The 57,671-nt window shown below is 71.3% G+C and carries 43 protein-coding genes, 1 pseudogene and 2 riboswitches; of the genes and pseudogenes, 17 read left to right on the top strand and 27 right to left on the bottom strand.

Annotation, left to right across the window (positions count from 1 at the left end; genetic code table 11):
- Positions 1-118 precede the first annotated feature (118 nt).
- The 5 genes from ACZ6CV_RS25755 to ACZ6CV_RS25735 all read right to left on the bottom strand — a co-directional run bounded on the left by ACZ6CV_RS25755 (position 119) and on the right by ACZ6CV_RS25735 (position 5,834).
- Entirely contained in the window at positions 119-1,873 is a 1,755-nt protein-coding gene (locus ACZ6CV_RS25755; protein ID WP_469253072.1) for an ABC transporter substrate-binding protein, read from the bottom strand.
- Positions 1,874-1,974: 101 nt separating this feature from the next.
- Complete coding sequence (locus ACZ6CV_RS25750; protein ID WP_362373856.1) at positions 1,975-2,979, bottom strand: ABC transporter permease; 1,005 nt, start codon at positions 2,977-2,979, stop codon at positions 1,975-1,977.
- 308 nt (positions 2,980-3,287) lie between these two features.
- Positions 3,288-4,100 carry an enhanced serine sensitivity protein SseB C-terminal domain-containing protein gene (locus ACZ6CV_RS25745; protein ID WP_469253071.1) on the bottom strand — a complete coding sequence of 271 codons (813 nt, stop codon included), beginning with the start codon at positions 4,098-4,100 and terminating at the stop codon, positions 3,288-3,290.
- Positions 4,101-4,305: 205 nt separating this feature from the next.
- Complete coding sequence (locus ACZ6CV_RS25740; protein ID WP_469253070.1) at positions 4,306-5,085, bottom strand: enhanced serine sensitivity protein SseB; 780 nt, start codon at positions 5,083-5,085, stop codon at positions 4,306-4,308.
- A gap of 44 nt (positions 5,086-5,129) precedes the next feature.
- Positions 5,130-5,834: an AAA family ATPase gene (locus ACZ6CV_RS25735; protein WP_469253233.1), complete on the bottom strand. Its 705-nt coding sequence runs from the start codon at positions 5,832-5,834 to the stop codon at positions 5,130-5,132.
- Positions 5,835-5,981: 147 nt separating this feature from the next.
- A riboswitch (glycine riboswitch) is annotated at positions 5,982-6,090 on the top strand.
- Positions 6,091-6,204: riboswitch (glycine riboswitch) on the top strand.
- A gap of 35 nt (positions 6,205-6,239) precedes the next feature.
- On the opposite strand from ACZ6CV_RS25735, the gene gcvT reads away from it, so the two are divergent.
- The 4 genes from gcvT (at position 6,240) to ACZ6CV_RS25715 (ending at position 10,685) form a co-directional block, all read left to right on the top strand.
- On the top strand, positions 6,240-7,364 hold the full coding sequence (gene gcvT, locus ACZ6CV_RS25730) for a glycine cleavage system aminomethyltransferase GcvT (RefSeq protein WP_469253069.1): 1,125 nt from the start codon (positions 6,240-6,242) through the stop codon (positions 7,362-7,364).
- 97 nt (positions 7,365-7,461) lie between these two features.
- A complete protein-coding gene (gene gcvH / locus ACZ6CV_RS25725) occupies positions 7,462-7,839 on the top strand; it encodes a glycine cleavage system protein GcvH (RefSeq protein WP_469253068.1) in 378 nt (125 codons plus the stop codon).
- 23 nt (positions 7,840-7,862) lie between these two features.
- On the top strand, positions 7,863-9,125 hold the full coding sequence (gene glyA / locus ACZ6CV_RS25720; protein WP_469253067.1) for a serine hydroxymethyltransferase: 1,263 nt from the start codon (positions 7,863-7,865) through the stop codon (positions 9,123-9,125).
- A 189-nt stretch (positions 9,126-9,314) separates the two neighbouring features.
- Positions 9,315-10,685 (top strand): L-serine ammonia-lyase, encoded by a 1,371-nt coding sequence (locus ACZ6CV_RS25715; RefSeq protein ID WP_469253232.1) that lies wholly within the window; start codon positions 9,315-9,317, stop codon positions 10,683-10,685.
- A gap of 31 nt (positions 10,686-10,716) precedes the next feature.
- Here the strand turns inward: ACZ6CV_RS25715 and ACZ6CV_RS25710 are convergent, their stop codons facing one another.
- The gene (locus ACZ6CV_RS25710) at positions 10,717-12,366 is read right to left on the bottom strand and encodes an alpha/beta hydrolase (RefSeq protein WP_469253066.1); all 1,650 of its coding nucleotides are present in this window, start codon (positions 12,364-12,366) and stop codon (positions 10,717-10,719) included.
- A 109-nt stretch (positions 12,367-12,475) separates the two neighbouring features.
- Here ACZ6CV_RS25710 and ACZ6CV_RS25705 point away from each other — a divergent pair, with 109 nt between their 5' ends.
- Positions 12,476-12,688, top strand: coding sequence for an EF-hand domain-containing protein (locus tag ACZ6CV_RS25705; protein ID WP_358709394.1), 213 nt, complete (start codon positions 12,476-12,478; stop codon positions 12,686-12,688).
- Positions 12,689-12,765: 77 nt separating this feature from the next.
- Here ACZ6CV_RS25705 and ACZ6CV_RS25700 read toward each other — a convergent pair whose 3' ends face one another.
- Both ACZ6CV_RS25700 and leuA read right to left on the bottom strand, forming a co-directional pair.
- Positions 12,766-13,578 (bottom strand): ABC transporter ATP-binding protein, encoded by an 813-nt coding sequence (locus ACZ6CV_RS25700; protein WP_469253065.1) that lies wholly within the window; start codon positions 13,576-13,578, stop codon positions 12,766-12,768.
- The gene (leuA, locus tag ACZ6CV_RS25695) at positions 13,575-15,377 is read right to left on the bottom strand and encodes a 2-isopropylmalate synthase (protein WP_469253064.1); all 1,803 of its coding nucleotides are present in this window, start codon (positions 15,375-15,377) and stop codon (positions 13,575-13,577) included. The genes ACZ6CV_RS25700 and leuA overlap by 4 nt, the downstream gene beginning before the upstream one ends.
- A 227-nt stretch (positions 15,378-15,604) precedes the next feature.
- Here leuA and ACZ6CV_RS25690 point away from each other — a divergent pair, with 227 nt between their 5' ends.
- The 3 genes from ACZ6CV_RS25690 to ACZ6CV_RS25680 all read left to right on the top strand — a co-directional run bounded on the left by ACZ6CV_RS25690 (position 15,605) and on the right by ACZ6CV_RS25680 (position 17,354).
- Positions 15,605-16,297 carry a FadR/GntR family transcriptional regulator gene (locus ACZ6CV_RS25690; RefSeq protein WP_469253063.1) on the top strand — a complete coding sequence of 231 codons (693 nt, stop codon included), beginning with the start codon at positions 15,605-15,607 and terminating at the stop codon, positions 16,295-16,297.
- Between the two features lie 54 nt (positions 16,298-16,351).
- A complete protein-coding gene (locus tag ACZ6CV_RS25685; RefSeq protein ID WP_469253062.1) occupies positions 16,352-16,564 on the top strand; it encodes a hypothetical protein in 213 nt (70 codons plus the stop codon).
- 130 nt (positions 16,565-16,694) lie between these two features.
- Positions 16,695-17,354, top strand: coding sequence for an NADPH-dependent F420 reductase (locus ACZ6CV_RS25680; RefSeq protein ID WP_469253061.1), 660 nt, complete (start codon positions 16,695-16,697; stop codon positions 17,352-17,354).
- A gap of 19 nt (positions 17,355-17,373) precedes the next feature.
- Here the strand turns inward: ACZ6CV_RS25680 and ACZ6CV_RS25675 are convergent, their stop codons facing one another.
- From ACZ6CV_RS25675 to ACZ6CV_RS25645, 7 genes are all read right to left on the bottom strand, one after another.
- Positions 17,374-17,925: a glycoside hydrolase family 25 protein gene (locus tag ACZ6CV_RS25675; RefSeq protein ID WP_469253060.1), complete on the bottom strand. Its 552-nt coding sequence runs from the start codon at positions 17,923-17,925 to the stop codon at positions 17,374-17,376.
- 111 nt (positions 17,926-18,036) lie between these two features.
- The gene (locus ACZ6CV_RS25670) at positions 18,037-19,221 is read right to left on the bottom strand and encodes a YncE family protein (protein WP_469253059.1); all 1,185 of its coding nucleotides are present in this window, start codon (positions 19,219-19,221) and stop codon (positions 18,037-18,039) included.
- The gene (locus ACZ6CV_RS25665) at positions 19,221-20,015 is read right to left on the bottom strand and encodes a polysaccharide deacetylase family protein (RefSeq protein WP_469253058.1); all 795 of its coding nucleotides are present in this window, start codon (positions 20,013-20,015) and stop codon (positions 19,221-19,223) included. Before ACZ6CV_RS25665 ends, ACZ6CV_RS25670 begins: the two co-directional genes overlap by 1 nt.
- Before the next feature lie 406 nt (positions 20,016-20,421).
- On the bottom strand, positions 20,422-21,081 hold the full coding sequence (locus ACZ6CV_RS25660; RefSeq protein ID WP_469253057.1) for an ATP-binding protein: 660 nt from the start codon (positions 21,079-21,081) through the stop codon (positions 20,422-20,424).
- A gap of 151 nt (positions 21,082-21,232) precedes the next feature.
- On the bottom strand, positions 21,233-22,000 hold the full coding sequence (locus ACZ6CV_RS25655) for an enoyl-CoA hydratase/isomerase family protein (RefSeq protein WP_469253056.1): 768 nt from the start codon (positions 21,998-22,000) through the stop codon (positions 21,233-21,235).
- A gap of 85 nt (positions 22,001-22,085) precedes the next feature.
- Positions 22,086-23,327 (bottom strand): L,D-transpeptidase, encoded by a 1,242-nt coding sequence (locus ACZ6CV_RS25650; protein ID WP_469253055.1) that lies wholly within the window; start codon positions 23,325-23,327, stop codon positions 22,086-22,088.
- A gap of 220 nt (positions 23,328-23,547) precedes the next feature.
- Positions 23,548-24,759 (bottom strand): L,D-transpeptidase, encoded by a 1,212-nt coding sequence (locus tag ACZ6CV_RS25645; RefSeq protein ID WP_469253054.1) that lies wholly within the window; start codon positions 24,757-24,759, stop codon positions 23,548-23,550.
- A 154-nt stretch (positions 24,760-24,913) separates the two neighbouring features.
- Here ACZ6CV_RS25645 and glgX point away from each other — a divergent pair, with 154 nt between their 5' ends.
- The 3 genes from glgX to ACZ6CV_RS25630 all read left to right on the top strand — a co-directional run bounded on the left by glgX (position 24,914) and on the right by ACZ6CV_RS25630 (position 29,891).
- Positions 24,914-27,247 (top strand): glycogen debranching protein GlgX, encoded by a 2,334-nt coding sequence (glgX, locus tag ACZ6CV_RS25640; protein WP_469253053.1) that lies wholly within the window; start codon positions 24,914-24,916, stop codon positions 27,245-27,247.
- 102 nt (positions 27,248-27,349) lie between these two features.
- Complete coding sequence (locus tag ACZ6CV_RS25635) at positions 27,350-28,303, top strand: LysR family transcriptional regulator (RefSeq protein ID WP_469253052.1); 954 nt, start codon at positions 27,350-27,352, stop codon at positions 28,301-28,303.
- A 223-nt stretch (positions 28,304-28,526) separates the two neighbouring features.
- Entirely contained in the window at positions 28,527-29,891 is a 1,365-nt protein-coding gene (locus tag ACZ6CV_RS25630; protein ID WP_469253051.1) for a carbohydrate-binding protein, read from the top strand.
- Positions 29,892-29,912: 21 nt separating this feature from the next.
- Here ACZ6CV_RS25630 and ACZ6CV_RS25625 read toward each other — a convergent pair whose 3' ends face one another.
- The 4 genes from ACZ6CV_RS25625 to ACZ6CV_RS25610 form a co-directional block, all read right to left on the bottom strand.
- On the bottom strand, positions 29,913-30,545 hold the full coding sequence (locus ACZ6CV_RS25625) for a response regulator transcription factor (RefSeq protein WP_355816304.1): 633 nt from the start codon (positions 30,543-30,545) through the stop codon (positions 29,913-29,915).
- Positions 30,535-31,788: a sensor histidine kinase gene (locus ACZ6CV_RS25620; RefSeq protein ID WP_469253231.1), complete on the bottom strand. Its 1,254-nt coding sequence runs from the start codon at positions 31,786-31,788 to the stop codon at positions 30,535-30,537. Before ACZ6CV_RS25620 ends, ACZ6CV_RS25625 begins: the two co-directional genes overlap by 11 nt.
- Positions 31,789-31,925: 137 nt before the next feature.
- Positions 31,926-32,708 carry an ABC transporter permease gene (locus ACZ6CV_RS25615; protein ID WP_469253050.1) on the bottom strand — a complete coding sequence of 261 codons (783 nt, stop codon included), beginning with the start codon at positions 32,706-32,708 and terminating at the stop codon, positions 31,926-31,928.
- Entirely contained in the window at positions 32,705-33,607 is a 903-nt protein-coding gene (locus ACZ6CV_RS25610; protein ID WP_469253049.1) for an ABC transporter ATP-binding protein, read from the bottom strand. Before ACZ6CV_RS25610 ends, ACZ6CV_RS25615 begins: the two co-directional genes overlap by 4 nt.
- Before the next feature lie 221 nt (positions 33,608-33,828).
- Here ACZ6CV_RS25610 and ACZ6CV_RS25605 point away from each other — a divergent pair, with 221 nt between their 5' ends.
- Positions 33,829-35,997, top strand: a complete 2,169-nt coding sequence (locus ACZ6CV_RS25605; protein WP_469253048.1) for an ABC transporter ATP-binding protein — start codon at positions 33,829-33,831, stop codon at positions 35,995-35,997.
- Positions 35,994-37,910, top strand: coding sequence for an ABC transporter ATP-binding protein (locus ACZ6CV_RS25600; protein WP_469253047.1), 1,917 nt, complete (start codon positions 35,994-35,996; stop codon positions 37,908-37,910). The genes ACZ6CV_RS25605 and ACZ6CV_RS25600 overlap by 4 nt, the downstream gene beginning before the upstream one ends.
- A 186-nt stretch (positions 37,911-38,096) precedes the next feature.
- Here ACZ6CV_RS25600 and ACZ6CV_RS25595 read toward each other — a convergent pair whose 3' ends face one another.
- From ACZ6CV_RS25595 to ACZ6CV_RS25580, 4 genes are all read right to left on the bottom strand, one after another.
- Positions 38,097-38,426: a hypothetical protein gene (locus tag ACZ6CV_RS25595; protein ID WP_469253046.1), complete on the bottom strand. Its 330-nt coding sequence runs from the start codon at positions 38,424-38,426 to the stop codon at positions 38,097-38,099.
- Between the two features lie 78 nt (positions 38,427-38,504).
- Complete coding sequence (locus ACZ6CV_RS25590; RefSeq protein ID WP_469253045.1) at positions 38,505-42,524, bottom strand: SGNH/GDSL hydrolase family protein; 4,020 nt, start codon at positions 42,522-42,524, stop codon at positions 38,505-38,507.
- A gap of 55 nt (positions 42,525-42,579) precedes the next feature.
- Positions 42,580-43,470 (bottom strand): hypothetical protein, encoded by an 891-nt coding sequence (locus ACZ6CV_RS25585; RefSeq protein ID WP_469253044.1) that lies wholly within the window; start codon positions 43,468-43,470, stop codon positions 42,580-42,582.
- 23 nt (positions 43,471-43,493) lie between these two features.
- Positions 43,494-43,988 (bottom strand): hypothetical protein, encoded by a 495-nt coding sequence (locus ACZ6CV_RS25580; protein ID WP_469253043.1) that lies wholly within the window; start codon positions 43,986-43,988, stop codon positions 43,494-43,496.
- Positions 43,989-44,898: 910 nt separating this feature from the next.
- Between ACZ6CV_RS25580 and ACZ6CV_RS25575 the strand changes: the two genes are divergently transcribed.
- Both ACZ6CV_RS25575 and ACZ6CV_RS25570 read left to right on the top strand, forming a co-directional pair.
- Complete coding sequence (locus ACZ6CV_RS25575; protein ID WP_469253042.1) at positions 44,899-46,971, top strand: M4 family metallopeptidase; 2,073 nt, start codon at positions 44,899-44,901, stop codon at positions 46,969-46,971.
- A 366-nt stretch (positions 46,972-47,337) separates the two neighbouring features.
- Positions 47,338-48,960, top strand: coding sequence for a M4 family metallopeptidase (locus tag ACZ6CV_RS25570; RefSeq protein WP_469253041.1), 1,623 nt, complete (start codon positions 47,338-47,340; stop codon positions 48,958-48,960).
- A 78-nt stretch (positions 48,961-49,038) separates the two neighbouring features.
- Here ACZ6CV_RS25570 and ACZ6CV_RS25565 read toward each other — a convergent pair whose 3' ends face one another.
- The 4 genes and pseudogenes from ACZ6CV_RS25565 to ACZ6CV_RS25550 form a co-directional block, all read right to left on the bottom strand.
- Positions 49,039-49,593 (bottom strand): hypothetical protein, encoded by a 555-nt coding sequence (locus ACZ6CV_RS25565; protein ID WP_469253040.1) that lies wholly within the window; start codon positions 49,591-49,593, stop codon positions 49,039-49,041.
- Positions 49,594-49,870: 277 nt separating this feature from the next.
- Positions 49,871-50,176 (bottom strand): annotated as a pseudogene (locus tag ACZ6CV_RS25560) (RHS repeat-associated core domain-containing protein); the annotation flags it as partial.
- Between the two features lie 211 nt (positions 50,177-50,387).
- Positions 50,388-53,036, bottom strand: a complete 2,649-nt coding sequence (gene glgP / locus ACZ6CV_RS25555) for an alpha-glucan family phosphorylase (protein WP_469253039.1) — start codon at positions 53,034-53,036, stop codon at positions 50,388-50,390.
- 142 nt (positions 53,037-53,178) lie between these two features.
- Positions 53,179-54,555 carry a carboxylesterase/lipase family protein gene (locus ACZ6CV_RS25550; RefSeq protein ID WP_469253038.1) on the bottom strand — a complete coding sequence of 459 codons (1,377 nt, stop codon included), beginning with the start codon at positions 54,553-54,555 and terminating at the stop codon, positions 53,179-53,181.
- Positions 54,556-55,135: 580 nt separating this feature from the next.
- Between ACZ6CV_RS25550 and ACZ6CV_RS25545 the strand changes: the two genes are divergently transcribed.
- Together ACZ6CV_RS25545 and ACZ6CV_RS25540 are read left to right on the top strand one after the other, a co-directional pair.
- Positions 55,136-57,172, top strand: a complete 2,037-nt coding sequence (locus ACZ6CV_RS25545) for an alpha-1,4-glucan--maltose-1-phosphate maltosyltransferase (RefSeq protein WP_469253037.1) — start codon at positions 55,136-55,138, stop codon at positions 57,170-57,172.
- Positions 57,169-57,671, top strand: a 503-nt coding sequence (locus tag ACZ6CV_RS25540) for an alpha-amylase family glycosyl hydrolase (RefSeq protein ID WP_469253036.1), incomplete at its 3' end; no start/stop codon positions are given. The genes ACZ6CV_RS25545 and ACZ6CV_RS25540, both read left to right, overlap by 4 nt.

The raw sequence follows: 57,671 nt of genomic DNA, 5'->3' as shown, positions 1-57,671 counted from the left end.
CGGTGGCCGGAGCCCCCTTGTGAGGAGCTCCGGCCACCGCCCGGGGCCATCACCTGCCCTTCGGACTGGCGGGATTCGGCGGCGGTGGGACGATCAACTGCGGGTGCCCGGGCGGGTGTTACTTCTTGACGCCGAGCGAGGCGTAGTCGTAACGGCCGTTGTAGCCGTCGGACATGTAGGCGTTGGTCAGCCGCGACCCGCGCCAGGTGATGTTCTTCTCGTAGAGGAAGGGCATCCAGTCGGCCTGGTCGAGGATCTTCTTGTCGAGCTTCTTGTAGACCTCGCCGGCCTCGGCCGGGTCGGTCTTCGAGATGGCCTTGTCGAAGAGGGCGTCGACCTTCTTGTCCTTGATCTGCGACTCGTTGTAGTTGCCGGTCGGGTTCAGGAAGCGGCTGTCGAACAGCGGCTGCGCGTAGCCCTGGCCGGACGGGAAGTCCGGGCCCCAGCCGCTCATCGTCATGCCGTAGCCGCGCTTCTTCACGACGGACGGCGAGCCGGTGATGCTGGAGGTGTCGGCGCCGTCGAGGGAGTCGACCTGGACGTTGATGTTGACCTTCTTCAGCGCCTCCTGCAGCGCCTCGGCCGCGTCGACCTCACCCGGGTTGTTGCTGCGGGCGGTGAGCTTGGTGGTGAAGCCGTTCGGCTTGTCGCACTGCTTCAGCTCGTCCTTGGCCTTGGCGACGTCCGGCTTGCCCTTGCGCGCGAGGACGCCGTACGGGTCGTACTTGCTGTAGCCCGGGATCGCCACGGGGAAGGTGCTGTTGGCGATGTCGCCGGCCGCGACCTTGCCGCCGCGGGTCTGCTGCAGGCTCGCGAAGTCGGTCGCGTAGAACACGGCCTTGCGGCAGTGCACGTTGTCGAACGGCTTGGCGTTGTGGATCAGCGCGACGTAGCGCACGAAGGACGTGTGCATGTTGTCGACATTGGCGCGGTGGTCGGTGACGGCGCTGACGCGGCCGGACTGGGTCATGCCCGTGCCGTTGAGGTCGACGTCGAAGTCACCCTCCATCAGCTTCTTGTCGTTCTCCTCCTGGTTGGCGGAGATCGTCACGTCGATGACGTCGGGCAGGGCCGCGCGGATCGGGTCCGAGGACTTCTGCCACTTGTCGTTGCGGACCAGCACGATCTTCTTGTTGGACTTGTACTCCTTGAACTTGTAAGGGCCCGCGGAGAACGGTCGCTGGGTGTACTTGGCCTTGGTGTCCTTGGCCTCCTTCACCGGCGAGCCGGTGGGCATGGCCAGGAACTGCTCGAAGTCGCCGTTGCGCTTGGGCAGCTTGAAGATGATCGTCTGGTCGTCGGGGGTCTCGATCGCGTCGAGGCCGCCCTTGTCCTTGTAGGGGCCCTTGTACTTGCCCTTGGGGTCGAGCGTCTGGCGGATGTAGCCGGGACCACCGGTGATGGTGTCCGTCGCCCAGGTGCGCTCGATGCCGTACTTGATGTCCTTGGAGGTCAGCTTGGAGCCGTCCTCCCAGGTGAGACCGGAACGCAGCTTGTACGTGTAGGTCTTGCCGTCGTCGGAGATCTTCGCGGTGGAGGTGGCGAGGTCCGGGACCAGCTTCGTGCCCGCCTTGCCCGGCTTGGTGTCGTAGGTCACCAGCTGCCGGGTGTAGAAGCGCATGAAGTCCCACGTCATGCCGTAGTAGGCACGCTGGGGGTCGGCGGAGTCGAGGTCCTGCTTGCCGACCATCTTCAGCGTGCCCCCCTTCTTCTTGGAGGGGTTGGCGATCTTGTTCAGCGCCGCGTTGTAGCCGGCACCCTTCGAGTCGCTGTCGCCACCGTCACCGCCGCCGCACGCCGTGGTGGTCACCAGCGCCGCGACGACGAGGGCCGCACCGCTGGTGAGCCGTCGTTTCGTGGAACCTGTGGGCATTTTCTCGTAACCTCCGAGATCGCGGTCCCTGGCCTAGTGCTGCCGGAGAACCATGGTTAAAGCCACCTGACATGCGGCAGGGGCAAGCCAATTGGGACCTTCTAGCGCGTCCCCTTCGGGTCGAGCGCGTCCCGCAGCCCGTCGCCGAAGAGGTTGAAGGCCAGCACGGTGATGAAGATCGTGACGCCCGGGAAGACCATGAACATCGGGTCGTGCTCGTACGTCTTGAGCGCGTCGCGCAGCATGCCGCCCCAGGAGGCCGTCGGCGGCTTGACGCCGGCGCCGAGGAAGCTGAGGGCCGCCTCCGTGAGGATGTTGGTCGGGATCATCAGCGTCGCGTAGACGGTGATGGGCGCGACCAGGTTGGGCAGCAGTTCGCGGAACAGGATGTGGCGCTTGCCGCCGCCGAGGCTGCGGGCCGCCTCCACGTACTCGCGCTCACGGAGCGAGAGGGTCTGGCCGCGGACGATGCGGCCGACGTACGGCCAGCCGAAGAAGCCGATGACCATGACGAGGATCGCGACGCGCACGCTGGTGCCCTCCAGGCCCAGCAGGTCGTCGGGGAGCACGGAGACCAGCGAGATGATGAAGAGCAGCTGCGGGAACGAGAGCAGGACGTCCATCACGCGGCTGATCAGCGCGTCGACCCAGCCGCCGAAGTAACCGGCGATGATCCCGAAGAGGGTGCCGAGGGCCACCGCGACGATGGCCGCGAGGAACGCCACCAGGAGCGAGATCCGCGCTCCGTAGACGATGCGGCTGAAGACGTCGCGGCCCTTGTTGGGCTCGACGCCGAAGAGGAAGTCGCCGCTCACGCCGCCGAGCGAGCCGGTGGGAAGACCGGTCAGCTCGTCCAGCTTGTCCTGGTGGAAGTCGTTGGGCGGGTGGCCGAGCAGGCTCACGATCAAAGGCGCGAAGACGGCGACGAGCACCAGGACCAGCACCGTGATGCCGCCGGCCAGGGCGACCTTGTCCCGCTTCAGGCGGTTCCAGGCGATCTGCTTGAGGGACCGACCCTCGACCTTCTTCACCCCTGCATCAACTGCGGGGGCGACGTCCTCGGTCGGATCCGCGTCCGCAGGTGTGTCATGCAATGGTGCCGTCATCGTGGCAGGGACCCCTCTCAACCGGTGGTGACCGGCCCGCACTTGCCGCTGTAGCGACGTGATCAGTCCGTCGTACACATGGGGCGAAGGCCCCTTGGAGCGGGAGTCTTCATCCACGTCGCGATCTGTTACCAGACTTGACGGGGAAAGGATGCGCAACCGTGATGCTGATCGAGGTGTTCCGTTATCCGGACGTCAGTGAACGAGGGGCGAACACGGGGCAGTTGGGGCGCAAGCCGTCACGCCTGCCCATAGGGCCCCACCAGCACTACAACGGACATCACAGCGGTCGGCGCTGCTCAGCGGCGCTAGTACTGCGCCGGGTAGCCGTAGCCGCCGGCCGGCGCGGGGGCGGGCTGTGCCTCGCGGTCGTAGAAGGGGCGGGCGTTGGCGCGGAGCCACATGGTGACCGGGTCGTCCTCGTCGGACATCGCGACCGTGGAGACCGGCAGGCCCTCGGGGACGGCCGGAATCGACTGCTGCATCATCGTCCGCACGGCGTCGACGGACGGCGGCGAGGTGTCGTACACGTCGAGGCCGATGGCCAGATACGGCGCCCCGAGCGCGGGCTGCACCCAGGCGCGGCGCAGCGAGCGGATCACCGGGGTGCGGTGCGCGTTCTGCGTCAGGAGCGCGTAGAACTGCGGGATCTCGATGCTCGGTTCGGTGAGCCGGAGGGGTCCCGCGGGCAGCAGGTCGAGGCCGGTGGCGATACGGCGCAGATCCAGCCACGGGATGCCGACGCCGCCGCCCGGCGCGTGCGGGTTGAGCCAGAGGCCGTAGTGGTCGGGGTAGAGGGTGCGGGCGACGTCGGTGCCGCGCACCACCTCGTAACTGCGGTTCCAGCCACTGGCGGAGAGCTCCTGGGCGGAGGTCACACAGGGGGCGTAGCCGAGGCCTTCGACCTCCATGTTGCCGTACTGGGCGTCGGGGGATCCGGCCTGGCCGTGCCAGAGCAGCATCCACACCTGGTCGGCGGCGAGGGCGCGGAGCAGCGCCTCGTAGGCGTCGTAGCGCCCCGGGGTCACCTGGCGCAGCAGCTGCTCGACCTTCCCCGGAGCCCGCGACTCCGCTCGAGCAGGGGAGGCCCCATCGTCCGCGGCCGTGCCCGACGCACTCACCCGTAACCGCCCCTTCGCTTCGCACCCGACTGCCCGACAACCGAACCGTGCACCCCGCCGTCCGGGCACGCAGGTGCCCCGACCGGGTCATGGAACCAGCTTAAGCGGCGATCCCGGCGCGGACTTGACGTACGACACCTCGGGTCCCGTCGTACGGCGCCCGTGGCCCGGCCCGCCGCTTTCGGCCCCGGCGCGCCGCCCGGCCTCAGCCGACGCGCTGATAGAAGGGCCGCACCCGGGCCCGCAGCCAGTCCCCCACCGGGTCCTGCGCCACGTCGAGCAGCACGAGGTTCACCGCCCACGGGACCGGGGCCTGCCCGAGGGCGCGGCCGAGCGCCTCCATGGGCAGGTCGCGGGCGTTGCCCTCCCAGGTGGCGAGTTCGACGCCGACGAAGAGGGTCGGGTCGTCGGTCTCGACGTCCGCCAGGCAGCGGCGCGCGGTGAGCACGACCCCGCTCGCCTCGAACTCGCGGCCCGCGGCGGCCAGGAAGTCCACCGGCTCCTCCTGCCAGTCCGGTTCGTAGAGCCGCACGCGGCCGCCGGTGGCGGGGCCGTCCAGCGCGGAGCGGCCGGCCCTGCAGAGCTCGGCGACGGCGGCCGGCGGCAGCGGGGCGCCGACGGTGCCGTCCGGGTTGAGTGCGATGCCCAGCTGCGGGGGCAGGCCGCGGGCGAACTCCACGGCGGGCGCCACGGTGCACCCCATGCGGTCGGCGGCGGCGCCGAGCGCCTGGCGGAACTGCTGCTCGGAGGTGAAGACGGGGACGTACGCCTGGCCCTCGATCTCCAGCGTCGGCAGGTCGAGGGTGCCGCTGTCGGGACCGCCGCCGTTCGGCAGCGGGATCCATATCGCGCTGCGGCCGAGGACCTCCACGATCCGGCCGCCCGCCGATTCGGCGGCGCCGAGGGAGGCCGCGAGGACCTCCTCCAGCTCGTTGCCCGGCCAACCCGCGTACGGATGGGCTTGTGCCTGCGCCGGAAAGTCCATCTGTCCAACCCCTGCTCGCGACCGCTCTGCCTGCGGCTCGAACCCTAACGCCGGGCGGGTCGGCCGTCGAAGGCGATCCCCCGCAGGACCTGCGCCGCCGCCCGGTCCAGGAGCACCGCCGAGCCGCAGCCGCGCGGCAGGTCGCCGCGCTCGGCGGCGTCGACGAGCCGGCCGACCGTCCTGCGGTGGCGCGCGAAGGCGTACCGGGAGACGCCGCGGCCGCGCTCGCGCTGGCCCGCGAGCGCCGTGTCCACCGGCACGTCGAGCAGCAGCAGGTGCAGGACGGCGCCGCGCCGGCCCGCCTCGCGGGCGAGCCAGCGGCGCACCCACGGCTGGGTGCCGCAGTCGTGCACCACGACGCTCGCCCCGGAGCGCAGGTGGCGGCGCAGTCCCGCGTAGTGCGCGAGGCGGACCAGGGGGCGGTAGATCACGTACGGGAGGAGGCGGGGCATGCGGCCGGCCCAGCGGTCGCGGGTGTCCTGGGAGTCGATGCGCGGGCCGGTGACGGCCTGCCGCATGAGGGTCGACTTCCCGCCACCGGGCAGCCCGGAGACGACGACCAGGTCGCCCGCGCCGAAGGTGAGGCGGTGCGGGCTGTGGCCGGAGCGCCGGCGCAGGTCGCGGACGACGGCCACGGGGAGCGGGCCGCAGCTCTCCCGGGCCGGGGCGGCGACCTGCTTGGGCAGCGCCACCCCCGTGGTTGGAGCGAAGACGCCTGTCCTGCTGCGCACCGTGATCGGCCTCCCCATAGCGGTCACGTACTGCTTCCCCGTCAAGTGTAAAGAGAAGGTAATGCGGCACAACCGTGCGCGGGCCGCGCGATCCGCTGCCGGTCACGGGTCCCCCTGGACAGGGTCGCGTGCAATGATGAGCCCGCCAACTCCATACCGGCCGTTTGAATCCGCGCGGGAGAGTCTCCGGGACCAGCAGGTGCTGTGTCGTCCGGGGCGCCGAAGGAGCAAGTCCCTCCCTTGAATCTCTCAGGCCCCGTACCGCGCGGGCGAGGCACATCTGAAAAGCGGGCCGCCCCGGCGGTCCCACCCAAGGTGCAAGCCGTACGTCTCGGATGTCGAGACGCCTGCGGCGAACCTCTCAGGTTCCGATGACAGATGGGGAGGATCGACCTCGCCCGTCATGCCCTGGGAGTTCCCTTCATGAGCACTGCCCCCCGTCTGACCGCCCTCGACGCCGTACATCGCCTCCTCGGTGCGACCATGACCGATTTCGCGGGCTGGGACATGCCGCTGCGGTACGCCAGCGAGCGCGACGAGCACAACGCCGTGCGCACCAAGGCCGGCCTCTTCGACCTCTCCCACATGGGCGAGATCACCGTCACCGGCGCCGAGGCCGCCGACTTCCTGAACTTCGCGCTGGTCGGCAACATCGGCTCGGTCGGCGTCGGCCGCGCCCGCTACACCATGATCGTCGCCGAGGACGGCGGAATCCTGGACGACCTGATCGTCTACCGGCTCGGCGAGACCGAGTACATGGTGGTCGCCAACGCCTCCAACGCGCAGGTCGTGCTCGACGCGCTGACCGCCCGCGCCGACGGCTTCGACGCCGAGGTCCGCGACGACCGGGACGCGTACGCGCTGCTGGCCGTCCAGGGCCCGGAGTCCTCCGGCATCCTCAAGCAGCTCACCGACGCCGACCTGGACGGTCTGAAGTACTACGCGGGCCTGCCGGGCACCGTCGCGGGCGTGCCCGCCCTCATCGCCCGTACCGGCTACACCGGCGAGGACGGCTTCGAGCTCTTCGTCTCCCCCGGCGACGCGGAGAAGCTGTGGGGCGCGCTGCTCGATGCGGGCACCCCCGTCGGCCTGGTCCCGGCCGGCCTCTCCTGCCGGGACACGCTGCGCCTGGAGGCGGGCATGCCGCTGTACGGGCACGAGCTGACCGCCGGGCTGACGCCGTTCGACGCCGGACTCGGCCGGGTCGTGAAGTTCGAGAAGACCTCGCAGTCGGAGAGCTTCGTGGGCCGCGCCGCCCTCGCGGCCGCCGCCGAGCGCGCCGAGACCGCACCGCCGCGCAAGCTCGTGGGCCTGGTCGCCGAGGGCCGCCGGGTGCCGCGCGCCGGTTTCCCGGTGGTCGCCGACGGCAAGGTGATCGGCGAGGTCACCTCGGGCGCCCCGTCCCCGACGCTGGGCAAGCCGATCGCCATGGCGTACGTCGACGCCGAGCACGCCGCCCCGGGCACCCAGGGCGTCGGCGTGGACATCCGCGGCACCCACGAGCCGTACGAGGTCGTGGCCCTGCCGTTCTACAAGCGCCAGAAGTGACGCCCAGTGTGCGGCCCGGCGCCCCGGCGCCGGACGTGACCCCCCGCACACCGTCCCCGTTCCGCAGCACCCACCCGCGTACAGGAGAATTCAGGTCATGAGCAACCCCCAGCAGCTGCGTTACAGCAAGGAGCACGAGTGGCTGTCGGCCACCGAGGAGGGCGTGTCGACGGTCGGCATCACGGAGCACGCCGCGAACGCGCTCGGTGACGTCGTCTTCGTGCAGCTTCCGGAGGTCGGCTCCACGGTGACCGCGGGCGAGACCTGTGGCGAGCTGGAGTCGACCAAGTCGGTCAGCGACCTCTACTCCCCGGTGAACGGCGAGGTCACCGAGGCCAACCAGGACGTCGTGGACGACCCCTCGCTGGTCAACTCCGCCCCGTTCGAGGGCGGTTGGCTGTTCAAGGTGCGCATCACGGACGAGCCGGGCGACCTGCTCTCCGCCGATGAGTACACCGCCTTCGCCGCCGGCTGACCCATACCGTTAGGGATCGCGTGATGTCGCTTCTCAACACCCCTCTCCACGAGCTGGACCCGGACGTCGCCGCCGCCGTCGACGCCGAGCTCCACCGCCAGCAGTCCACCCTGGAAATGATCGCCTCGGAGAACTTCGCTCCGGTCGCCGTCATGGAGGCCCAGGGCACCGTCCTCACCAACAAGTACGCCGAGGGCTACCCCGGCCGCCGCTACTACGGCGGCTGTGAGCACGTGGACGTGACCGAGCAGATCGCGATCGACCGGGTCAAGGACCTGTTCGGCGCCGAGTACGCCAACGTCCAGCCGCACTCCGGCGCCTCCGCCAACCAGGCCGCCCTGTTCGCCATCGCCCAGCCCGGCGACACGATCCTCGGCCTCGACCTCGCGCACGGCGGGCACCTCACCCACGGCATGCGCCTGAACTTCTCCGGCAAGCAGTTCAACGTGGTCGCCTACCACGTGGACGAAGCCGGCCTGGTCGACATGGCCGAGGTCGAGCGCCTGGCCAAGGAGAACAGCCCCAAGGTGATCATCGCGGGCTGGTCCGCCTACCCGCGTCAGCTGGACTTCGCCGAGTTCCGCCGCATCGCCGACGAGGTCGGCGCCAAGCTGTGGGTCGACATGGCGCACTTCGCCGGGCTCGTCGCCGCCGGACTGCACCCCAACCCGGTGCCGTACGCGGACGTGGTCACCTCCACCACGCACAAGACGCTCGGCGGCCCGCGCGGCGGCATCATCCTGGCCCGCGACAAGGAGTTCGCGAAGAAGCTGAACTCCGCGGTCTTCCCCGGCTTCCAGGGCGGCCCCCTGGAGCACGTGATCGCCGCCAAGGCCGTCTCCTTCAAGGTCGCCGCATCGGACGACTTCAAGGAGCGCCAGCAGCGCACCCTGGACGGCGCCCGCATCCTGGCCGAGCGCCTGGTGCAGGACGACGCCAAGGCGGCCGGCGTCGGCGTGGCCTCCGGCGGCACCGACGTGCACCTGGTCCTGGTCGACCTGCGCGACTCCGAGCTCGACGGGCAGCAGGCCGAGGACCGCCTCCACGAGGTCGGCATCACGGTCAACCGCAACGCCGTCCCGAACGACCCGCGCCCCCCGATGGTCACCTCGGGCCTGCGGATCGGCACACCGGCGCTCGCCACCCGCGGCTTCCAGGAGGAGGACTTCCGCGAGGTCGCCGACATCATCGCCGAGGCCCTCAAGCCGGGCTTCGACGCGGACGCCCTGAAGGCCCGCGTCACCGCACTGGCCGACAAGCACCCGCTGTACCCCGGCCTGGGCTGAGTTTCGTACCCTTTTGTTCGTACGCTTTTGTTCGTACGTACGAAACGTCGGGGCACCCCGCACACTGGACAGTGAGCGGGGTGCCCCGCACCACGTGACCCGCTCGCAGTCCCGTAGTTCTGCACCGCCTTGTACTTCTGCTCCACCCCGGCAGACAACGGCGTCTACCAACCACCCTTGGAGTTTCCCGTGGCCATCTCGGTCTTCGACCTGTTCTCGATCGGCATCGGCCCGTCCAGCTCCCACACGGTCGGTCCGATGCGCGCCGCCCGCATGTTCGCCGGACGCCTCAAGAACGAGGGCCTCATGGCCCACACCGCCGCGATACGGGCGGAGCTGTACGGCTCGCTCGGCGCGACCGGCCACGGCCACGGCACCCCCAAGGCCGTCCTGCTGGGCCTGGAGGGCGAGTCGCCGCGCACGGTGAACGTGGAGGGCGCCGACGACCGCGTGGACGAGATCAAGAGCAGCGGCCGCATCAACCTGCTCGGCGTGCACGAGATCGACTTCGACTTCGACGAGGACCTGGTCCTGCACCGCCGCAAGGCCCTGCCCTACCACGCCAACGGCATGACGATCTTCGCGTACGACCGTGAGGGCGCCCTCGTCCTGGAGAAGACGTACTACTCCGTGGGCGGCGGCTTCGTGGTCGACGAGGACGCCGTCGAGGGCGCCAACCCGATCGTGCCGGACGACACCGTCCTCAAGCACCCCTTCCGCACCGGCGACGAGCTGCTGCGCCGCGCCGAGGAGACCGGCCTGTCGATCTCCGCGCTGATGCTGGAGAACGAGAAGGCCTGGCGCACGGAGGAGGAGATCCGCGAGGGTCTCCTGGAGATCTGGCGCGTGATGCAGGCGTGCGTGTCCCGCGGCATGTCCCGCGAGGGCATCCTGCCCGGCGGCCTGAAGGTCCGCCGCCGCGCCGCCAACTCCGCGCGCCAGCTGCGCGCCGAGGGCGACCCGCAGGCCCGCGCGATGGAGTGGATCACCCTCTACGCGATGGCCGTGAACGAGGAGAACGCCGCGGGCGGCCGCGTCGTGACCGCCCCGACGAACGGCGCCGCGGGCATCATCCCCGCGGTCCTGCACTACTACATGAACTTCGTGCCCGGGGCCGATGAGGACGGCGTGGTCCGCTTCCTGCTCGCGGCCGGCGCGATCGGCATGCTCTTCAAGGAGAACGCCTCGATCTCCGGCGCCGAGGTCGGCTGCCAGGGCGAGGTCGGCTCCGCCTGCTCGATGGCGGCGGGTGCCCTCGCCGAGGTCATGGGCGGCTCCCCGTCCAAGGTGGAGAACGCCGCCGAGATCGGCATGGAGCACAACCTCGGCCTGACCTGCGACCCGGTCGGCGGCCTCGTGCAGATCCCGTGCATCGAGCGCAACGGCATGGCGGCCGTGAAGGCCGTGACCGCCGCGAAGATGGCGATGCGCGGCGACGGCTCGCACAAGGTCTCCCTCGACAAGGTCATCAAGACCATGAAGGACACCGGCGCCGACATGTCCGTCAAGTACAAGGAGACGGCGCGGGGCGGGCTCGCGGTCAACATCATCGAGTGCTGATCCCGGTGCGGGTCCGCCCCCACGGCCCGCGTCAGCAGGTCGTGCCGGGGCGGACCCGTTTCCCTTCGATGAGGTAGGCGTCGACGGCGTTCGAGACGCAGCGGCCGCCGCGCCCGTAGGCGGTGTGGCCGACGTCGTCGTACGTCAGGAGCATGCCGCCGGGGAACTGCCCGGCCAGGCTCTCGGCCTCCTCGTACGGGGTGGCCGGGTCGCCCGTGGTACCGACGACCAGGACCGGCGCCACCCCGTCGGCCCGGACCCGGTGCGGGTGTCCCGCGCCGGGACCCGTGGGCCAGTCCTTGCAGGTCAGCTCGTCGAGGACGCTCGTCGTCCCGTAACTGCCCGCCGTCTTCTCGGCTGCGCCGAGGGCCTTCCAGTACGGGGCCTCCGTGCGCGGGTGGGGCACGTCGAGGCAGCTGACGGCGACGATGGCGTCGTCGTCGTTCTCGGCGGCGGCCCGGGGACGGGGGCGGCTGCGGTGCGTACGGCGGGACTCCGTGGCCGGAGAGTCCGACTCCGCCATGCGGGCGAGCCGCGTCCCGTCGCCGTCGTCCGCCGCGTCCAGCGCCCGCGACAGCTCCTCCCAGTCGTCCTCCGGGCTGTACATCGCGGCCGTGACGACGTCGAGCACCGTCCGGGCGTCGACCTCGTACAGCTCCTCGTCGGTGACCGGCAGCGGTGCGCGGGCCGCCCGCGCGTACACCCCGTCGAGCAGCGCCGCTATCTCCGCCGGGGTCGAGCCGGGGCAGCTGTCGCCCACGATGTCGGCGCAGTACTCCGCGTAGTCGTCGACCGCCCTGCGGAACCCGGCGCCCTGGCTCAGCGCGCGCTGCCGCCAGTCCAGGGCGGGGTCCACGGCGCCGTCCAGGGCCAGGGCACGGACCCGGTGCGGGAACTGCTCGGCGTACGACGTGCCGAGACTCGTGCCGTACGACCAGCCGAGATAGGTCAGCCTGCGGTCGCCGAGCGCGGCGCGCAGGACGTCCAGGTCACGGGCCGCGTCCACGGTGCCGACGTGCGGCAGGACGGCGCGGCTGCCCCGCACGCAGGCTGCGGCCTGCCCGTCGGCTTCGGCCACCGCACGGGCGCGGTCGGCCGGGGTGCGGGGGGTGAGGGGCTCGGGGGCCTCGCCCTCGTCGGTCTCCTCCTCGTCCGTCTCCGCGCACGAGACCGCCGGGACGCTGCCGCCGACGCCGCGCGGGTCGAAGGAGACGATGTCGAAGCGGGCGCGGAGCCGCGCGGTGAACGCCTCGCCGCCGTCCGCCTTCAGGTCGCTCACGCCGGAGGCGCCCGGACCGCCCGGGTTGTAGACGAGCGAGCCGATGCGCCGGTCCGGGTCGGCCGTCTGCGCCTGCACCACCGGCAGGACGAACGTCCTGCCGTCGTCGGGGCGGCCGTAGTCCCGCGGGACGGTGAGCCGCGCGCAGCGCAGGTCGCCGCAGCTCTTCCAGGCCAGCCGCTGCCCGTAGAACCGCTGGAGCTCGGGGCGCGGGGCCGCCTTGCCGTCGTCCGGGGCGGCCTCACCCGGCGCGGTGCAGCCGGTGAGTGCGGCGGCGGTGAGGGCGGACAGGGCGAGGGCGAGCGGGCGGCCTGTGCCCCGCCGGGACCGGCGGCGGTGGTGGACGGCGGGGTTCAACGGGTCGCTCCCAGGTTCGATGTGCTCGCCCTGGGAGACGGGCACGGCCGCCGTCCCGCTCCACCGTCCGGCGACCAATCCCCGCGAGGGGCACGCGCCGGGGCTCCCGCTACCCTGACCCCCGTCAGTAGTGCACGAAGAAGGGGTGGATCCGGTGGCGGACATCGAGGAAGCGCGCAAGACGTTCGAGCAGTTCGACGCGGACGGCGACGGCTTCATCACGGCAGCCGAGTGGAAGAGCGCCATGGCCAGGATGGGCGACTTCTACCAGACCGAGGCGGTGGCCGAAGCCGTGATCGGCTCGAAGGACACCAACGCGGACAAGCGCCTCTCCTTCGACGAGTTCTGGGCGAGCCTGAACAAGTAGTCCGGCGGACGACGAGGGCCCGGCGCACGATGGCGCGCCGGGCCCTTCGCCGTACCCGCCCGCCCCCCGCGGGCGCGTCAGCGGCTGGTGCGGACGCTCCACCGCCCGTCCCTGCGCTCCAGCCGCACGGGGTGGTCGAAGCACTTGCCGACCTGGTCGCTCGTCAGGACCTCCGCCACGGTTCCGGCGGCGAGGGCGCGCCCGTCGCGCAGCAGCAGCGCGTGGGTGGTGCCCGCGGGCAGTTCCTCCAGGTGGTGTGTGACCAGGACGGTGGCGAGCTCCGGGTGGGCCTCGCGCAGGGTGTCGAGGCTGTCGAGGAGGCGTTCGCGCCCGGCGAGGTCGAGGCCGGTGGCCGGCTCGTCGAGCAGGACCAGGCGGGGGCTCGGCATCAGCGACCGCGCGATGAGCGTGCGGCCCCGCTCGCCCTGGGACAGCGTGGGCCAGCGCGCGTCCGCCCGGTGCGCGAGGCCGAGCAGGTCGATCAGCCGGTCGGCCCGCGCCTCCTGCCCGGGGGTGGGGCGCCATCGCGGGACCGGCTCGACGCTGTTGGTGAGGCCGGTGAGGACGACCTCGCGGACCGGCAGCGGCGAGCGCAGCGGATGGCGCGGGTTCACATGGCCCACGTAGGCCCGCAGCTCGCGGAGGTCGACGGTGCCGAGGTGGCGGCCGAGCACCTCGATCGTGCCGTGCGTGGGGTGGGTGACGGCGCCGCAGAGGCTGAGCAGGGTCGACTTGCCCGCGCCGTTCGCGCCGAGCAGCGCCCAGTGCTCGCCGGGACGGACGGTGAAGGTGACGTCCTCCAGGATGGGCCGCCCGTCACGGACGACGGTGACGCGGTCGGCGTGCAGGACGGGGGCGGCCGGGTCGCCGCCGGGCGGGGCGGGGGTCATCGGCCGGCCCCCGCCCGGTTCACGGCGGCGAGGACGGCCTGCACGGAGGCGGTCAGGACCGAGGTGTCCAGGCCCGCGCCCCAGCAGTCGACGTCGCCGACCCGGCACCGTACGTACGCGACGGCCTCGCTGCCGCCGCCCTCACTCACGGCGTGCTCGGCGTAGTCCAGGATGCCGACGGTGATCCCGGCGGCGGCCAGGGCGTCGACGAAGGCGGACAGCGGGCCGTTGCCCACGCCCTCGAAGTCCCCGGCCCGCTCCCCCATCCGCAGGGTGCAGACGAATCGGTGCGCGCCGTCCGGGGCCCGGTCGGTGGTCCAGGAGCTCAGGCCCACCTCGCCGTCCCGGCCCGGCACCACGTAGGTCGCCAGGAACAGCTCGTACAGCTCCTTCGCCGTCGCCTCCCGGCCGCTGTCGTCGGTGGCCTCCTGCACCACGCGCGAGAAGTCGGGGCGCAGCGACGGCGGCAGGTCGAGACCGTGCCGGGTCTGCAGCAGATACGCCATGCCGCCCTTGCCCGACTGGGAGTTGACGCGGATGACGGCCTCGTAGCTGCGGCCGATGTCCGCCGGGTCGATCGGCAGATACGGCACCTCCCACGGCGCCTCACGCTCCGGAACGCCCAACTCGGCCGCCCGTCGGGCATGTTGGGCGAAGCCCTTGCTGATGGCGTCCTGGTGGGTGCCGGAGAACGCGGTGTGCACGAGGTCCCCCGCGTAGGGGTGGCGGGGGTGCACGGGCAGCCGGTTGCAGTGCTCGACGACCTCGCGCACGGCGTCGATGTCGGAGAAGTCGACCATGGGGTCGACGCCTTGGGCGTACAGGTTCAGGGCGAGCGTCACCAGGTCGACGTTGCCCGTCCGCTCACCGTTGCCGAACAGACAGCCCTCGACGCGCTGGGCGCCCGCCAGGACGGCGAGCTCGGCGCAGGCGACGCCGGTGCCGCGGTCGTTGTGCGGGTGCACGGAGAGGATGACGGAATCGCGGCGGGCCAGGTGACGGTGCATGTACTCGATCTGGTCGGCGTACACGTTCGGGCTGGCGATCTCGACGGTGGCCGGCAGATTGTGCGTGACGGGGCGGTCGGGGCTCGCGTCCCACAGCTCGGTCAGCCCGTCGCAGACCTCCAGGACGTAGTCGGGCTCGGTGAGGTTGAACGTCTCCGGCGCGAACTGGAACCGGATGTCGGCGTGCGGCTGCTCGTCGGCGAGCCGCGCCATGTGCGCCGCGGCCTCCCGGGCCACGGTGTGCACCTCGGCCCTCGACCGGCCGAGCACGGTGTCGCGCCAGACGGGCGAGGTGGGGACGTACAGGTGCACGACGGCGCGCGGCAGGCCGTCGATCGACGCGAAGGTGCGGTCGATCAGTTCGGGCCTGGCGGGGGTGAAGACAACGACGGTCACGTCATCGGGCAGCTCACCGCGCGCGGCCCGCCCGGCCAGGTCCCGGACGAAGTCGAAGTCGGTCCGGCTGGCCGAGGGGTAGCCGACCTCGATCTCCTTGAACCCCATCGAGACCAGCAGGTCGAAGAAGCGGCGCTTGCGCCCGGTGTCCATCGGCTCGGCCAGCGCCTGATTGCCGTCGCGCAGGTCGACGGGCACCCACAGGGGCGCGCGCTCGAACCGGGCGTCGGGCCAACTCCGCCGCGCCGCGGGGACGGTGACCCGCTCCTGGTAGGGGCGGTAGCGGTGGTGCGGCATGGGGCCGGGGCGCTGCGGATTCCAGTCGTACGTGGGGCCGGGGGCGCCGGGGGCGGTGACGGGGGCGCCGGGCGTGGTGACGGGGATGCCGGGGTTCATGCGGGGTTCTCCTGCTCCTGAGCTCGGTCGGCGGACCGGCAGCACGGCACCCCGCGGCGGGGTGCCGGTCGCTTCAGGCCCCGCCGCGGCAGCCGAGAAGAAGGAGACCGCGGAAGATCATGGGGCTACACTAGCCACACGTCAGCTCCTCAGACAAGTACTCCTCAGACAAGTTCGGCCCGTACCCCGGTGCCGCGCTCCCGCCCGAAAGGCCCGAGGCCCACCCCATGCCGCTCGGCTCCGTACGCCCCAGCCCCCTCGTCGAACAGGCCGCCGCCCGGCTCCGCGCGCAGATCACCGACGGCACCTGGCCCGTCGGGACCCGGCTGCCCGGCGAGACGACCCTCGCCCAGGAGCTGGGCGTCGGCCGCTCCACCCTCCGCGAAGCCCTGCGCGCGCTCGCCGGCGCGGGCCTCGTGCGGTCCCGGCAGGGCGCCGGGGTCTTCGTGATCGCGACGGAGCCGGTCGCGGACTGGCCGGCCCGGCTGCGGCGCGCGGCGGTCGCCGACGTGTACGAGGTGCGCATGCTGATGGAGGTCCAGGCGGCGCGGCTCGCGGCGGCGCGCCGCACCGACGAGGACCTCGCGGCGATGCGGGCCGCGCTCGACGGCCGCAGGGCGGCTGCCGCCGGGGCCGACGCGGAGTTCGTGGACGCCGACATCGCCCTGCACGCGGCGGTCGTGACGGCGGCCCACAACCCCGTACTCACCGATCTGTTCGCGCAGTTCACACCCGCGCTGCGCACGGGCCTGGTCGACCTGCTCGAACTCACCGACGTACGGACCGCGGAGGCAAACCACGGCGACGCCGCGCACGCGGCCCTGGTGGACGCGGTCGAGGCGCGGGACGCGGAACGGGCGGCCCGGGTGGCCCAGGAGGAGCTGGAGACCACGCTCCCGGTGCTGCGCGCGCAGGGCTAGGCCGTGTCCGCAGGGCCCCCCGTGACCCGTGCCCGGGGTGATCGTTGGCAGGTCATGACCAACAACACCAAGCGCGCCCTGGCCGCCGTCGCCCTCGCGGGTGCCGCCCTGTCCTTCTCCGGTGCGGCCCAGGCGCAGGACAGTCCGCAGAACGCCCCCGTGCCGGTGGGCGACGTGGCCAACGACGGCGTCGACGTCGTCGCCGGCCTCGTCCCCGCCGTCGAGAAGCAGACGAAGGACCTGATGGCCAGCGTCAACAAGAAGTAGGCAGGGCGCCCCGGGGCGCCGACGGTCCCAAGAATCCCGCCCCGGTCGTCGGCGCCCACCCGGAATACCCCCGCCCTTCCGGAGGTTGCCTCCGTTACGACAGCGGAACAACCGGAAGGTCAGGTCAGTCATGAAGATCGGCATCATCGGCGCGGGCAACATCGGCGGCAACCTCACCCGTCGCCTCACCGCCCTCGGCCACGACGTGTCCGTCGCCAACTCCCGCGGCCCGCACACCCTCACCGCCCTCGCCGACGAGACCGGCGCGAAGCCCGTCACCGCCGCCGAGGCGGCGAACGGCGCGCAGGTCGTCGTCGTGACGGTCCCGCTCAAGGCCGTGCCCGACCTGCCCGCGGGGTTCCTCGACGGCGCGGCCGACGGCGTCGCCGTCATCGACACCGGCAACTACTACCCGCAGCAGCGCGACGGCAGGATCGCCGAGATCGAGGAGGGGCTGACCGAGAGCCGCTGGACCGAACGGCAGATCGGCCACCCCGTGATCAAGGCGTTCAACGGCACCTACGCCCAGGACATCCTCGACAAGCCGCTCCCCCAGGGCTCCCCGGGCCGCGTCGCCCTGCCCGTCTCCGGTGACGACGAGGCCGCGAAGAAGCTCGTACGTGACCTCATCGACGAACTCGGCTTCGACACCGTCGACAACGGCGGCCAGGACGACTCCTGGCGTCAGCAGCCCGGAACCCCCGTGTACGGCCACACCGGTGGCGTGGACGAGATCCGCGCGGCACTGGACGCCGCGTCGCCGGAGCGCACCCCGGAGTGGCGCGCCTGAGCCGTACGGACGGGGAGCGTCAGGGCGTGGCCCAGTCCCGCATCGCGGCCTCGCTCGCGAACGCGGCCACGTTCTTGTCCAGCGGCGTCGACGTGTACTGATGGATCGTCCACTTCGCCTGAATGCGCGGCTTGCCCGCGCTCACGTAGTCGGCGATCCACAGTCCGTCGCCCGCGTACGACGTGGTGTCCCGGTTCAACCAGAAGTCGCGGTTGCAGTAGAGCAGGACCCTGTGGTGGGGGCGCAGCCGCTTCACCTCGCGGATGAAGCGGTCCTTCTCCGCGTTGCTGGCGCGCGTCCCGTCCCCGGTCGTCTCCCAGTCCACCGCCAGCAGATCCCCCGCCTTCTCCGGCGCCTTGCCCACGAAGTACTCCGCCTGGGCCGTGATGTTGCCCGGCCACAGGAAGTGGTAGAAGCCGACCACGCATCCGCCGTCGCGGGCGAGTTTCGTCTGGGCGGACAGCTTCGGGTTGATGTACGAACGGCCCTCCGTCGCCTTGATGAAGACGAAGGAGAGGCCGTCCGTGTCGAAGGTCGACTGGTGCGAGCTCACGTCGATGCCACGGATCACGGGCGCCTCCAGGGGGTGGGGGGAAGCCAGGAGGCCTGAACTTCCTGGACTTCCTGAACTGCCCGTTTGGTGCCCGTTGTCAGCCGCGGCGAACCGTCAACCATCAATCGTTCAACGGAAGATCCCGGTGTGCCCGAGCGAGTAGCGGCCCGGCTGGGGGTAGACGGCGAGGCCGTGCGGTCCCTCGCCGACCGGGATGCGGGCGAGCTGGACGCCGGTGCGGGTGTCGATGGCGTACACCTCGGAGTCGTAGCGCCCGGACAGCCAGAGCGTGTTGCCGTCCGCCGAGACGCCGCCCATGTCGGGGCTGCCGCCCTGCGGGAGCTTCCACTTCTTGGTGAGCTTGTTCTTGGTGAAGTCGAAGACGGAGATGGTGCCCTCGCCGCGGTTGGAGATGTACATCTCCCTGGAGTCGCGGCTCACGTACAGGCCGTGGCAGCCCTTTCCGGTGGGCAGCAGCTTCGGCTTGGTGAACTTCTTGCCGTCCAGGACCCACATGCCGTGCGCCATCATGTCGGCGACGTAGAAGGCCTTGCCGTCCGGCGACAGCTTCACGTCCTGCGGCATGGCGCCCTTGAACGGGATCTTCTGCTGGCCGACGACCTCCATCTTCTCGGTGTCGACCTTCAGCAGTTCGCCGGAGAACTCGCAGGAGACGATGAAGTAGCGGCCGTCCATGGAGAAGTCGGCGTGGTTGACGCCCGCGCAGGTCACCGGGAGGGTCTTCACCCGGTTCATGGTCTTGGGGTCGCGGAAGACGAGCTCGCGGTCCATGGACGCCATCACGATGGCGTGCTTGCCGTTCGGCGTGAAGTAGAGGTTGTACGGGTCGGAGACCTCGACCGTGCGGCCCTCCTTGCCGGTGACGGGGTTGATCGCGGTGAGGCTGTCGCCGAGGTCGTTGTTGACCCAGAGCGTCTTCATGTCCCAGGAGGGGACGACGTGCTGGGGCTGGTTGCCGACCTTGATGGTCTTGACGACCTTGTACTTCTCGGGGTCGATGACCGAGACCGTGTTGGAGTTGGTGTTGGGCACGTAGACCCGGTTCAGGAACTTCTTCGTCACCGGCTGCAGGGCGTTCGGCCGGTCGGCGGCGTAGACGTCCTTCGGGTCGAGGACGGGCGGCATGCCGGGCAGGCCGTGGGCGGTCTTCGGCTTGGCGGGCTTGCGCACGCCCTCGGTGCCGAGGGCCTCGTCGGCGTGCTGGTCGCTGCCACAGCCGGCGAGGACGGCGAGCGTGGCGCCGGCGGCGAGCACGGCCGCGGTGCGCCGGGTGAGGTTGTGTTTCCGGGTCATCAGGTCAGCAGCTCCGTGGTCGTGACCGCGCGCAGGCCGCGGCGTTCCAGTTCTTCCAGGACGGCGGGGAGCGCGGCGACCGTGTCCGCGTACCCGAAGTGCAGGCTGACGACGGACCCCTCGCGGATGCCGCCCGCGATCGTGCGGGTGACCGCCGGGGCGCCCGGCGAGGTGAAGTCGAGGGAGTCGACGTCGTAACCGAGGACGTGCGGGTAGCCCGCGCGGTGGGCGAGCCGTACGACGAGGGGGGTCGCCGTCGGGGTGCGTGAGGGGCGGAACCAGGTGCCGATGGAGCCGGTGAGGCGGCGCAGCCGGTCCGCGCAGCCGGTGATCTCGGCGTAGGCCTCGGCCTCCGGCATGTCGTTGATGCCGCGGTGGTGGAGCGTGTGGTTGCCCAGGTCGTGGCCGCCGTCGAGGATGCGCCGCGCCATGTCCGGATGGTCGTCGAGCCAGCTGCCGACGGCGAGCACGGTGACTTTGGCGCCCGCTTTCTCCGCCTCGGTGAGCAGCGCCTTGGCGATGGCCGGGTCGCCTTGGCCGTGGAAGGTGAGCGCGACCTGGGGGCGGGTGCGGGGGCCGTGGGTGATCTGGGCGGGCAGGCCGGGGATGCGGCGTGGCGCGGGGGCCGCGGGGGCGGGGCGGTGGGCCTTGCCCGGCGGGCCGGGCGACTCGGGTGCGGGCGGTCGGTCGGGGGCGGGGGCGGGGCCGGTCGCGGCGCACCCGGTGGTGAGCGCGCCCGCGGCGAGTAGGCCGGCGCCCGCGCACAGGGCTCTGCGGCGGTCGGTCTCGATCACCCGCCCATTTAATGGGAAAAACGGGCGAAAGATGATGATTGCTCGCTTCGGGGTGGTGACGGGTCGGCGCCCGGGGGTCGCGTCCGGTCACCCGGGCCTTGCGTATCGCCTGTCACAGCCGCCGCTTAACCAGCGTTTACCAGGCAGGTGTCCCATCTCACCAAGGATTCACCTCTAAACTGTCGTGGTTTGCCCATTTATGTACGGTTGTGCCGCTTTGGATCGTCGAACGCCCGTCTGCCATAGTCGGGGACACGACCCCCATTGACCCGGGCTCAGGTCGTCTCGGCGGCCGTGGATCACACCCCGATCTCCACGCCGCTTCACGAAGGCCCCCTCGCGCCGACCCCGGCCGCCGGGGGCTTTCGCGTATCCGGACCGCTTTCGCGTATCCGGACCGCGCGTGTCAGCGGTCGGCGACCCGCACCTCGAACCAGGTCGTCTTGCCGCGCGGCAGCAGATCCACGCCCCACCGGTCGGACAGCTTGTCGACGAGGAACAGGCCGCGGCCGCTCAGGTCCATCTCGCGGACCGGCATCAGGCACGGCAGCCCGCGCGAGGGGTCGCGGACCTCCACGCGGACCCAGCCGCGCCGCCGCTGCATGTGCAGGCCGAAGACGCGGGCGCCGGTGTGCCGCACGGCGTTGCCGACGAGTTCGGAGACGAGGAGGACGACGTCCTCGGTGAGCTTCGGGGAGAGACCCCAGTGGCGGAGGACGACGACCTGGGCGAGGCGGCGCGCGATGGCCGCGGACTCCGGGCGCGAGGGGAGCGGCACCTCCGCGTCCGTGGGATTGCCGAACAACTCGAGTGCCTTGAGCGCGTGTTCGTCCTCCACCGCCGGCGACCACCGGGCCGCGGTCCCACCGCCCTGCCGCCGCGGCCGTTCATAACCCTCCAGCCCCGCCATGCCCCCATCATGGCCGCCCGAAGCGCCGCGCGGGGCCGTTCCGGCGGAATAAGCCCCCCGGAACCAACCATTCCGGGAGGCCGTGTTGACATATGCCACTGGCAGGTAAGCGCCTCGGAATCGACGCTGACCTGCACTGACGGTCCGCTCACGCATGATCACAAGGCGCACGGGGGTGCGCAGGCTTAAGGCTGCGTTAAGCCGCTCATAATCCGCCCCTTCGAGGGATGTGCCGTGCCCGCCCGCCGTCCGCGTGGCGTCGACGTGATGTCAGCGGAGCATCAACTGGGCGTCGATCAAGGCCAGTTCAGAGGAACTTCGCCTTGCCCGGGCCCTCCTCTACGAAGCTGCGCATGCCCCGCTCGCGGTCCTCGGTCGCGAACAGGCCCGCGAACCAGGTGCGTTCGATGGTCAGACCGGTGTCGATGTCGGTCTCCAGACCGGCGTCGACGGCCTCCTTGGCGGCGCGCAGCGCGATGGCCGGGCCCCGGGCGAGCCGCGCGGCCCAGGCGTGCGCCTGCTCGTACACCTCGGCGGCGGGTACGACGCGGTCGACGAGGCCCATGGTGAGCGCCTCGTCGGCCTTCACGTGGCGGCCGGTGAAGATGAGGTCCTTGGCCTTGGACGGGCCGACCAGACGGGCCAGGCGCTGGGTGCCGCCCGCGCCGGGGATGAGGCCGAGCAGGATCTCCGGCTGGCCGAGCTTGGCGTTGTCCGCGGCGATCCGGAAGTCGGCGCAGAGCGCCAGCTCGCAACCGCCGCCGAGCGCGTAGCCGGTGACGGCGGCGACGACGGGCTTGGGGATGCGGGCCACGGCGGTGAAGGACTCCTGCAGGGCCCCGGAGCGCGCGACCATCGCCGCGTGGTCCATGGCCTGCATCTCCTTGATGTCCGCGCCGGCCGCGAACACCTTCTCGCCGCCATAGATGACGACCGCGCGGACGTCGTCGCGGCGGGTCGCCTCTTCGGCGAGCTCCTTGAGGCGGTCCTGGGTGGCGACGTCCAGGGCGTTCATCGGGGGGCGGTCGAGTCGGATCGTGCCGACGCCTTCGGCGACTTCGAGGTGTGCAGTCATGACAGGCACGTTAGCGGGGGTTAACGCCGAAGGGCCCGGTGCACTTGGTCACAGTGCACCGGGCCCCGCGTGGAGCGGTGGCGGGTCAGGCCTTCCACTTCTCCCAGGACATGTTCCAGCCGTTCAGGCCGTTGTCGGGCTGGATCTTCTTGTCCGCCGAGTTCTTCACGACGACCACGTCGCCGATCATCGACCGCTCGAAGAACCAGCCGGCGGGCGTCTTCTTGCTGTAGCCGCCGCGCACGTCGCTCAGGCCGATGCAGCCGTGGCTGGCGTTGGTGTTGCCGAAGGCGCCGCCCGACCAGTAGTTGCCGTGCAGGAACGTGCCGGAGGTGGACAGCCGCATGGCGTGCGGGACGTCCTTGATGTCGTACTCGCCGCCGAAGCCGACGGTCTCGCCGTTCATCCGGGTCACCTGCAGCTTCTCGCTGATGACCATCTCGCCGTTGTACGTGGTGGTGCCGGGGGCGCCCGCGGTGATCGGGATCTTCTTGATCTGCTTGCCGTCGCGGACGACCTTCATCTGGTGCGTCTTGGCGTCGACGGTGGAGACCTGGCTGCGGCCGATCGTGAAGTTCAGGGTCTTGGCCTGCTTGCCGTAGACGCCGGGGCGGCCCTCGACGCCGTCGAGGTTGAGCTTGACGGTGACCTTGGTGCCGGGCTCCCAGTACTTCTCCGGGCGGAAGTCCAGGCGGTCGTTGCCGAACCAGTGGCCCTCGACCGGCACCGAAGGCTCGGTCTTGATCTCGATGGCCTTCTCGACGGCCTCCGGGTCGGTGATGCCCCGGGTGAAGTTGACCGAGAACGGCATGCCCACGCCGACCGTGGAGCCGTCCTCCGGGTTGAACTGGCCGATGAAGGTGTTCTTCGGGGTCAGCGTCGTGAAGGCGGTGTCCTTGGCGGATGCGCGGCCGTCGGCGTCCTTGGCGACCGCGTGGACCTTGTACTTCGTGGCGGCGGCGAGGTGGTGCGCGGGCTTCCACGCGGTGCCGCCGGCGGTGATCTTGCCGGGGACCGGATTGCCCTTGCTGTCCTTGACCTCGACCTCGGCGAGCTTGCCCTTCTCGGCGCCTATCTTCAGGGCGCCACTGGTGGCCACGGAGTCCGCGCCGTCCTTGGGGGCTATCGTCACGACGGCCGCGGAGGGGGCGTTCTTGCCCGCCTCGTCCTTGCCCCCGCCGTCGCCGCCCGAGTCCGAGCCGCCCCCGCATGCCGCGACGAACAGCAGCGTCGCCCCCGACGCCACCGCCGTCAGTCCCCTGGCGCCCCGTCGCCGCGCGCCCACCCGCGCGCCCACCGACGCCCCCGGTATCGGTCGCCCGTTCACGATTGTCGTCTCCCCTCGCCGGGCCCGATCCGGGCCCGCACCCCAGTGCACCTGCGCGTTTCGGACACGCGCAAGCGATAGATAATCACACGGTTCCCGGCGCTGACGCCCCGCCAATGTCACCGTTGCGTTCCAACTGCCCAGGGGGTGCGGGCGGATCATGATCACTCGGTGTCGGCCGGCCGGTCACCCGGACAACACCGCGCGGTCACCCGGGAGATCAGCTGTTCTTCACCCAGTCCTTCCACGCCATGTTCCAGCCGCCGAGGCCGTTGTCAGGAGCGACTTTCTTGTCATTGCTGTTGACCACCTCGACGACGTCACCGATCAGGCTCCGGTCGAAGAACCAACCCGCCGGCGTCTTGGAGCTGCCGCCCTTCACGTCGCGCAGGCCCACGCAGCCGTGGCTGACATTGGTGGTGCCGGGGGCGTCCGGCGACCAGTAGTTGCCGTGCAGGAAGGTGCCGGAGGTGGTCAGGCGCATCGCGTGCGGGACGTCGGGGATGTCGTACTCGCCGCCGAAGCCGACGGTACGGCTGTTCATCCGGGTCACCTCCAGCATCTCCGTGACGACCATCTTCCCGTTGTACGTGGTGGTCTTGGGGGCGCCCGCGGTGATCGGCACGGTGGAGATCAGCTCGCCGTCCCTGCGTACCTCCATGGTGTGCTCGGCGGCGTCCACCAGGGACACCTGGCTGCGGCCGACGGTGAACGAGAAGCTCTTGTCCTGCAGGCCGTAGATCCCGGGGGCGGCCTCGACGTCGCGCAGCTTCAGGCCGACGGTGACCTTGGTGCCGGGCTTCCAGTACTTCTCCGGGCGGAAGTCGACGCGGCTCTTGCCGAACCAGTGCGGGCGGATCTCGACGTCCGGGTGCGCGGTGACGCGGATGGCGCGCTGGACGGCGTCGCGGTTCTCGATCTCCCGGTTGAACTCCAGGGAGACGATCATGCCGGTGCCGACCGTCGCGCGGTTCTCCGGGGCGACGTACCCGATGAAGCGCTCGTCGGGGACGAGCGTGCGGAAGGTGGTGTGCCGGGCCGAGCGGCGGCCGTGGCCGTCCAGGGCGACGGCGTCGACCTTGTACGTGGAGGCGAGGGCGAGCGGCCCTTCGTCGACGGGGCGCCAGGTCAGGCCGTCCTCGTCGATGCGGCCCGGCACGTCGAACTCCTGCGCGTCCTGCGTCCGGACGACCTTCACCGACTCCAGGCGGCCGCCCGGGACCGTGACCTCGATGCGTTCCTGCGGCTTGATCCCCTTGCTGTCGTCACCGGGCGACACCCGGATCGCGTCCGCGGGCGAGCGCGGCTTCCCCATGAATCCGTCGGGCCCGTCGGCGGAGCAGCCGGACGCCCCGGCCAGCAGGCCCGCCCATGTCACCGCCGCGGCCAGCGCGGCCCCTGCGCGCCGTGCGCGCCTCGCAACCTGTCTCACGTGGGTCCCAACGACCGTCCCCCTGCCGGGGAAACGTGAGTGCGACGCGCGCGGTGGGCAGAACAGTGGTGAGGACGACGTAGGGGGGAGCCGCGGCCGGGACGCCGCACGCCCTTCTTCGCGCGTCGGCCACGGAGCCGCGGGAGGCGAGCAGGTGTCGAGCGCACCCGAGCAAGAGGCAGTGCAGCCCGAGCAAGAGGCAGCGCAGAAGGCACGGACGGCGGGGCGCGGCACGACCGGGCGGCCCGCCCCGACGGTGAACGGCAGGGGCCGGGCCGCGTCCCGCGCCGCGCCGGACCGCCCGGTGTGGCCGGGCGCGCCGACTCCGCTGGGTGCCCGCTTCCGGGTCGGTCCCGACGGCGTCGCGGGCACCAACTTCGCGCTGTGGGCGGGGGGCGCGGAGGCGGTCGAGCTGTGCCTGTTCGACACGGAGGGGTCCCGGGTCGTCGAGACGCGCTGCCCGCTCACCGAGCTGACCCACGAGATCTGGCACGGCTTCGTGCCGGGCGTGCGGCCGGGGCAGCGGTACGGCTACCGGGTGCACGGCCGCTGGGACCCCTGGACGGGCGCCCGCTGGAACCCGGCGAAGCTGCTCCTCGATCCGTACGCCCGCGCGGTGGACGGCGGTCCCGGCAACGACTACGGCCGGCTGCCCGCCGAGGTGTACGGGCACGTGCGGGACTGGCCCCAGCAGCATGTGGCGGACACCGTGCGCGACGAGCGAGACTCCGCGCCGTACGTGCCCAAGGGCGTGGTCGTGCACGACGACGCGCCGGACGACGAGTGGACGGACGACCGGCGGCCCAAGACGCCGTGGGCGGACTCGGTCATCTACGAGCTGCACGTGCGCGGCTTCACCAAGCTGCATCCGGGTGTTCCCGAGCAACTGCGCGGTACGTACGCGGGGTTGGCGCATCCGGCGGCGCTGGAGCACCTCGTACGGCTCGGTGTGACGGCGGTGGAGCTGCTTCCGGTGCACCAGTTCGCGCACGAGGACCATCTGCTGCGCCGGGGCCTGCGCAACTACTGGGGCTACAACTCGATCGGCTACTTCGCCCCGCACGCGGCGTACGCGGCGTCCGGCACCAGGGGCGAGCAGGTCGGCGAGTTCAAGCGGATGGTGCGGGCGCTGCACGAGGCGGGCATCGAGGTCATCCTCGACGTCGTCTACAACCACACGGCGGAGGCCGGTGAGCTCGGTCCGATGCTCTCCCTGAAGGGCATCGACAACCGCGGCTACTACCGCCTCCAGCCGGGCGACGCGCGGCGGTACGCGGACTACACGGGCTGCGGCAACACCTTGCAGGTCGTCCAGCCGCATGTGCTGCGCCTGATCACGGACTCGCTGCGGTACTGGGTCTCGGAGATGGGTGTGGACGGGTTCCGCTTCGACCTGGCGGCGGCGCTCGCGCGCTCCTTCCACGACGTCGACATGCTCTCGCCGTTCCTCGCGGTGATCGCGCAGGATCCGGTGCTGCGGCGCGTGAAGCTGATCGCCGAGCCGTGGGACGTGGGCTCGGGCGGCTACCAGGTGGGGGCGTTCCCACCGCTGTGGACGGAGTGGAACGACCGCTACCGGGGCGCGGTGCGGGACTTCTGGCGGGGCGCGCTGCCGGACGTACGGGATCTGGGGTACCGGCTCTCGGGGTCGAGCGACCTGTACGCGTGGGGCGGGCGCAGGCCGTACGCGTCGGTGAACTTCGTGACGGCGCACGACGGGTTCACCCTGCGCGACCTGGTCAGTTACGAGCGCAAGCACAACGAGGCCAACGGCGAGGGCAACCGGGACGGCTCCGACGACAACCGGGCCTGGAACTGCGGGACCGAGGGCGAGACCGACGACGAGGGCATCGTCGCGCTGCGTCGTCGGCAGCTGCGGAACCTGATGACGACGCTGCTGCTCTCGACCGGGGTGCCGATGCTGGTCGCGGGCGACGAGATGGGCCGCACGCAGCGGGGTTCCAACAACGCGTACTGCCAGGACAACGAGATCAGCTGGGTCGACTGGGGGCTCCGGGAGGAGCCGGGGTGGCGGGAGCTGTGCGCGCTGACGGCGCGGCTCATCGAGCTGAGGCACCGTCATCCGGTGCTGCGCAGGCGGGCGTTCTTCTCCGGGCGGGCCCACTCCGCGGACGGGCTGCGCGATCTGGCGTGGTTCACGGCGGGTGGTACGGAGATGACGGAGGCCGACTGGTACGCACCCACGGCAACGCTTGGCATGTATCTGTCGGGCCGGGACATACCCGGTCGTGACGCGCGGGGCGCGCCGGTCGTCGACGACAGCTTCCTCGCGGTACTGCACGCCGCGGAGCGCCCGTCGGCGTTCGTGCTGCCGGGGCCGCCGTGGGCCGACGCCTACGAGGTCGTCGTGGACACCTCGGCGGAGGAGCAGGCGCAGGCGCCGGGGGCGGTGCACCGGGCGGGTGAGGTGCTGGCGGTGGCGGGGAGGTCGGTGGTGCTGCTGCGGGTGCTTGACGGGGTGAGGTGATCTCCGCCCGCGCCCGCCGCCCGTACCGGTGGGCCCGCGATGATCACTTCTGGTCCGGACCAGAGTCTTGCCCCGGCCCGGGGGTGGCTCCAAGCTCACGTCATGGACCTGGAGTTGCGGCACCTGAGGACGATCCGGGCGATCGCCGACGCGGGCAGCCTGACGAAGGCGGCCACCGCGCTCGGGCTCGCCCAGCCCGCGCTGAGCACGCAGTTGAAGCGGATCGAGCGCGCGCTCGGCGGTGAGCTCTTCGAGCGCGGGCGGCACGGTGTACGGGCCACCGCGCTCGGCGAGTTCGTGCTGGCGCGGGCCCGGGTCGTGCTGCCCGCGGTGAGCGATCTGCGCGAGGAGGCGCAGCGGTTCGCGCAGGCCTGGCAGGTGGGTGCCGGGTTCCGGCTCGGCGGCATCCACGGGCCGTTGCTTGGCGCGCTGGTGGACCGGCTCGCCGCCGCGTATCCGGGCGCGTCGGTGACGACGCACACCTCCTGGTCGGAGCGGGAGATCGCGGCGCGTACGGCGGCGGGGCGGCTCGACTTCGCGCTGGTCGGCACGTGCGGGGCGAGCGCGCCGCCGGAGAGCGGACTCCTGGTGTGGCGGGAGGTGGCCCGCGATCCGGTCTTCGTGATGCTGCCCACCGGGCACCCGCTGGCGCGGCGCCCGGAGATCGACCTCGCGCTGCTCGCGGACGAGGCGTGGACGGACGTGCCGGGCGACGGCTGCTTCGCGGACTGCTTCTCCGCGGCGTGCGCGCGGGCGGGGTTCACTCCGGCGCGCGTGTACGAGACGGATGTCGCGTCGTGCGTGCATCTGGTGCAGGTGGGGCGGGCGGTGGGACTGTGCCGGGCGACGTTCCCGCCGACGCCGGGTCTGGTGACCCGCCCCCTGACGGGGGCGCCCCTGTACTGGCGTCACCTGCTCGGCTGGCACCCGTCGGCCCCGGCCCACGACACGGCGCCGGCGGTCTTCACCCAGGCACGGTCCGCCCACGCGGACGTGGCCTCCCGCAGCGAGAGCTACACGGCGTGGCTCGCGACGCTGCCGGGTGCGCGGGGGTGAGGGGCGGGCTTCGGCTCCGCCAGGGTGAGGCCCCCGGCCCCGCCGGGTTGGCGCAGCTCGTCGGCTTTGTCGGGGTGGCGCCGTCGGGGCGGCCCCCCTCCCCCCCCGGAGTGGTTTCCATAACGTCGGTGTCGGGGGTGAAGTGGTAGCTGATGGGCGGCAGTTGGGGGTTTTAGCGTGTGGGGCGATCCCGCTCGTCCCCGGTTTCTCGAGGAGACCTCGTATGCTCCCCATCCATCACCGGCGCGTCGCCGCCGCGTGTGCCGCGGTGGTCGCCGCCGGTGCGCTCGTCCTCGCCGGGCTTCCCGGGGCCGCGTCCGCCTCCGCCGCCGACCCCGGCTCCGGCTCCTCCCCCGCCGCCACCGCCGCCGTCGGTTCGACCTCTCCCCAGGTTCTGCTGGCCATGCGGCGCGATCTCGGGCTCACGGCGGCGCAGGCCCGGGATCGGCTCGTCAACGAGGCCGACGCCGGGGCCGTCGCGGGCGCCCTGCACAACGCGCTCGGGCGGGACTTCGCGGGCGCCTGGGTGCACGGTGCGACCTCCGCGCGGCTCACCGTGGCCACCACCGACGCCTCCGACGTCCCCGCGATCGAGGCACGGGGCGCCGAGGCGCGGGTCGTCGAGCACTCGGTCGCGCAACTGGAGGCGGTGCGGAGGGGGTTGGACCGGTATGCGTCGCACGACGTGCCCCTCCGGTACGTCGACGTGCGCGCCAACGCCGTCGTGGTGCGGGCCGTGCGGGCCTCCGCCGCGGACTCCCTCGTCCGCGCGGCGGGCGTGGACCCCTCCCTCGTACGCGTCGAGCGGATCAAGCTCAAGGAACGGCCGCGGCCGCTGTACGACCTGGTGGGCGGCGAGGCGTACTACATGGGCGGGGGCCGCTGCTCCATCGGCTTCCCGGTCACCAAGGGCGCCCAGCAGGGCTTCGCCACGGCGGGCCACTGCGGGCGCGCGGGCACCGCGACCAGCGGCTACAACCAGGTGGCCCAGGGCACGTTCCAGGCATCCGTCTTCCCCGGCATGGACATGGCCTGGGTCGCCACCAACTCCCAGTGGACGGCCACCCCGTACGTGAAGGGCCAGGGCGGCCAGCGGGTCGGCGTCGGGGGCTCCACGCAGTCCCCGGTGGGTGCGTCGGTCTGCCGGTCCGGCTCCACGACGGGGTGGCACTGCGGCACGATCCAGCAGCACAACACCAGTGTCACCTACCCCGAGGGCACCATCAGCGGCGTCACCAGGACCTCGGTCTGCGCGGAGCCCGGCGACTCGGGCGGCTCCTTCATCTCCGGGAGCCAGGCACAGGGCGTCACCTCGGGCGGCTCGGGCAACTGCTCCAGCGGCGGCACGACGTTCTACCAGCCGATCAATCCGCTGCTCCAGCAGTTCGGCCTGACGCTGAAGACCACGGGCGGCGGGGACCCCGGCCCCGGTGACCCCGAGCCGGGCGGCACGTGGGCGGCCGGCAAGGTCTACGCCCCGGGCGACACGGTGACCTATGGCGGGTCCACGTACCGGTGCCTCCAGGGGCACCAGGCGCAACCCGGGTGGGAGCCGCCCAACACGCCGGCCCTCTGGCAGCAGGCCTAGCCGCAGACCCAGGGGCCCGGGTCAGCCCAGGATCCCCCTGCTGTACGCCGTGGCCACCGCCGCCGCACGGTCCTTCACGCCCAACTTGCCGTAGATGTGGGTGAGATGCGTCTTGACCGTGGCCTCGCTGATGAAGAGCTCCGCCGCGATCGCGCGGTTCGACGTGCCCTTGGCGACGAGCGCGAGCACCTCCCTCTCGCGGGTGCTCAGCGGTTCGTTGCCGGGGGCGCGCACGCGTGAGACGAGCCGGGACGCGACGGCGGGCGAGAGGACCGTGCGACCCTCGGCGGCGGCGCGGACCGCGGTGAACAGCTCCTCGCGCGGGGCGTCCTTGAGCAGGTATCCCGTCGCGCCCGCCTCGATCGCGGGCAGCGTGTCGGAGTCCGTGTCGTACGTGGTGAGGACCAGGACGCGGGACCGGGCGCCGCGCCGGGTGAGCTCGGTGATCGCGTCGACGCCGTTGCCGCCGGGCATGCGCAGGTCCATCAGGACGACGTCCGGGTCGAGTTCGGCGGTCAGGGCCACCGCCTCCACGCCGTTCGACGCCTCGCCGAGCACCTCGAAGCCGGGGGCGGACAGGAACATGCCGCGCAGGCCGTCGCGGACGACGGGGTGGTCGTCGACGAGGAGGAGAGTGATCACGTCAGTGCTCATGGCGCACCAACGGTACGCGAGCGGAGACCGCCGTACCGCCGCCGGGCTCCGACTCCACGGTGAGTGCCCCGGCGACGCGCTCGGCGCGGGCCCGCATCCCGTCGAGGCCGAAGCCGCCGGTGCCGGTGCGCACCGCCGTGGCGAGCGGGTCGAAGCCGCGGCCGTCGTCGCGGACGTCCAGGCTGACCTCGTCGCCCATGAACGACAGGGTCACACCGAGGCGGCTCGCCCCGGCGTGCCGGGCGGCGTTGGACAGGGCCTCCTGGACGATGCGCAGGAGGGTCGCCTCGATCTCGTCGTGCAGGTCCTCCGCGGTGCCGGTGACGGTGAACTCGGCGCGGACGCCGGTGCGGTCCGCCCACTCGGCGACGGTCTTCTTCAGCGCCTCGGGCAGCCGGTCGTCCGCGAGCGGCGCGGGCGAGAGGTTGTGCACGGAACGGCGGGCCTCGCCCAGGCTGTGCCGGGCGAGGTCGGCGGCCCGGCCGAGGTGCTCGCGGGCCAGCGCCCGGTCCCCGGCGTCCTGGGCGCCCGCCACGACCTGGAGCTGGGCGATGATGCCGGTCAGGCCCTGCGCGATGGTGTCGTGGATCTCGGCGGCGAGCCTGCGCCGCTCGTCGGCGACGCCCGCCTCGCGGGCCTGCACGAGAAGCTGGGCGTGCAGGGCGGCGTTCTCGTCCATCGCCTGCTGCAGCGCGGTGTTGGTGCGCTCGAGTTCGGTGATGGTGACGGCCTGGACGCGGGCCCGCTCGTCCTCCTGGGCGGCGAGGTGGGCGAAGACGGAGAGCAGCGCGACGTTCACGGCGAGCAGTCCGCCGAAGACGCCCCAGCCGAGGCCGTTGCCCGGCGGAAGACCGCCGGACTGGGAGCCCGCCATGGTGACGGCGGTGGCGAAGAGGCCGGGCTTGACCAGGCGCGGCGGCAGCAGCCGTTCGGCGCCGAAGTAGCCGGCCACGGCGTAGAACGCGAAGAACGGGTTGAGCCAGGTCAGCCCGAAGGCGATGGCCCAGCGCAGCGCGTAGTAGAGGGTGCCCGCGGTCGAGGGTCCCGGCCGGGAGCGGCTCAGGACGCCCCAGCCCGCCTGGAGCGCGGCACCGGCGGCGACCAGGGCGCCTGCCACGTACCACTCGGTGCGGCCCATGCCGACGACACCGCTGGTGGCGGCCGACATGAGGACGCCGAAGCTCAGCAGGACGTAGGGGCCCCACCGGTGGAAGGCGCCCCAGCGCTGTTCGACGGTGATCATGGCGGCCGTCGTGTTCGTGCTCACCGGTCCAGTGTCGTCCACCCCGGCGGCCACGGGGCCCCTGGCGGACCCGATGCGCCCGGCGGCCCCGATGCCCCTGCCGGCCCCGGTGCCCCCGGCGGACCACACCGGACGGCTCACTCCCACCGGAACCAGCGGGCGGCCCCGGCCGACAGGGCCACGGTCCACAGCGCGAGGACGCCGAGGTGGACCCAGCCGGGCCAGTCGCCGGCCGCGGCTTCGTTGAGGGCCTGGGACGCGGCGCCGAGCGGGGTGACCTCCACGATGTGGCGCAGTACGTCGGGCATCGCCTGGACCGGCAGCCACACGCCCGCGCTGAACATCATCGGGAAGAAGACGGCGGAGCCGATGGCGGTCGCGGCCTTCGTGGTGCGCGCCAGCGCGGAGACCAGGGCGCCCAGGGCGAGCCCGCACGCGATGGCGAGGAGCAGCGCGATGGCGTAGCCGAAGGCCTGGCGCGGCAGGGCCACGTCGAAGGCGAGGCGTCCCACGGTCAGGGAGAGCAGCGCCGAGACGAGGGCGGCCGTGCCGTAGAGGCCCATCTGGGTGCCGAGCACGGCGGCGGGGCGCACCGGCGTGGTGGACATCCGGCGCAGGATGCCGCGCTCGCGGTAACCGGTGATGAGCGGCGGCATGGCCTGCAGCCCCGCCATGATCAGCGGCAGGATCACCGTCACCGGCACGTACGCGTCGATCGTCCTCAGACCGCCCAGCGAGTCGCTGGTCTCCCGGAAGGACGGGATGGAGCCGAGGACCGCCAGGAGGACGGTGGGGAACGCCATGATCCAGAAGATGGCCGCCGGTTCGCGGCGGAAGAGGCGCAGCTCGGCCGTGAGCACGGCGCGCGACGCCCGGCGACTGTCGTTCCGGTCGGTGTGCAGGACTGCGGCGGCGCTCATGCCGTTGCTCCCGTCAGGTCGAGGAAGGCGTCGTCCAACGTGGCGTCGGCGACCCGGAGTTGGTGGGCGGTGATGTGGTGCCGGGCGAGCAGCGTGATGGCGGCGTCGACGGTCTCGTCGGTGCCGTTCAGGGTGTAGCGGCCGTCGCGGTGCTCGACGGAGGTGACCGCGGGCAGCGCCGCGAGCACGCGTTCGTCCAGCGGCGCGGACGGGGTGAACGACATGACCGTGGAGCTCGCGGACCGGCTGATCAGGCCCGCCGGGGTGTCGAGGGCGGCGACCCGGCCCTTGTCGATGACGGCGACGCGGTCGCAGAGGCGCTGGGCCTCCTCCATGAAGTGGGTGACGAGCAGGACGGTGACGCCGCCGGCGCGCACGTCCTCGATGAGCTCCCAGGTGTCGCGGCGGGCGCGCGGGTCGAGGCCAGTGGTCAGCTCGTCGAGGACGACGACCTTCGGGTTGCCGATCAGCGCGAGCGCGATGAACAGGCGCTGCTTCTGGCCGCCGGAGAGCTTGCCGAAGCGGCTGTCCAACTTGTCGGTCAGCCGCAGCCGTTCGGCCAGCGGCCCCCAGTCGGCGGGGTTCGGGTAGAACGCGGCGTACAGCTCCAGGGCCTCGCGCACGGTGAGCTTCGGCTGCAGCTCGCTCTCCTGGAGCTGCGCGCCGAGGATGCGGGTGAGCCGCTCGTGGTCGGCGACCGGGTCGAGCCCGGCGACGCGGACGGATCCGGCGTCGGGGACGCGCAGCCCCTCGACGCACTCGACGGTGGTGGTCTTGCCGGCGCCGTTCGGGCCGAGGATGCCGAAGATCTCGCCTTCCTCGACGGCGAAGGAGACGCCGTCGACGACGGGCCGGCCGCCGTAGGCCTTCTGGAGTCCGTGCACTTCGATGAGGGGCATACGTCGAGAATCGCCGGTGGGCGGGGGTGCGCACATCGCCCGACCCGCTCGAAGGCGCATCAGCCGATCGGTTGATGGCGGGGTACGACTGTGGGGCGCGGGGCGGGGGCGGATCCGGGGCGCGGGGTGGTGCGGGGCCTCGGTCCTAGGACCAGCGCAGTACCGCGTGCGGGCCAAAACTCGGTGGGTTCTGTCAGTGGCGATCCGTAGGCTCGCTCCTGATGTCGAACTCAGCTGCCACCACCGGGGAACGGTCGACCGTACGGACACTGCTGCGGCTCTGGCCGTACGTCCGGCCGGTCCGAACACGCCTGATCACAGCGGCGGTTGTCGCGATCATCGCCTCCTGCACGGGGCTCGTCTTCCCCCTCGTCCTCAAGTGGATGGTGGACGGTCCGGTGGCGGACCGGGACGCGGGCGGGGTGTGGCTGGGCGCTCTCCTGCTGCTGCTGCTCGGCGCCGCGGAGGCGCTGCTCTTCGGGCTGCGGCGGTGGCTGATCGCCCGGCCCCTCGCGGGCGTCGAGGCCGCGATGCGGGCGGACCTCTACCGCCATCTGCAGCGGCTGCCGGTGGCCTTCCACGACCGGTGGGCGTCGGGACAGTTGCTCTCGCGCGGCACGACGGATCTGATGCTGCTGCGGATGTTCCTCGCCTTCCCGCTGACGTTCCTGCTGGTCAACGGCGCGACCATCCTGGTCGGCGTGGTCATCCTGCTCGGGCAGGACATCACGCTCGGCCTGGTGCTGCTCACCCCCGTGGTGCCGATGGTGATCGCGCTCGCGTACTACGAGGGGCGGTACACCGCGGCGGCGCGGCGCGCGCAGGACCAGGTCGGCGATCTGACGACGGTCGTCGAGGAGAGCGTGCTCGGCGTCCGCATCATCAAGGGCTTCGGCCGCCACCGCAGCCAGGCGCGGGCCTTCCGCGAGCTGTCGCACACGCTGCGCGGCACCGAGCTGGTCAAGGCCCGGATCCTCGCCGCGATCTACGCCGTGATCATGGCGTTGCCGGAGGCGGCGATCGGGGCGGCGCTGGTGCTCGGCACGGTGCGGGTCGCGGACGGCGGCCTCTCCGCGGGCACGCTGGTCGCCTTCCTGTCGACGGCGCTCGCGCTGCGCTGGCCGGTGGAGTCGATCGGCTTCCTCCTCGCGATGAGCCAGGAGTCGGCGACGGCCACGGAACGGTACTTCGAGGTGATGGACGCGGAGCCGGAGGGGGCGGGGGGTGCGGGGGGCGCGGCGCTTCTCGGGGGTGCTTCGTCGGGCGGTGGGGCTGGTGCGGGCGGTGGAGTCGGTAGGGGTGGCTCGGCGGGTACGGGTGACGGGGCCGGTACGGGTGACGGGGCCGGCGCGGACGGTGGGGCTGGCGCGGACGGTGGGGCTGGTGCGGACGGTGGGGCTGGTGCGGGCTCCGGCGCCGGCGGCGAGGCCGTTGCCGGGGGTGGGCTGCGGTTCGACGGTGTGGAGTTCCGGTATCCCGACGCCGACCCGGACGCCCCCGCCGTCCTCTCCCGCATCGACCTGCACGTGCGCCACGGCGAGACCATGGCGCTGGTCGGCGCGACCGGCAGCGGCAAGACGACGCTCACCGCGCTGGTGCCGCGGCTGCACGAGGCGACCGGCGGCCGCATCACGCTCGACGGCGAGGACATCACGGCGATGGACCGCGAACGGCTGCGTTCGCTCGTCGCCGTCGCCTTCGAGGAGCCGACCCTGTTCTCGGCGACGGTCGGCGAGAACGTCCTCATGGGCGCGGACGAGCACGCGGGCGACGCGGAGTTGCGGCGCGCCCTCGACGTGGCGCAGGCCGACTTCGCGTACGCGCTCCCGCAGGGCACCGGCACCCAGGTCGGCGAGCAGGGCCTGAGCCTCTCCGGCGGCCAGCGGCAACGGCTCGCGCTGGCCCGCGCGGTGGTCGGCCGCCCCCGCTTCCTCGTCCTGGACGACCCGCTGTCCGCGCTCGACGTGCACACCGAGGCGCTGGTGGAGGCGGCGCTGCGGCGGGTCCTCGCGGACACGACCGCGCTGGTCGTCGCCCACCGCCCCTCCACGGTGCTGCTCGCCGACCGGGTCGCGCTGCTGTCCGGCGGGCGGGTCGCCGCCGTCGGCACGCATCAGCAACTGCTGCGGGAGAACGCGGAGTACGCGTGGCTGATGTCGGGGGCGGACACCGAAGCGGACGCCTGCGCCGACTCCGACGCGGACTCCCCCTCCCGTACCGACCCCGACTCCCCGACTCGTACGGAAACCGGCTCCCCCTCCCGTACCGGCCCCGACAAGACCACACGTACCGCCGCCACCGGCAGCCCCGCCAGCCCGGACAACCCCGACAGCCCCGACGCCCCAGCCACCCCAGCCGCCCACCGCCCCGCCGAGGAGGCTGCTCGATGACCTCGTCGACATCCGTACAGGAGAAGCCGTTCGACCCGGAGGAACCCGAGCGTTCCGGGCCGCCCTCCGGGCCCGCGCAGGCAGCGGATCAAGCCGTCACGGACCCTGCCCCCGGCGACCCCTTCGACCGGGACGAACTGCCCGCGCCCCCCGGCGCCACCCGCGCCCTCCTCCGCTCGCTGCTCTCGCCGCTGCGCGGCCGCGTCACGCTCGCCGCCGTGCTGCTCCTCCTGCAGCAGGCCGTGGTGCAGGCGGGCCCGCTGCTCGTCGCGTACGCCATCGACCGCGGCGTGCCCGCCGTGCGCGCCGACGACTACGGCCCGCTGATCGCCGTCGGCACCGGCTACCTGTGCTGCGCGGCGGCCTCCGGCGCGCTCCAGTACGGGTTCATCGTCGCCTCCGCGCGCGTCAACCAGGACGTCCTGCTCGACCTGCGCGGCCGCATCTTCCGGCACGCGCAGGCGCTCAGCGTCGACTTCCACGAGCGGTACACCTCCGGGCGGCTCATCTCCCGCTCCACCACGGACGTCGAGTCGCTGCGCGAGCTGCTCAGCGAGGGGCTGCAGGAGCTCGTCACGGTCCTGCTGTCCTTCGTCTACATTTCGGCGATGCTGCTCTGGCTCGACCTGGGTCTCGGCGCGGTGGCGGTGGCCTCCTTCGTGCCGCTCTACCTCCTCGTACGCCTCTACCAGCGGCGCGCGGGAGCGATGTTCCGCAACCGGTCGACCGCCATCGCCGCCGTCATCGTGAAGTTCGCGGAGACGATGAACGGCATCCGGCCGGTCCGGGCGTTCCGCAGGGAGCGGGCGAACGACGCCGAGTTCGGCGCGCTCAACCGGCGGCACGAGCGGACCAACGGAGACGCCATGCTGGAGATGGCCCGCTATGTGGTCGGCTCGCGGCTCGTCGCCAACACCGCCGTCGCCGCGATCGTGCTGTGGGGCGCCCAGCGGGTGGCGGACGGCGGGCTCGCGCTCGGTGTCCTCGCCGCCGCGGTGCTCTACCTGCGGCGTCTGTACGACCCGATCGACCGGCTCGGCATGTTCCTCAACTCCTACCAGTCGGCGGCCGCTTCGCTGGAGAAGATCGCGGGGCTGCTCGCGCAGACGCCGACCGTGCCCGAGCCGCCCGCGTCCCGCGCGCGTCCGCTGCCCGTCCTGGAGTCCGGCCACCCGGGGCGCGAGGTCCGGTTCGACGGGGTGCGGTTCGCGTACCGCACGGGCGGCGAGGTGCTGCCCCGCTTCGACCTGACGCTGCCCGCCGGGCAGACCGTGGCCGTGGTCGGCTCCACCGGCGCCGGCAAGTCCACGCTGGCCAAGCTGCTCGCCCGCTTCTACGACCCGACCGAGGGCCGGGTCCTCCTCGACGGCGTCGACCTGCGCGAGCTCGCGGGCACGGAGCTGCGGCGCGGGGTCGTCATGGTGACCCAGGAGGCGTTCCTGTTCTCCGGGACGGTCGCGGAGAACATCGCGATCGGCCGCCCGGACGCCACCCGTGAGGAGGTCGAGCGCGCGGCCAAGGCCATCGGCGCCCACGACTTCATCGCGTCGCTCCCCGACGGGTACGACACCGACGTACGCAAGCGGGGCGGCCGGATCTCCGCGGGCCAGCGGCAGTTGGTGGCCTTCGCGCGGGCGCTGCTCGCCGATCCGGCGGTACTGATCCTCGACGAGGCGACCAGCTCCCTCGACATCCCGGGCGAGCGGGCGGTGCAGCGCGCGATGCACACGGTGCTGCGCGGCCGGACGGCCGTGGTGATCGCCCACCGTCTCTCCACGGTGGAGATCGCCGACCGCGTCCTCGTCATGGAACACGGCCGCGTCGTGGAGGACGGCGCCCCCGCCGAACTCATCGCGGGCACGGGGGCCTTCGCCGACCTGCACCGGGCGTGGCGGGACAGTGTGGTGGGGTGAGGCGAGACACCTCCGGCCGAGATGTCGCCGTACGCCCGGGGGTCGCCGGATACGGAGGGGCCTGACCAGGGGCCGCTCACCTGGCCGATCTCGACTGCGGTGGTGCCCGGTTGACGGGTGCGTCCGGCACCGTACTCACCACCGCGCCCCCGTCCCGGCGCTCCCGACCGCCACGCAGCGTCAACCTCAACCTCCGCCGGCGGCCGAGTGCGAGTTCGCCACCTGGAACCCCAGTCCCACAAGGAGCGGCAGCGCCACGAGGGCCAGGTGCGTCACGGCGGTCTTCCAGTACCGGAATACGGCGGCGAGACAGAATCCGCCGCCCGCAAGACAGGCCAGGAACCACAGGATGTTCTCGCGTTGGTCCGCCGCCTCCTGTGTGTCCTGTGGGCTCGGCGCCCCGAAGGACAGTCCGGACAGGGAGTAGCCGTAGCCCGCGTAGAGCACGATCAAGATGTCGACGACGGCCACGAACGCGGCCAGCGTCCCGTCGTTTCGGCGTGGGGGGAATGCCATAGCTGTGAGTTTCCTCCGTGTGGAAACCGGGGGGCCCGAGCGAACGTAGATACTCAGGCCCCCCGGCCGGGAATGCGGTCAGCCCTTGCCCTGGAGCGTGTGCTCCAGGGAGTCCGCGTACAGGCGGGCTCCGGCGGGCTTGGGGTGGAAGGACTGCATCGACGGAGCCGGCGCGTCGTTGTCCGCCTGTGACCGGCCCGTCATGACGATGCCGTGGACGGTTTCCGGGTCACCGCAGATGGCCTTTCCTGCGAACTCGTCGCGCGGGTCGGAGAAGGCCGCCCACGATCCGGCGTCGGAGGCGGAGCCCTTCATCTCCTGGGCGAGCGTGTCGGCCACCGTGTTCACGAACTGGCCTTCGGTCTTTTCCATGGCCGAGATGCAAGACCCGTCGTGCTCCAGGAGCCGCGGGTAACCCATGAGGACGACCTTCGCGTTCGGCGCCTCGGAGTGGATCTTGTTGAGTACCTTGACGATCTGTGGTCGCACCGCTTCGTGCAACCACTTCGGTGCCCACTTGTCCAGCCGGTCCGTGCTCCCGGGCCGGGCCTCACCGGTGGCCGGATCGACGTTCCCGATCGTGGCGGCCTGACAGTTCTTCAGGGACGGCACGGGAACGTCGATGCACTTCGTGATGACGTCCGAGAAGCGGGCGTCGTTGCCGCCGATGCTGAGTGTGACCAGGCTGGTGTTCTGATCGAGGTACCCGGTGGCGACCTGTGGCATCTCGCTGGACTGGCCGTCCTTGAGCATGTCGTAGGTGCGTGCTCCGGAGCAGGCCACGAAGTGGTAGTCCATCTGCGGATCGAAGCCGTCGGCCAGTTCGCCGATGGACTGCGAGCCTCCGGGCAGAGACGCCTGCCGGGACCAGGCCAGCTTCGAACGATGACACTTGTCCGTGGTCTTGTCGGTCAGCTTGTTCTTGTAGTCGGTCTCGGAGAAGTAGTTCTTTCCGCCGGGTTCCGTCGCGCCCTCACCCGAGGAGTAGGAGTCGCCCATGGCGACGACCGAGTTCTTCGGCTTGCCCGGCAGCGGCTGGAAGGCGATCGAGCCCCAGGCGATGTCCTCGTCCGCCACCCCGTCCTTGGTGGTGTTGGACAACTCGACCCCCGGCGTCCCCGTGAAGTGGAACGCGCCGAGACTCACCCAGCCCCCGGCACGCTGGAGCACGTGGCGCTTCGGGCTCTTGGAGTCGGAGTTGCGGACGACGTAGGCGGCCTGCCTGGTCTGCGCACCGGTGTCGGGCAGGTGCACGAGCACCCGCGCCCAGGTGAGCTTGTGACCGAGCGTCCACTTGCCGTCGATCGTCATCCGGTTGCCGGGCCCGCCGAGGTGGGCCTCCTCATCGCGGGTGTGGGTGTACCAGAAGTGGCCGCCGTGGCCGCCGCCGATCGAATGCAGATCGGCCTTCGCCTCGTAGTGACCGTCCCCGTCGGGGTGGAAGGTGAACTGGAACTTGCCCTTTGACTTCACCTCGCCGCATGACGACCAGGTCTGCATGCCGTTGGGGACGGACGCGACGACCTCGGCGTTCTTCGGGGCGGCGTCGCACACCGGCTCACCGTATTTCAGCCGGTGGCCGCGTCCGGGCTCGGCGATCAGCGTCTTGTACTTGATGTCCTCGTTCCCGCACGTCTGGGCGCAGTCGGACTTCCACGTCACGTTTTCCTGGTTCCACCAGTACTTCTCGTAACACTTCGCGTCCGGGCAGTCCGGAGGGCTCGACGTGTCACAACCGTTCTTCTTGTTGCAGAAGGCATCCAGCGGCGGGCTGACCCGGGAACGGGCAGCAGTGGAGTTCCACCAGGCAGGACGGAAACCGGCGGACGCGAACCCCGACTCGCCGGGCCAATCCTGACGGCCGTCCGTGCCGTAGGAGAGGCCGGTGTCCATGGACCAGGCGGCCCAGCCGAGCACTTTCTCCTCGTACGGCCAGTTCTGCGGGTTCGCCGCGTCCCGGATGTTGTTCGCATTGAGGCTGACGTCCATGAACGGGTGATCCCAGGCACCCTTCTTGTACATGGGGTTCGCCGGGTTGTTGTACCAGCCGAGCCCCCAGTGCCCGCCGTGCTTCCGGGCCTCCGACGTGGGATTGAAACCGAGGTTGTAGTTCCAGGCCGCGGTGAACCAGTTCTCCACACGGGACGGGTCGTCATTGTTGACCGTGATCGTCTGCCCCTTCGTGTGGACCTCGTTCCACTTGTCGGCCAGGATCTTCATCGAGGCGGCGACGTTGGAGGCGTAATCGATCGCGAGCAGCTTCTGCACCTTGGGATCGGTGCTGCTCGTCTCGCCCTCCTTTTCGTGCCCCGACAGACGCATGCCGTCGGTGACCTGACCGACGCCGTAACCGCAGTCGGACTTCTTCCAGTTGATGCGCCAGTAGCCGAAGAGGGTGTCCTTGGCGTTGTGCCCGTAGTAGCCGTCCACGGCGGCCAGCGGGTTGCCCATCTGCCCGGGGACAGCGCCGTTCTCGGCCTGCCAGAGGTTGGACTCCTGCGCCATGATGCCGAGCAGGACGTTGGCGGGGATGTGCCCGCCGCCGTTCAGCTTCGGCCGCGGGAAGAGGCCCTGCGGGTCGATCGTGCCGAGCCCCGCCGGGCTGCGGTAACCGCCCTGGCGCAGCCACTTGCCGCGCAGCTCGCCGCGTACGGCCATGTCCACGGCCCACTCGACCTGGTTCGGCGTCGGCTGGAGTGCCTGTGCGCTCATGTCGTTGCGGGAGACCGCGCACCAGCGGTCGGTGTCGCGGGGGTCGTGGGAGACGGGCGAGGGGGCGGGCGCGGCCGCGCGGGTCAGTGTGCGCGGCGTGGCGCCGCCGGTCAGGGCTGGGGAGAGGCTGTTGCCCGTGCCCGGCTTCGCTGGGGCGACGCGCTGTGCGAGCTTCCTGCCCGTCGTGGTCGCGGTCGATGTCACCTTGATCGCGGCGTCCTCGGCTGTCCCGGGGGCCTTGCCCGTACGGGACCGCACCCCGGCCTCGGGCTCGTCGGCCCTGTCGAATCCCTTCCCCGCGGCCTTGATACGCGTCAGACCGGCGCGGACGCCGGGGGTGAGGACGGGCTCGACGGCCAGGCGGCCGTGGGAGGAGACGCTGGTGTCGGCTGGCGCGTCGATCTTCGTGATGCCGCTCCCCGCCACCTTGACGTCCTTGGCGTCGCCGGTGAGGAAGGCACGGCCCTGTGCGCCGGGCACCAGATCGAGGTCGCCGAGGCGTCCGGTGGCGACGGTACGCGGCCTGGTGCCGCCTTCGTACACCTTCGCCTGCGCCGTCTTGGTGCCCTTGCGGTCCACGAAGCCGATCCGGCCGCCCGTCAGGGGGCGGATGTCGAAGGGGACGCTGTCGCCCCGGGCGAGGCTGCGCACCTTGCCCTCGTGGCCGACGTGTACGAGGTCGCGACCGAGACCGGCGATGACACCATCCTTGACGGGGGCCGCCGACGACACCTGCCCGCGCAGCTCACCGGTCTTCGCGACCGTCTTCCCGGCGGCGTCCACCGTGATCACCCGCGTCTTCACCTGCGACGCGTCGTTCATGTCGCGGTACTGGGTGAAGGCGGCGGTGTGCGTGGTGGTGTTGCAGGTGGGGTCGAAGTAGGCGAGCGTGGCGGTGAACGGCAGCTTCGTCACCGCGCCCGTACTGGTGTCCACGATCGCCGTGAAGGCACCGCCCTGCATGAGGCCGGGCTTGTTCGTGAAGGCGCGCGGGGCGTATACGGCGGCGACATGGGAGTCGTCCATGACGCACTGGTTGCCGATCCACGAGTCGGCCGGGATCCCCGGCTCGCTGAGGACTGCGGCCGTCTTCCAGTCGTACGCCTTGCTCGAATCGGCGGTGAGGATGCGCAGGCCGTCCGCGTCGGCGGCGGCGGTGACGGCCTGGTCCTGGCTCTTCTTCCAGTCCTTGCCGAGGTTGGCGTCCGGGTTCGTGACGCGGCTGGAGCCGGGCTCTTCGGGGGACTGCTGTGGGGTCTGTGGCCCCTTGGCGGAGTCGGAGGCGGGGAGTTGGGCTTCTACGGCGAGTGCCTGCGACACCATGGGTCCGCTCGCGACCAGCATGGCCGTGGTGACGAGCAGAGGTGTGCGCAGGCGGCTCGACACGCGCTGTCGGCGTATCAAAACGTTCCTTGCGGTGGTGAAGTGGAGCAGGACCCGGTCAGGCTTCCTTCGCCTTGGTGACCGCTTCCCGGGTCACCGCGGCCGCCTTGTCGAAGTCCTTCAAGTGCTTGGCTATCTCGTCCCGCTGGATCTTGGACTCGGCGTCGAACCACGTGCGGGCCACGTCGTAGGTGTCCCGGCAGGCGATGTCGTCCTTGGCCGTCGCGATCTCCTGGTCCGTCACCTTGTCGGGGTCCGTGAAGCGGGGGTCGTCACTGGCGTCGAGCGGCTGCTTGTATCCGGCGTGGCCCTTGTCCTTCATGCAGGACGACCACTTGGCGAAAACATCGACGACCTCGGGTGCCTTCTGGGACTTCAGGAACGACTTGCCGCTGATCTCCTGGACAATGGCCGGCGGCGTCGCGTCGGGGACCTTGCCGTCCACCTTCTCCACACATCCCCGCAGCGTGGCGTCGTCGGCACCGGACTCATCCACCGCCCCGGCTTCCATCGCCTTGTCGTACGCCTCCTGCTCGCCCTCTGCGGGGTGGTAGCCGCGCTCGGCGGACAGCTGGGCGTCGTGGATGCCGTAACGCCAGTCGGTGAGCGTCTTGCCGCCGAGTTCGGGCAGGTCGGGAGCCGGCTCCCAGGCGTCGTAGCCCGCTGCGCTCATGCATTGGTCGAGCAACCGGTCCCGGGACTGGGTCACCACGCGCGCCTGGGTCGCGGTGGGCATGTACGCCTCGGTGGGCAGACGCCACGTCGCCGGGTCGTCCGGGGAGCCGACATAAGCCTGCGCGACCTTGCCCGGAACGGCGGCCTGGTACGTGCCGGAGTCGCCGGCGGTGGTCTCCTCCGTGGCCCCGGAGCAGTAGTAGGCGGTACCCGCACCGGCCGCGAGCACGAGAGCCGTGACCGGAACCGCTGCCTTCGCCGTCAGTCGCATCATCGCCGATCCCTTCTGCCGCCCGGTCACTTGCTGGTCCACTTGAACGAGGCGTTGTTGTTGTACACGTGCCGGAACCGATCGATGTGCTGGTACGGAGCCATCACGTCCTGCGCACCCTTGTAGCCGCTGTTGACGTACACCCGGGCCCAGTACTTGTGGTGCTCGTTCTCGCCCGCCGCGCCGTTGTTCTTGACCTTCAGTCCGGATCCCGGCCAGGGCGCGCTCGCACCGTTCTTGACACAGAAGGTGAGTGCGGAGTGCGCGCCCACCACCCCGTCCGGTGCGTCGTTGAAGTCGTAGATGCTGTAGCCGATATTGCGGTACGAGCCGTTCTGCCCGGAGTTGTACCAAATATGGAACTTGAACTTGGAGACGCCCGGACTCTTGCAGGCCTCCGCGCTGTACAGGTTGTCGGTCTCGCCGGCCGCCGCCGGAGAGGCGGTCAATACGGCCGCCGCAAGCCCGGCCATGGCCACGAGGCCCAGGCGGACTTTACGTGAGCCCATGTCAATGGGCATCGAAATCTCCTTGCCTACCTTGTCCGTTGACACGTCGCGGCGAGTAGCGGGCGAGCCACCACTCAGCTCCCGACGCGAACATGAGAGTTCCCTGAGGAAGGAACCAGGAGAGGACTGTACTTAGCCGTCACACGGCTACTGAACGTAGATTCTCCGTAATATGCGACATAGTTGGATCTTTCGGTGCCGTATTTGATCATGTTGCGCACTGGAAGTGATCAAATCGCAAGCAAACGGGTGTTCACGTCACGCCGCTGCCTGACGTGGCGTCAGGAGAGTGACCCGTTTCCTCGTCTCCGTCCTCAGCGGCGAGCTCCGTTCAGAGATTCTGTCGGACGAGTTCCCACGGGCCCGGCACGAGTTCCGTGCCGCGCGCGCAATGCCGGCGTCACACCGCCGGGGCCCCCGGTGCCCTCCCGTACGGACGTGATCTCGCCAGCGTCGGTGTTCTTCTCCGCGCTGCCGTGCAGCGGAGGTTCGCGGTCGAGCGGGGTTCCGTGATGTCGCGGGCGGCCGTGTCTTCCGGGTGTGTGCGTGTCCGCAGCGGTGCGGTCGGCTCGAGGTCCGTGGGGAAAAGCCTGGTCCAGGGGGCGTCGGCGGTTGTGGTGATCGGTGGGGTGGGGGTACGGCGCGTGCGCCGTGTCGTCCGCACGCCGATTACCGAACCCGCCCCACCGGCCAACGGACTAAATCCGGCCAACTCTTGATGCGCTCCTGACAGACGTACGGCTCTGGTGCCACTCTTCCCCTCGACCGCCGCACGGCTTTCAACAAGGCGACGGTTTCTCTTCACGCAATACCCGTTGTGCACCGCCCAGTTCTGCGTTCCGCCTTGCTCTGCCCGGACGGCGACCCAGCCGTCCGGTAGTTCTGGCCGCGCATCCCCGCGGCCGCGCAGAAGGAGTCCGTGTTGAGAAACACCTCCCACAGACCCACCTCCCACAGCCGTTCGGTCCGCACCCGTGCGACCGCCGTCGGCGCCCTCTCCGCAGTCGCCGCTCTGCTCGCGGTGGCCGTCCAGGCGGGTCCCGCCTCGGCCGACGGACCGAAGGTGGACGCCCCCAAGGCCGCCGCCCAGAAGCTCGGCAAGGTCGACCCCGGCGCGCTGGCCGCCAAGCTCACCCCCGCCCAGCGCGCGGAGCTCCTCCGCGACGCCAACGCCACCAAGGCGGACACCGCCGCGGACCTGGGCCTCGGCGCCAAGGAGAAGCTCGTCGTCCGCGACGTCACCAAGGACCGCGACGGCACCGTCCACACCCGCTACGAGCGCACCTACGACGGCCTGCCCGTCCTCGGCGGCGACCTGGTCGTCGACACCGCGAAGTCGGGGAAGACCGAGGGCGTCACCAAGGCCGCGAAGGCGCAGCTCAAGGGCGTCGACATGAGCGCCGACGTGAAGGCGTCGGCCGCCGAGAAGCAGGCGCTCGGTGCCGCGAAGGCGGCGGGCTCGAAGAAGGCCGACGCGGACCGGGCACCCCGCAAGGTCGTCTGGATGGCCAGTGGCAAGCCGGTCCTCGCGTACGAGACGGTCGTCGGCGGCCTGCAGCACGACGGCACGCCGAACCAGCTGCACGTCATCACGGACGCCGCCACCGGCAAGAAGCTCTTCCAGTGGCAGGGCATCGAGAACGGCACGGGCAACACGCAGTACAGCGGTCAGGTCACCGTGGGCAGCGCCCAGTCGGGGTCGAACTACACCCTCACCGACAACGGGCGCGGCGGCCACAAGACGTACAACCTGAACCACGGCACCTCCGGCACCGGCACCCTCTTCACGGGCCCGGACGACATCTGGGGCAACGGCAACCCCTCGAACGTCGAGACCGCCGGCGCCGACGCCGCCTACGGGGCCCAGCTCACCTGGGACTACTACAAGAACGTGCACGGCCGCTCCGGCATCCGCGGTGACGGCGTCGGCGCGTACTCCCGGGTGCACTACGGCAACAACTACGTCAACGCCTTCTGGGACGACAGCTGCTTCTGCATGACGTACGGCGACGGCTCGGGCAACGCGGCGCCGCTGACGTCCATCGACGTGGCGGCCCACGAGATGACGCACGGCGTGACGTCGGCGACCGGCAACATGACCTACAGCGGTGAGTCCGGCGGCCTGAACGAGGGCACCTCGGACATCTTCGCGGCGGCCGTGGAGTTCAACGCCAACAACCCGCAGGACGTGGGCGACTACCTCGTCGGCGAGAAGATCGACATCAATGGCGACGGCACCCCGCTGCGCTACATGGACAAGCCGAGCAAGGACGGCGCGTCCAAGGACTCGTGGTACTCCGGCATCGGCAACGTCGACGTGCACTACTCGTCGGGTGTCGCCAACCACTTCTACTACCTGCTGAGCGAGGGCAGCGGCGCCAAGGTCATCAACGGCGTCTCCTACAACTCGCCCACCTCGGACGGTCTGCCGGTGACCGGCATCGGCCGGGACAAGGCCTCGCTGATCTGGTTCAAGGCGCTCACCACGAAGTTCACGTCCACGACGAACTACGCGGCCGCGCGCACCGGGACGCTCGCGGCAGCCGGTGAGCTGTACGGCACCACCAGCCCCGAGTACACCGCCGTGGCGAACGCCTGGGCCGGCGTGAACGTCGGCAGCCGTCCCGGCGGCGACCCGGGCGGCGGCACGTCCTTCGAGAACACCACGGACGTCAGCATTCCGGACAACGGCCCCGCGGTCACCTCGACGGTCAACGTCACCGGCCGCACCGGCAACGCGCCGAGCAACCTGAAGGTCGGCGTGGACATCGTGCACACCTGGCGCGGTGACCTGAAGATCGACCTGCTGGCCCCCGACGGGACGGTCTACCCCCTGAAGGGCACCAGCGCCTCGGACTCCGCGGACAACGTGAACACGACCTACACGGTCAACGCCTCGTCCGAGGCTGCCAACGGCGCCTGGAAGCTGCGGGTCCAGGACAAGGCCGCGCAGGACACCGGTTACATCAACAGCTGGAAGGTCACCTTCCCGTAAACCGGCCGGAAGGCGCCGCAAGGTTCCCTTCGCAAACGGCCCGGAGGGGTGCCCCACCCGTGCACAGCGGGCGGGGCACCCCTCCCGCGCACCGCTGAGCACAACGAACGCCGCCGCCCCGGGTTGATCAACTCCCCGGGGCGGCGCGCTCGTTCACGGGCCTTGCTCGTTCACGCCCTGTTCGCATTCCGTATGTTGACCATCGCTCAACGGACGATTTCCGGCCAACATCAGCTCAGGGGCTGACATGTACCTGGCTCGAATGACACTCTTCCCTCGCACCACACATGAACCACACCCGCACCGCATCTTTCATGCCCGGGTAGTTCCCCAACACCACCCGGGCCCCCCACAGAAGGAGCCTGCGTGACCCCCCACATATCCCGTAAGCGTTCGACCCTGGCCATCGCGACCGCGGTCGCGGCCGGAGCGCTGCTCACCGCAGGACTCACCACCGGCGCCTCCGCCCAGCCGGCCGCGCCGTCCGGCGCCCCCGCCGCCCTCTCCACCTCGGCCAAGGCGGGCCTGCTCAAGGACGCGAACGCCGAGAAGGCCGCCACCGCCGAGAAGATCGGCCTGGGCGCCAAGGAGAAGCTCGTCGTCCGCGACGTCGTCAAGGACCGCGACGGCACCGTCCACACCCGCTACGAGCGCACCTACGACGGCCTGCCCGTCCTCGGCGGCGACCTCGTCGTGCACACCGCCAAGAGCGGCAAGGTGAAGGGCGTCACCAAGGCCACCAAGGCCTCCGTGAAGGTCGCGTCCACCGACGCCAAGGTCGCCAAGGGCACCGCGGCCAAGTCCGCCGAGTCCACCGCCGCCAAGGCGAAGACCGCCAAGGCCGACGCGCAGTCGCCGCGCAAGGTGATCTGGGCCGCCACCGGCAAGCCGGTCCTCGCGTACGAGACCGTCGTCACCGGTGTGCAGAAGGACGGCACGCCCAGCAGACTGCACGTCATCACGGACGCCGCGACCGGCAAGAAGCTGTTCCAGCACCAGGCCATCGAGAACGGCACGGGCAACAGCCAGTACAGCGGCAAGGTCGAGATCGGCTCCAAGAAGGGCGGCAGCGGCTTCGAGCTGACCGACGACAGCCGCGGCGGCCACTCCACGTTCAACCTGGAGAACGGCCAGAGCGGCGAGGGCAAGCTCTTCACCGACGACGACGACACGTGGGGCACCGGCAAGCCGGACGACCCGCAGACCGCCGCCGTCGACGCCGCGTACGGCGCCCAGGTCACCTGGGACTACTACAAGAACGTGCACGGCCGCGAGGGCATCAAGGGCGACGGCAAGGGTGCCACCTCACGCGTCCACTACGGCGACAACTACGTCAACGCCTTCTGGGACGACAGCTGCTTCTGCATGACGTACGGCGACGGCGAGGGCAACAAGGCGCCCCTCACCTCGATCGACGTCGCGGCCCACGAGATGTCGCACGGCGTCACCTCGGCCACCGGCAACATGGAGTACTCCGGCGAGTCCGGCGGCCTGAACGAGGCCACCTCGGACATCTTCGGCACCTCCGTCGAGTTCAACGCCAAGAGCCCCGAGGACATCGGCGACTACCTCATCGGCGAAGAGATCGACATCAACGGCGACGGCTCCCCGCTGCGCTACATGGACAAGCCCTCCAAGGACGGCCAGTCCCTGGACAGCTGGAGCGCGGACGCGGGCAACGTCGACGTCCACTACTCCTCGGGCATCGCCAACCACTTCTTCTACCTGCTGTCCGAGGGCAGCGGCGCGAAGGAGATCAACGGCGTCAAGTACGACTCCCCGACCGCCGACGGCTCCAAGGTCGAGGGCATCGGACGCGACAAGGCCGAGAAGATCTGGTTCAAGGCCCTGACGACGTACTTCACATCGACGACCGACTACAAGGCGGCCCGTGAGGGCACGCTGAAGGCGGCGACGGACCTGTACGGGGCGGACTCGGCCGAGGCCAAGGCCGTGGGCGCGGCCTGGACGGGCGTCGCGGTCAAGTAACGACGCGCGCGACCGGCGGCACCCGGGGGTTCCTTCCTCCCCCGGGTGCCGCCTTCGCATTCATCCCGGCTTTTCCGCTCACTCCGCCCTGAGCTCGCGGCTGTTGGCCCGGTTCTTCGCGAGGTTCCGCGTCTTCTTGGTCCGGGCCGACTCGGCGACCACGGCGAGCACCTCGGGTGACATCACGTACTCGGCGAGGTGGCGCTGCATCCAGTCGGTGACCTCGGCGAGCTCGTCCGCGGTCGGCACGTGGCCGTCCTTGACGGTCAGACAGAGGAGCCAGTCGTGGATGCGGCGGCGGACGAACTCGCGGTGCGACTCCCCCTTGAACCGGTCGACCTCCGGCAGCAGTTCGTCTGACCACCGCCGGAACTCGTCGGGCCCGCTCACTTCATGGGCGATGTCGTCCACCAGGGCGACCACCGCCGTCTTGGAGATGAATTCGAGGGGGTCCCGCAGGAGCGTGGCCACGATGGCGCGGTCCCGGTCGCGGCTCCCCGAGGAAGCGATCGCCGAGACCGCGCGGCGGTACGCGGACGCGCGCACGTGCTCGTCCGCGACGGCCTCGTCGAGGTCCACGTCGACGATCCCGGCCTCCGCCAGCAGCTCGGCCAGATCGGATCGCAATGTCATCGCTTCATCCCTTGCAAGGTTTCTTGGCGGTCTCGCGCTGCTCCCGTTCGGCCCGCTCCTCCGCCTGGTTTCGCCGGCCGAGCTTCCTGACGGCCTTCCGGATCTCCGGCTTGTAATGCTCCACCGCCTGCTGCTGCTTGCGCGACAGCTCCGGCTGTCCGTCGATGGGTTTGCCGTTCGGACCGATCCTCACCTCGCGCCCGCCGCCCCCGGTGACGTGCGCGTGCGCCGGCTTGTCGACGTCGTACTCGTGCACCACGATGTGCACGCCGTTCTTGCTGACGTCGAGGAGGGACAGGCCGAGGGGGTCGGCCCACATGAACGGGTTGGGCACGTAACTGTGCGGCGCGAAGCCGCCGTTGAGACCGATCGGGTCCGAGGTGAGGTAGCGGGCGGTCTCCGGGTCGTAGTGCCGGAAGTGGTTGTAGTGCAGCCCCGTCTCGGGGTCGTGGTACTGACCGGGGAAGCGCAGCGGCGTGTAAGCGGTGGCGCTCCGGTTCCAGACCGTGGTGCCCCAGAGGGTGGAACTAGTGCGCCAGGTACCCCGTTCCGCGTCACCCGTCTCCGCCACGTCGGGTCCCGGCCGCCTCCTCGCGCATCTTGCGCGCGTCCTCGGCCATCTTCTTCGCCGCGTCCAGGGCGCTCTTGGCGGAGTCCACATCACCCTGGGCCGACTTCTGCGCCTTCTCCGCGGAATTCGCGTTGCGGGTGGCGGCCTTGACCTTAGGGCGATACGACGATACCCAGCCACCCCGCAAAGCTGAAGTTCGTTCCTCGGTCCGGGCTGGGCCCCCTCACCGCATCAGAACCCCCGCCTCCTCCCCCGTCGCCTCGGAGGGCAGGGCGACCAGGCCCAGCTCCGCGGCCCCGCCGCCCAGCAGCCGGTGGGCCGGCAGAATCCGGACCGTGTAGCCGAACGGCCCCGTACGGTCCAGCGCCAGCGGCCCCTCGTACACCCGCCGGCCCTCCCCGTCGGGCCCGCTGACCGGCTTCAGCGGCACCGGAGAGGCGTCGCCGAGGTGGTCCTCCGGGTCGACGCGGCCCGCGACGACCTGCACCTCCACGTCGTCGGGGGTCAGCTCGCCCAGGTGCACCCGTACCCGCAGGGAGAGCGTCGCGCCCAGTTCGGCCGTCGCGCCGCTCGCCGACGCCTCGACGTGGTCGACGGCGACCCGCGGCCAGGCCGCCCGGACCCGGGCCTTCCAGCCGGCCAGTTCGACGGCGGCCGGGGCGTCCAGGGCGCGCTGCGCCCGCGCCGCGGGAACGTACAGCTTCTCCACGTACTCGCGCACCATGCGCCCCGCGAGCACCTTCGGGCCGAGCCGGGTCAGGGTCCTGCGGACCATCTCGATCCAGCGGTCGGGCAGGCCGCCGGTGCCCTGCTCGTAGAAGCGGGGCGCGATGCGCTGTTCCAGGAGGTCGTAGAGCGCGGCGGCCTCCAGGTCGTCGCGGCGGTCCTCGTCGATGGCGGCGCCGTCCGCCGTCGGGATGGCCCAGCCGAAGTCCGGCTCGAACCATTCGTCCCACCAGCCGTCCAGGACCGACAGGTTGAGGCAGCCGTTCAGGGCGGCCTTCATGCCGCTCGTGCCACACGCCTCCAGGGGCCGGAGCGGATTGTTCAGCCATACGTCGCAGCCCGGGTAGAGCTTCTGCGCCATCGCCATGCCGTAGTCCGGCAGGAACACGATGTGCCGCCGCACCCGCGGGTCGTCGGTGAACCGGACCAGCTCCTGGATGAGCCGCTTGCCGCCGTCGTCCGCCGGGTGCGCCTTGCCCGCGACGACGATCTGCACCGGCCGCTCGGGATGGCGCAGCAGCTCCATCAGCCGGTCCCGGTCGCGCAGCATCAGCGTGAGCCGCTTGTACGAGGGGACGCGGCGGGCGAAGCCGATGGTGAGGACGTCCGGGTCGAGGACGCCGTCGATCCAGCCGAGCTCCGCGGTGGCCGCGCCGCGCTGCCGCCAGGAGTCGTGCAGGCGCCGCCTGACCTCGTGGACCAGCTGCTCGCGCAGGGTGCGGCGCAGCTCCCAGATGTCGGCGTCCCGGATGTCGGCGACCGCGTCCCAGCGGTCGGAGCCGCCGACGGACAGCGCGTCCTCGGTGCGCCGCTCGCCGATCTGGCGGGCGCCGAGCCGGAAGACCTCGGGGGCCACCCAGGTGGGGGCGTGCACGCCGTTGGTGACGGAGTCGATGGGCACCTCGTCGGCGTCGAAGCCGGGCCACAGGCCGGCGAACATCTCCCGGCTGACCGCGCCGTGCAGGGTGCTCACGCCGTTGGCGCGGCTGCCGAGGCGCAGCCCCATCACGGCCATGTTGAAGAGGTTGGGCTCGCCGCCCGGGTAGGTCTCCATGCCGAGCCGCAGGACGTCCGCCGCGTCGATGCGGGGCAGTTCGGCGGCGGGGCCGAAGTGGCGCGCGACCAGTTCGCGGTCGAAGCGGTCGATGCCGGCGGGGACCGGGGTGTGGGTGGTGAAGACGGTTCCGGCGCGCACGGACTCCAGGGCAGCGTCGAACGCGACGTCGTGCAGGGCCAGTTCGTGGATGCGCTCCAGGCCGAGGAAGCCCGCGTGGCCCTCGTTGGTGTGGAAGACCTCGGGGTCCGGGTGGCCGGTCAGCCGGCAGTACGCGCGGACGGCGCGCACGCCGCCGATGCCGAGGAGCATCTCCTGGAGCAGCCGGTGCTCGCTGCCGCCGCCGTAGAGCCGGTCGGTCACGTCGCGCTCGCCGGGGTCGTTCTCCTCCACGTCGGAGTCGAGCAGGAGCAGCGGTACGCGTCCGACCTGCGCCTGCCACACGTGGGCGCGCAGCGAGCGGCCGCTGGGCAGCGCGAGCGCCACGGTCGCGGGTGTCCCGTCGACCTCGCGGAGCAGGTCGAGGGGGAGCTCGTTCGGGTCGAGGACGGGGTAGTGCTCCTGCTGCCAGGCGTCGCGGGAGAGCGACTGGCGGAAGTAGCCGTGCCGGTAGAGCAGCCCGACGCCGATGAGGGGGGCGCCGAGGTCGCTCGCCGCCTTCAGGTGGTCCCCAGCGAGGATGCCGAGGCCGCCGGAGTACTGCGGCAGGGCGGCGGTGATGCCGAACTCGGGCGAGAAGTAGGCGACGGCCCGCGGCAGGCCGCCGTCGCCCCGGGCCTGCTCCTGGTCCCGGGCCTGCTCCTGGTACCAGCGGTCCCCGGTGACGTACTCGCGCAGGTCGTCGGCGGCCTCGCCGAGCCGCCGCAGGAACTCGGTGTCCCCGGCGAGCTCGGCGAGCCGCGCGGCCGGCACCCCGCCGAGCAGGCGCACGGGGTCGCAGCCGGACGCCTCCCACAGCCGTGGGTCGACGGCGCGGAAGAGGTCACGGGTGCGCGGGTGCCAGGACCAGCGCAGGTTGCGGGCCAGCTCGGCCAGCGGGGCGAGGGGCTCGGGCAGGACGGGTCGTACGGTGAATCGACGGATTGCCTTCACGATCTCCACCTTCGTACGGCGTGTACGTGCGCGTGAGCGTGGTGTGCGTGCGCGTGAGCGTGTCGACGGCTCGCAGTGCCGACGGCTCGCATCGACGGTAGCCGTGGGGCGCCCTCCGTCACCACGGCGCACGGGGAGCACATCAGTCGGAGAGGTCCGCCCGCAGCTCCCGCAGCGGGTCGTCGGCCACCTGGGGTTCGGCGTCCCAGATCCGGACGGCGCGCCGCTCCGGCGTGTAGCGGGGCCAGTCCTCGCCGGGGTCGAGGTCGCGTACGAAGGCCGTGTACGCCCCGTGCATCGCGTCGGCGAGCGCCTGCGGCGGTGCGTGGCCGGCGGCGGCGGTGACGCCGTCGGCGTCGAGCAGGTCGAAGGCGAACGGCAGATCGAGGCAGTGGAAGGCGAGGCCCTCGACGGCGCCGGGCACCGGTGAGGGCCAGTGGAACTCGTACAGCCAAACGGGGCAATCGCGGGCGGCGAGCGCCTCGGCGAGCGCGAGGTTCGGGCGGCGGAAGACGCGGTCGGTCAGCTCGGGGCCGCCGGCCGCGTGGAACTCGTGCCGGGTGAAGCCGAGGAGCAGCGGTACGTCGGCCGCGGTCCCGCCCTCGGTGAGATCGGTGCGCTCGGTGGGATCGGTGAGCTCGGTGAGGGCCGGGCGCGGGAGCAGGTCGCCGTCGGCGAAGGGGGCCAGGAGCAGGCCCGGCAGGTCGGCGCGGTCGGGTCCCGGTGCGGTGACCGCGTCCTGGAGGGCGAGCAGCTCCTGGTCCGACCGGTCGCGCAGGGCGGCCGCGGTGGCGGGCACACCGGTGCGGCGGGTGAAGAGGTCGGCCACGGCGTGCCCGGCCCACCGGTCCTGCGGTTGCATCATCGCGCCGGACAGCGCGAGCGCGCCGCGGAACAGGCCGCGGGCGGCGGGCACGGCGAGCAGCGTCTGGACGGCGCCGCCGCCCGCCGACTGCCCGGCGACGGTCACCTTGGCGGGGTCGCCGCCGAAGGCCGCGATGTTGTCCCGCACCCATTCCAGGCCGGCGATCCAGTCGCGCACCCCCCGGTTGTCGGGGGCGTCGTCCAGGTGCAGGAACCCCTCGATGCCGAGCCGGTAGCCGATCGAGACGAGGACGACCCCGTCGCGGCAGAAGGCGGCCCCGTCGTACCAGGGGCTGGCCGCGGACCCGGCGACGTATCCGCCGCCGTGGATCCAGACGAGCACGGGGAGCGCGGCGGAGGCGTCCGCGGCGGGGGTGAAGACGTTGAGGTTGAGGGTGCCGTCACCGGGTATCGAGGGCTCCGGGATGCCGGGTTCCTCGACGAAGCCGCGGCGCTGGGCGGTCGGGCCGTACGCGGTGGCGTCCAGCGGCTCGACCCAGGGCGTGGGCGGCCGCGGCTCCGCGAAACGGAGGGCGCCGACGGGCGGGGCGGCGTACGGGATGCCGAGGAAACGCGTCCCGTAGGGCTGGTGCTCCCCGCGCACGGGCCCATGGGTGGTGGCGACGACGGCGGCCGGGTGCGGACGGTGTGTCATGGGATCACCCGACACCACATTCGGTTCCGTCCGCAACAAGGGATCACCGGAAGAGCGCCGCACCGGCAGAGCGCCGGAACTCCCTTACGGCAGAGCCCTGTTCGCCGGATCACACCCCGGCACGACGCCCCGGCTCATCGGCCCCGCCCTGTTCCGCACGCCACCGCGATCGCGGTGGGGTCTTTTTCACGCCCCGGTGACCCGGGACTTCCGGCCAGTCTTTTCGCGTACCGAACGCCGTCCCGCGGCCGGGGTGAGACTTCTTCCGGGCTTCCTGCGGGCTCCTTCCGGGCTCCTTCCGGGCTTCTTCCGGCGCCCATTCACCCCCCTTTCACCCCCGAGGCATATGCGGACAGGTCAACACGGCTTGCGGCATATGCGAATTGGGCCGGTCGCGCCATTCGGGGCGGGGCCGGTCTTGCATGGGTCCTTACGCACTAGTAGTTAACAAAGCGCCGGATTGCGCACCCGAAGGGAGTGGGAAGGCTCCTGCGGTACACCCGTCGGCGTACCGGCCGGCACGCACCGCGGAACCCCTCCCCACCCACGTATCCGTGCACGCGGACAGGAGCGGTCAGACATGCCTCTTGGCTCAACCCCGCCAGGCTCACCCGCACAGCCCACCATCCCCGTCCTGGATGTCGGCCCGGTCGTCCACGGCGGACGAAAACCGGCGAAGGCGGTGCCGGGAGAGACCTTTCAGGTCACCGCCACCGTCTTCCGCGAGGGGCACGAGGCGGTCGCCGCCAACGTCGTGCTGCGCGACCCCGAGGGCAGGCCGGGTCCCTGGACCCCGATGCGGGAGCTCGCGCCCGGCACCGACCGGTGGGGCGCCGACGTCACGCCGGACGCCGAGGGCCGCTGGACGTACGCCGTGGAGGCCTGGGGCGATCCGCTCACCACCTGGCGCCACCACGCGCGGATCAAGATACCCGCGGGCCTCGACACCGACCTGGTCCTGGAGGAGGGCGCCCGTCTGCACGAACGCGCCGCCGCGGGCGTCCCCCCTACCGAACGGGCCGTGGTCGTCGGCGCCGCCCGCGCCCTGCGCGACACCGACCGCTCCCCCGCGGCCCGGCTCGCCGCCGCCCTCACCCCCGAGGTGGAGGCGGTCCTCGACCGGCACCCGCTGCGCGAACTGGTCACGTCCAGCGAGGAGTTGCCGCTGATCGTGGAGCGGCACAGGGCGCTGTACGGGGCGTGGTACGAGTTCTTCCCGCGCTCCGAGGGCGCCGTCGTGCGGCCCGGCGCCCCACCCGTCTCCGGCACCTTCCGCACCGCCGCCGCCCGGCTGCCCGCCATCGCCGGCATGGGCTTCGACGTCGTCTATCTCCCGCCGATCCACCCCATCGGCACCACCTTCCGCAAGGGCCCCGACAACTCCCTGTCCGTCGGGCGGCACGACGTGGGGGTGCCGTGGGCGATCGGTTCGCCCGAGGGCGGTCACGACGCGGTCCACCCCGATCTGGGGACGCTGGAGGACTTCGACGCGTTCGTGCGCGAGGCCGGGCGGCTCGGTCTCGAAGTGGCCCTGGACTTCGCGCTGCAGTGCTCGCCGGACCACCCCTGGGTGGAGAAGCACCCCGAGTGGTTCCGGCGCCGCGCGGACGGCTCCATCGCGTACGCGGAGAATCCGCCGAAGAAGTACCAGGACATCTACCCGATCGCCTTCGACCAGGACATGCCGGGGCTCGTCGCGGAGACCGTGCGGCTGCTGCGCTTCTGGATGGGCCACGGCGTACGGATCTTCCGCGTCGACAACCCGCACACCAAGCCGGTGGTCTTCTGGGAGCAGGTCCTCGCCGACATCAACGCCACCGACCCCGACGTCGTCTTCCTCGCCGAGGCGTTCACCCGCCCCGCGATGATGCGCACCCTCGCCGCCGTCGGCTTCCAGCAGTCGTACACGTACTTCACCTGGCGCAACAGCAAGAAAGAACTCACCGACTACCTCACCGAGTTGTCGCGCGAGACCGCCCACGTGCTGCGCCCCAACTTCTTCGTGAACACCCCCGACATCCTGCACGCCTACCTCCAGGAAGGCGGCCGGCCCGCCTTCGAGGTGCGCGCCGTGCTCGCCGCCACGCTCTCGCCCGCCTGGGGCGTCTACAGCGGATACGAGCTGTGCGAGAACGCCCCCGCGCGGCCCGGGAGCGAGGAGTACCTGCACTCCGAGAAGTACGAACTGCGCCCGCGCGACTGGGAGTCCGCCGCCCGGACCGGCACCACCATCGCCCCGCTCCTCACCGCGCTCAACGCGATACGGCGCGCCAACCCCGCCCTGCAACAACTGCGCGACCTGCACTTCCACCAGGCCGACAACGACGCGGTGATCGCCTACTCCAAGTCGGCGGCCACGGCGGAGGGTTCGAACACGGTTCTGGTGGTCGCCAACCTCGACCCGCACCACACCCAGGAGGCAACGGTCTCGTTGAACATGCCACAACTCGGCCTCGACTGGGACGAGTCCGTGCCGGTGCGCGACGAGCTCACCGGCGACACCTACCACTGGGGCAGGACCAACTACGTGCGCCTCGAACCGGGCCAGGCCCCCGCGCACGTCTTCCGAGTCCTGCGAGCGTCCTCACCGTCGATCGGAGGGTCACCCACACCATGATCTTCAACGAGCCCGTCCAGGACACCTTCGAGGACACGCCCACCAAGGACCGCGACCCCGACTGGTTCAAGCGTGCCGTCTTCTACGAGGTGCTTGTCCGTTCCTTCCAGGACAGCAACGGTGACGGCATCGGCGACCTGAAGGGCATCACCGCCAAGCTGGACTATCTGCAGTGGCTGGGGGTGGACTGCCTGTGGCTGCCCCCGTTCTTCAAGTCACCCCTGCGTGACGGCGGTTACGACGTCTCCGACTACACCGCCGTGCTGCCCGAGTTCGGGGATCTGGCCGACTTCGTGGAGTTCGTCGACTCCGCCCACCAGCGCGGCATGCGCGTCATCATCGACTTCGTCATGAACCACACCAGCGACCAGCACCCGTGGTTCCAGGCCTCGCGCACCGACCCGACCGGCCCCTACGGGGACTACTACGTGTGGGCGGACGACGACAAGGCCTACCAGGACGCGCGCATCATCTTCGTCGACACCGAAGCCTCCAACTG

Source organism: Streptomyces sp. NPDC041713 (genome assembly GCF_055591085.1).
This window is presented reverse-complemented; position numbering and strand designations above follow the sequence as displayed.

What these genes read in the sequence shown, in the direction of transcription:
- ACZ6CV_RS25615 (WP_469253050.1), bottom strand. Translation starts at nt 32,708, where the DNA reads ATGAGCGCCGCCGCAGTCCTGCACACCGACCGGAACGACAGTCGCCGG.
- gcvT (WP_469253069.1), top strand. Translation starts at nt 6,240, where the DNA reads ATGAGCACTGCCCCCCGTCTGACCGCCCTCGACGCCGTACATCGCCTC.
- ACZ6CV_RS25655 (WP_469253056.1), bottom strand. Translation starts at nt 22,000, where the DNA reads ATGACTGCACACCTCGAAGTCGCCGAAGGCGTCGGCACGATCCGACTC.
- gcvH (WP_469253068.1), top strand. Translation starts at nt 7,462, where the DNA reads ATGAGCAACCCCCAGCAGCTGCGTTACAGCAAGGAGCACGAGTGGCTG.
- ACZ6CV_RS25595 (WP_469253046.1), bottom strand. Translation starts at nt 38,426, where the DNA reads ATGGCATTCCCCCCACGCCGAAACGACGGGACGCTGGCCGCGTTCGTG.
- leuA (WP_469253064.1), bottom strand. Translation starts at nt 15,377, where the DNA reads ATGAACCCCGGCATCCCCGTCACCACGCCCGGCGCCCCCGTCACCGCC.
- ACZ6CV_RS25755 (WP_469253072.1), bottom strand. Translation starts at nt 1,873, where the DNA reads ATGCCCACAGGTTCCACGAAACGACGGCTCACCAGCGGTGCGGCCCTC.
- ACZ6CV_RS25685 (WP_469253062.1), top strand. Translation starts at nt 16,352, where the DNA reads ATGACCAACAACACCAAGCGCGCCCTGGCCGCCGTCGCCCTCGCGGGT.
- ACZ6CV_RS25735 (WP_469253233.1), bottom strand. Translation starts at nt 5,834, where the DNA reads ATGGGGAGGCCGATCACGGTGCGCAGCAGGACAGGCGTCTTCGCTCCA.
- glyA (WP_469253067.1), top strand. Translation starts at nt 7,863, where the DNA reads ATGTCGCTTCTCAACACCCCTCTCCACGAGCTGGACCCGGACGTCGCC.
- ACZ6CV_RS25605 (WP_469253048.1), top strand. Translation starts at nt 33,829, where the DNA reads ATGTCGAACTCAGCTGCCACCACCGGGGAACGGTCGACCGTACGGACA.
- ACZ6CV_RS25670 (WP_469253059.1), bottom strand. Translation starts at nt 19,221, where the DNA reads ATGACCCGGAAACACAACCTCACCCGGCGCACCGCGGCCGTGCTCGCC.
- ACZ6CV_RS25660 (WP_469253057.1), bottom strand. Translation starts at nt 21,081, where the DNA reads ATGCGTGAGCGGACCGTCAGTGCAGGTCAGCGTCGATTCCGAGGCGCT.
- ACZ6CV_RS25610 (WP_469253049.1), bottom strand. Translation starts at nt 33,607, where the DNA reads ATGCCCCTCATCGAAGTGCACGGACTCCAGAAGGCCTACGGCGGCCGG.
- ACZ6CV_RS25545 (WP_469253037.1), top strand. Translation starts at nt 55,136, where the DNA reads ATGCCTCTTGGCTCAACCCCGCCAGGCTCACCCGCACAGCCCACCATC.
- ACZ6CV_RS25690 (WP_469253063.1), top strand. Translation starts at nt 15,605, where the DNA reads ATGCCGCTCGGCTCCGTACGCCCCAGCCCCCTCGTCGAACAGGCCGCC.
- ACZ6CV_RS25635 (WP_469253052.1), top strand. Translation starts at nt 27,350, where the DNA reads ATGGACCTGGAGTTGCGGCACCTGAGGACGATCCGGGCGATCGCCGAC.
- ACZ6CV_RS25620 (WP_469253231.1), bottom strand. Translation starts at nt 31,788, where the DNA reads ATGATCACCGTCGAACAGCGCTGGGGCGCCTTCCACCGGTGGGGCCCC.
- ACZ6CV_RS25565 (WP_469253040.1), bottom strand. Translation starts at nt 49,593, where the DNA reads ATGACATTGCGATCCGATCTGGCCGAGCTGCTGGCGGAGGCCGGGATC.
- ACZ6CV_RS25625 (WP_355816304.1), bottom strand. Translation starts at nt 30,545, where the DNA reads ATGAGCACTGACGTGATCACTCTCCTCCTCGTCGACGACCACCCCGTC.
- ACZ6CV_RS25600 (WP_469253047.1), top strand. Translation starts at nt 35,994, where the DNA reads ATGACCTCGTCGACATCCGTACAGGAGAAGCCGTTCGACCCGGAGGAA.
- ACZ6CV_RS25630 (WP_469253051.1), top strand. Translation starts at nt 28,527, where the DNA reads ATGCTCCCCATCCATCACCGGCGCGTCGCCGCCGCGTGTGCCGCGGTG.
- ACZ6CV_RS25740 (WP_469253070.1), bottom strand. Translation starts at nt 5,085, where the DNA reads ATGGACTTTCCGGCGCAGGCACAAGCCCATCCGTACGCGGGTTGGCCG.
- ACZ6CV_RS25750 (WP_362373856.1), bottom strand. Translation starts at nt 2,979, where the DNA reads ATGACGGCACCATTGCATGACACACCTGCGGACGCGGATCCGACCGAG.
- ACZ6CV_RS25680 (WP_469253061.1), top strand. Translation starts at nt 16,695, where the DNA reads ATGAAGATCGGCATCATCGGCGCGGGCAACATCGGCGGCAACCTCACC.
- ACZ6CV_RS25700 (WP_469253065.1), bottom strand. Translation starts at nt 13,578, where the DNA reads ATGACCCCCGCCCCGCCCGGCGGCGACCCGGCCGCCCCCGTCCTGCAC.
- ACZ6CV_RS25580 (WP_469253043.1), bottom strand. Translation starts at nt 43,988, where the DNA reads ATGCCCATTGACATGGGCTCACGTAAAGTCCGCCTGGGCCTCGTGGCC.
- ACZ6CV_RS25585 (WP_469253044.1), bottom strand. Translation starts at nt 43,470, where the DNA reads ATGATGCGACTGACGGCGAAGGCAGCGGTTCCGGTCACGGCTCTCGTG.
- ACZ6CV_RS25550 (WP_469253038.1), bottom strand. Translation starts at nt 54,555, where the DNA reads ATGACACACCGTCCGCACCCGGCCGCCGTCGTCGCCACCACCCATGGG.